Source organism: Paenibacillus sp. BK720 (assembly GCF_011761545.1).
Lineage (GTDB): Bacteria > Bacillota > Bacilli > Paenibacillales > Paenibacillaceae > Pristimantibacillus.
In genome coordinates this window covers 1-57,671 of sequence record NZ_JAASRQ010000009.1, presented here as the reverse complement: position 1 = coordinate 57,671, position 57,671 = coordinate 1, and the positions used below count along the sequence as shown (strand labels likewise).

At 48.5% G+C, this 57,671-nt stretch carries 52 protein-coding genes and 1 pseudogene (1 of these 53 running past the window's edge); 41 read left to right on the top strand and 12 right to left on the bottom strand.

The genetic code is table 11. From position 1 onward, the window contains the following. A protein-coding gene (locus tag FHT67_RS27515; RefSeq protein ID WP_167201991.1) for a heavy metal translocating P-type ATPase crosses the window boundary here: on the bottom strand, nucleotides 1–1,467 show its 5' portion. 687 nt of this gene lie to the left of the window's left edge; only the first 1,467 of its 2,154 coding nucleotides appear in the window; its start codon is at nucleotides 1,465–1,467; the stop codon falls past the left edge of the window. A gap of 185 nt (nucleotides 1,468–1,652) precedes the next feature. Here FHT67_RS27515 and FHT67_RS27510 point away from each other — a divergent pair, with 185 nt between their 5' ends. After that, complete coding sequence (locus tag FHT67_RS27510) at nucleotides 1,653–2,060, top strand: YkvA family protein (protein WP_132313086.1); 408 nt, start codon at nucleotides 1,653–1,655, stop codon at nucleotides 2,058–2,060. A 64-nt stretch (nucleotides 2,061–2,124) separates the two neighbouring features. Here the strand turns inward: FHT67_RS27510 and FHT67_RS27505 are convergent, their stop codons facing one another. Beyond that, nucleotides 2,125–2,988, bottom strand: coding sequence for an alpha/beta fold hydrolase (locus FHT67_RS27505; RefSeq protein WP_132313148.1), 864 nt, complete (start codon nucleotides 2,986–2,988; stop codon nucleotides 2,125–2,127). 403 nt (nucleotides 2,989–3,391) lie between these two features. Here FHT67_RS27505 and trxB point away from each other — a divergent pair, with 403 nt between their 5' ends. The 5 genes from trxB (at nucleotide 3,392) to FHT67_RS30730 (ending at nucleotide 6,152) form a co-directional block, all read left to right on the top strand. Next, the gene (gene trxB, locus FHT67_RS27500; protein WP_167202006.1) at nucleotides 3,392–4,318 is read left to right on the top strand and encodes a thioredoxin-disulfide reductase; all 927 of its coding nucleotides are present in this window, start codon (nucleotides 3,392–3,394) and stop codon (nucleotides 4,316–4,318) included. A gap of 52 nt (nucleotides 4,319–4,370) precedes the next feature. Beyond that, the gene (gene tpx, locus FHT67_RS27495; RefSeq protein WP_132313082.1) at nucleotides 4,371–4,892 is read left to right on the top strand and encodes a thiol peroxidase; all 522 of its coding nucleotides are present in this window, start codon (nucleotides 4,371–4,373) and stop codon (nucleotides 4,890–4,892) included. Nucleotides 4,893–5,075: 183 nt separating this feature from the next. Then, nucleotides 5,076–5,534 carry a MarR family winged helix-turn-helix transcriptional regulator gene (locus tag FHT67_RS27490; RefSeq protein ID WP_132313080.1) on the top strand — a complete coding sequence of 153 codons (459 nt, stop codon included), beginning with the start codon at nucleotides 5,076–5,078 and terminating at the stop codon, nucleotides 5,532–5,534. Between the two features lie 112 nt (nucleotides 5,535–5,646). After that, nucleotides 5,647–5,880 (top strand): P-loop nucleotide/nucleoside kinase family protein, encoded by a 234-nt coding sequence (locus tag FHT67_RS30735; protein ID WP_481856738.1) that lies wholly within the window; start codon nucleotides 5,647–5,649, stop codon nucleotides 5,878–5,880. A 20-nt stretch (nucleotides 5,881–5,900) separates the two neighbouring features. Then, nucleotides 5,901–6,152, top strand: coding sequence for a hypothetical protein (locus FHT67_RS30730; protein ID WP_481856737.1), 252 nt, complete (start codon nucleotides 5,901–5,903; stop codon nucleotides 6,150–6,152). 30 nt (nucleotides 6,153–6,182) lie between these two features. On the opposite strand, the gene FHT67_RS27480 is transcribed toward FHT67_RS30730, so the two are convergent. The 3 genes from FHT67_RS27480 to FHT67_RS27470 form a co-directional block, all read right to left on the bottom strand. After that, the gene (locus FHT67_RS27480) at nucleotides 6,183–7,022 is read right to left on the bottom strand and encodes a DUF2935 domain-containing protein (protein WP_132313078.1); all 840 of its coding nucleotides are present in this window, start codon (nucleotides 7,020–7,022) and stop codon (nucleotides 6,183–6,185) included. Nucleotides 7,023–7,142: 120 nt separating this feature from the next. After that, on the bottom strand, nucleotides 7,143–7,790 hold the full coding sequence (locus tag FHT67_RS27475; RefSeq protein WP_207918205.1) for a glycosyltransferase: 648 nt from the start codon (nucleotides 7,788–7,790) through the stop codon (nucleotides 7,143–7,145). Nucleotides 7,791–7,940: 150 nt separating this feature from the next. Next, the gene (locus FHT67_RS27470; protein WP_132313074.1) at nucleotides 7,941–8,609 is read right to left on the bottom strand and encodes an S-layer homology domain-containing protein; all 669 of its coding nucleotides are present in this window, start codon (nucleotides 8,607–8,609) and stop codon (nucleotides 7,941–7,943) included. A 201-nt stretch (nucleotides 8,610–8,810) separates the two neighbouring features. Here FHT67_RS27470 and FHT67_RS30440 point away from each other — a divergent pair, with 201 nt between their 5' ends. Next, nucleotides 8,811–8,939, top strand: coding sequence for a hypothetical protein (locus FHT67_RS30440; protein WP_279513620.1), 129 nt, complete (start codon nucleotides 8,811–8,813; stop codon nucleotides 8,937–8,939). 43 nt (nucleotides 8,940–8,982) lie between these two features. Here the strand turns inward: FHT67_RS30440 and FHT67_RS27465 are convergent, their stop codons facing one another. Beyond that, nucleotides 8,983–9,867: an AraC family transcriptional regulator gene (locus tag FHT67_RS27465; protein ID WP_132313072.1), complete on the bottom strand. Its 885-nt coding sequence runs from the start codon at nucleotides 9,865–9,867 to the stop codon at nucleotides 8,983–8,985. A gap of 148 nt (nucleotides 9,868–10,015) precedes the next feature. On the opposite strand from FHT67_RS27465, the gene FHT67_RS27460 reads away from it, so the two are divergent. The 6 genes from FHT67_RS27460 to FHT67_RS30435 all read left to right on the top strand — a co-directional run bounded on the left by FHT67_RS27460 (nucleotide 10,016) and on the right by FHT67_RS30435 (nucleotide 15,920). Beyond that, complete coding sequence (locus FHT67_RS27460) at nucleotides 10,016–10,930, top strand: DMT family transporter (RefSeq protein ID WP_132313070.1); 915 nt, start codon at nucleotides 10,016–10,018, stop codon at nucleotides 10,928–10,930. Nucleotides 10,931–11,038: 108 nt separating this feature from the next. Further along, entirely contained in the window at nucleotides 11,039–11,557 is a 519-nt protein-coding gene (paiA, locus tag FHT67_RS27455) for a spermidine/spermine N(1)-acetyltransferase (RefSeq protein WP_132313068.1), read from the top strand. Nucleotides 11,558–11,722: 165 nt separating this feature from the next. Beyond that, complete coding sequence (gene glgP / locus FHT67_RS27450) at nucleotides 11,723–13,897, top strand: alpha-glucan family phosphorylase (protein WP_132313066.1); 2,175 nt, start codon at nucleotides 11,723–11,725, stop codon at nucleotides 13,895–13,897. A gap of 178 nt (nucleotides 13,898–14,075) precedes the next feature. Continuing rightward, nucleotides 14,076–15,014, top strand: coding sequence for a glycoside hydrolase family 43 protein (locus FHT67_RS27445; protein ID WP_132313064.1), 939 nt, complete (start codon nucleotides 14,076–14,078; stop codon nucleotides 15,012–15,014). Nucleotides 15,015–15,137: 123 nt separating this feature from the next. Continuing rightward, the gene (locus FHT67_RS27440) at nucleotides 15,138–15,701 is read left to right on the top strand and encodes a hypothetical protein (protein ID WP_132313062.1); all 564 of its coding nucleotides are present in this window, start codon (nucleotides 15,138–15,140) and stop codon (nucleotides 15,699–15,701) included. A 90-nt stretch (nucleotides 15,702–15,791) separates the two neighbouring features. Then, entirely contained in the window at nucleotides 15,792–15,920 is a 129-nt protein-coding gene (locus FHT67_RS30435) for a hypothetical protein (protein ID WP_279513619.1), read from the top strand. A 43-nt stretch (nucleotides 15,921–15,963) separates the two neighbouring features. Here FHT67_RS30435 and FHT67_RS27435 read toward each other — a convergent pair whose 3' ends face one another. Next, nucleotides 15,964–16,398, bottom strand: coding sequence for a DUF2663 family protein (locus FHT67_RS27435; RefSeq protein ID WP_132313060.1), 435 nt, complete (start codon nucleotides 16,396–16,398; stop codon nucleotides 15,964–15,966). A 118-nt stretch (nucleotides 16,399–16,516) separates the two neighbouring features. Here FHT67_RS27435 and FHT67_RS27430 point away from each other — a divergent pair, with 118 nt between their 5' ends. After that, a complete protein-coding gene (locus FHT67_RS27430; protein WP_015842777.1) occupies nucleotides 16,517–16,750 on the top strand; it encodes an HPr family phosphocarrier protein in 234 nt (77 codons plus the stop codon). A 173-nt stretch (nucleotides 16,751–16,923) separates the two neighbouring features. Then, nucleotides 16,924–18,555: a response regulator gene (locus FHT67_RS27425; protein ID WP_132313058.1), complete on the top strand. Its 1,632-nt coding sequence runs from the start codon at nucleotides 16,924–16,926 to the stop codon at nucleotides 18,553–18,555. Between the two features lie 72 nt (nucleotides 18,556–18,627). Here the strand turns inward: FHT67_RS27425 and FHT67_RS27420 are convergent, their stop codons facing one another. Continuing rightward, nucleotides 18,628–21,360: an alpha-mannosidase gene (locus FHT67_RS27420; protein ID WP_132313056.1), complete on the bottom strand. Its 2,733-nt coding sequence runs from the start codon at nucleotides 21,358–21,360 to the stop codon at nucleotides 18,628–18,630. Between the two features lie 198 nt (nucleotides 21,361–21,558). Between FHT67_RS27420 and FHT67_RS27415 the strand changes: the two genes are divergently transcribed. The 13 genes from FHT67_RS27415 (at nucleotide 21,559) to FHT67_RS27355 (ending at nucleotide 37,963) form a co-directional block, all read left to right on the top strand. Next, a complete protein-coding gene (locus tag FHT67_RS27415; protein ID WP_167201990.1) occupies nucleotides 21,559–23,364 on the top strand; it encodes a sensor histidine kinase in 1,806 nt (601 codons plus the stop codon). A gap of 53 nt (nucleotides 23,365–23,417) precedes the next feature. Next, entirely contained in the window at nucleotides 23,418–24,743 is a 1,326-nt protein-coding gene (locus tag FHT67_RS27410; RefSeq protein WP_132313052.1) for an ABC transporter substrate-binding protein, read from the top strand. 162 nt (nucleotides 24,744–24,905) lie between these two features. Next, nucleotides 24,906–25,214: a PadR family transcriptional regulator gene (locus FHT67_RS27405; protein ID WP_279591610.1), complete on the top strand. Its 309-nt coding sequence runs from the start codon at nucleotides 24,906–24,908 to the stop codon at nucleotides 25,212–25,214. Beyond that, nucleotides 25,211–25,558 (top strand): DUF1048 domain-containing protein, encoded by a 348-nt coding sequence (locus FHT67_RS27400; protein ID WP_167201988.1) that lies wholly within the window; start codon nucleotides 25,211–25,213, stop codon nucleotides 25,556–25,558. Before FHT67_RS27405 ends, FHT67_RS27400 begins: the two co-directional genes overlap by 4 nt. A gap of 33 nt (nucleotides 25,559–25,591) precedes the next feature. Further along, nucleotides 25,592–25,921 carry a DUF1048 domain-containing protein gene (locus FHT67_RS27395; RefSeq protein ID WP_167201987.1) on the top strand — a complete coding sequence of 110 codons (330 nt, stop codon included), beginning with the start codon at nucleotides 25,592–25,594 and terminating at the stop codon, nucleotides 25,919–25,921. A gap of 208 nt (nucleotides 25,922–26,129) precedes the next feature. Next, nucleotides 26,130–27,113: an ABC transporter permease gene (locus FHT67_RS27390; RefSeq protein ID WP_167201986.1), complete on the top strand. Its 984-nt coding sequence runs from the start codon at nucleotides 26,130–26,132 to the stop codon at nucleotides 27,111–27,113. A gap of 15 nt (nucleotides 27,114–27,128) precedes the next feature. Continuing rightward, nucleotides 27,129–28,010 (top strand): carbohydrate ABC transporter permease, encoded by an 882-nt coding sequence (locus FHT67_RS27385; protein ID WP_167201985.1) that lies wholly within the window; start codon nucleotides 27,129–27,131, stop codon nucleotides 28,008–28,010. Between the two features lie 65 nt (nucleotides 28,011–28,075). Then, nucleotides 28,076–29,668 (top strand): extracellular solute-binding protein, encoded by a 1,593-nt coding sequence (locus FHT67_RS27380; RefSeq protein WP_167201984.1) that lies wholly within the window; start codon nucleotides 28,076–28,078, stop codon nucleotides 29,666–29,668. A 96-nt stretch (nucleotides 29,669–29,764) separates the two neighbouring features. Continuing rightward, nucleotides 29,765–31,582, top strand: a complete 1,818-nt coding sequence (locus tag FHT67_RS27375; RefSeq protein ID WP_167201983.1) for a beta-L-arabinofuranosidase domain-containing protein — start codon at nucleotides 29,765–29,767, stop codon at nucleotides 31,580–31,582. A gap of 117 nt (nucleotides 31,583–31,699) precedes the next feature. After that, nucleotides 31,700–33,472 (top strand): sensor histidine kinase, encoded by a 1,773-nt coding sequence (locus FHT67_RS27370; RefSeq protein ID WP_243711826.1) that lies wholly within the window; start codon nucleotides 31,700–31,702, stop codon nucleotides 33,470–33,472. Then, nucleotides 33,420–34,166 carry a response regulator transcription factor gene (locus FHT67_RS27365; RefSeq protein WP_132313034.1) on the top strand — a complete coding sequence of 249 codons (747 nt, stop codon included), beginning with the start codon at nucleotides 33,420–33,422 and terminating at the stop codon, nucleotides 34,164–34,166. The genes FHT67_RS27370 and FHT67_RS27365 overlap by 53 nt, the downstream gene beginning before the upstream one ends. 6 nt (nucleotides 34,167–34,172) lie before the next feature. Continuing rightward, the gene (locus FHT67_RS27360) at nucleotides 34,173–36,491 is read left to right on the top strand and encodes a glycoside hydrolase family 95 protein (RefSeq protein WP_167201982.1); all 2,319 of its coding nucleotides are present in this window, start codon (nucleotides 34,173–34,175) and stop codon (nucleotides 36,489–36,491) included. A 71-nt stretch (nucleotides 36,492–36,562) separates the two neighbouring features. After that, nucleotides 36,563–37,963, top strand: coding sequence for an MATE family efflux transporter (locus FHT67_RS27355; protein WP_243867528.1), 1,401 nt, complete (start codon nucleotides 36,563–36,565; stop codon nucleotides 37,961–37,963). A gap of 244 nt (nucleotides 37,964–38,207) precedes the next feature. On the opposite strand, the gene FHT67_RS30725 is transcribed toward FHT67_RS27355, so the two are convergent. Then, on the bottom strand, nucleotides 38,208–38,330 hold the full coding sequence (locus FHT67_RS30725; protein WP_481856098.1) for a hypothetical protein: 123 nt from the start codon (nucleotides 38,328–38,330) through the stop codon (nucleotides 38,208–38,210). A gap of 119 nt (nucleotides 38,331–38,449) precedes the next feature. Here FHT67_RS30725 and FHT67_RS27345 point away from each other — a divergent pair, with 119 nt between their 5' ends. From FHT67_RS27345 to FHT67_RS27315, 8 genes are all read left to right on the top strand, one after another. After that, on the top strand, nucleotides 38,450–39,355 hold the full coding sequence (locus FHT67_RS27345) for a DUF3885 domain-containing protein (protein ID WP_167201980.1): 906 nt from the start codon (nucleotides 38,450–38,452) through the stop codon (nucleotides 39,353–39,355). A gap of 607 nt (nucleotides 39,356–39,962) precedes the next feature. Next, the gene (locus tag FHT67_RS27340) at nucleotides 39,963–40,460 is read left to right on the top strand and encodes a UPF0158 family protein (RefSeq protein ID WP_243867526.1); all 498 of its coding nucleotides are present in this window, start codon (nucleotides 39,963–39,965) and stop codon (nucleotides 40,458–40,460) included. 149 nt (nucleotides 40,461–40,609) lie between these two features. After that, the gene (locus FHT67_RS27335; protein ID WP_132313024.1) at nucleotides 40,610–41,011 is read left to right on the top strand and encodes a hypothetical protein; all 402 of its coding nucleotides are present in this window, start codon (nucleotides 40,610–40,612) and stop codon (nucleotides 41,009–41,011) included. Between the two features lie 153 nt (nucleotides 41,012–41,164). Further along, a complete protein-coding gene (locus tag FHT67_RS27330; protein ID WP_132313022.1) occupies nucleotides 41,165–41,983 on the top strand; it encodes a helix-turn-helix transcriptional regulator in 819 nt (272 codons plus the stop codon). Nucleotides 41,984–42,068: 85 nt separating this feature from the next. Further along, entirely contained in the window at nucleotides 42,069–42,446 is a 378-nt protein-coding gene (locus FHT67_RS27325; RefSeq protein WP_132313020.1) for a VOC family protein, read from the top strand. A 219-nt stretch (nucleotides 42,447–42,665) separates the two neighbouring features. Beyond that, entirely contained in the window at nucleotides 42,666–42,983 is a 318-nt protein-coding gene (locus FHT67_RS29810) for a hypothetical protein (protein ID WP_208403626.1), read from the top strand. 538 nt (nucleotides 42,984–43,521) lie between these two features. Beyond that, on the top strand, nucleotides 43,522–43,905 hold the full coding sequence (locus FHT67_RS27320) for a hypothetical protein (RefSeq protein ID WP_208403625.1): 384 nt from the start codon (nucleotides 43,522–43,524) through the stop codon (nucleotides 43,903–43,905). A 180-nt stretch (nucleotides 43,906–44,085) separates the two neighbouring features. Beyond that, nucleotides 44,086–44,229, top strand: coding sequence for a hypothetical protein (locus tag FHT67_RS27315; protein ID WP_167201978.1), 144 nt, complete (start codon nucleotides 44,086–44,088; stop codon nucleotides 44,227–44,229). A 557-nt stretch (nucleotides 44,230–44,786) separates the two neighbouring features. On the opposite strand, the gene FHT67_RS27310 is transcribed toward FHT67_RS27315, so the two are convergent. Continuing rightward, entirely contained in the window at nucleotides 44,787–45,812 is a 1,026-nt protein-coding gene (locus tag FHT67_RS27310; RefSeq protein ID WP_167201977.1) for a LysM peptidoglycan-binding domain-containing protein, read from the bottom strand. Between the two features lie 324 nt (nucleotides 45,813–46,136). Here FHT67_RS27310 and FHT67_RS27305 point away from each other — a divergent pair, with 324 nt between their 5' ends. Beyond that, nucleotides 46,137–47,207 (top strand): N-acetylmuramoyl-L-alanine amidase family protein, encoded by a 1,071-nt coding sequence (locus FHT67_RS27305; RefSeq protein ID WP_243867525.1) that lies wholly within the window; start codon nucleotides 46,137–46,139, stop codon nucleotides 47,205–47,207. Between the two features lie 123 nt (nucleotides 47,208–47,330). Beyond that, on the top strand, nucleotides 47,331–47,495 hold the full coding sequence (locus tag FHT67_RS27300) for a hypothetical protein (RefSeq protein ID WP_165930537.1): 165 nt from the start codon (nucleotides 47,331–47,333) through the stop codon (nucleotides 47,493–47,495). Between the two features lie 1,194 nt (nucleotides 47,496–48,689). Here FHT67_RS27300 and FHT67_RS27295 read toward each other — a convergent pair. Then, entirely contained in the window at nucleotides 48,690–52,313 is a 3,624-nt protein-coding gene (locus tag FHT67_RS27295; protein ID WP_167201975.1) for an S-layer homology domain-containing protein, read from the bottom strand. Nucleotides 52,314–52,966: 653 nt separating this feature from the next. On the opposite strand from FHT67_RS27295, the gene FHT67_RS27290 reads away from it, so the two are divergent. From FHT67_RS27290 to FHT67_RS27280, 3 genes are all read left to right on the top strand, one after another. Next, nucleotides 52,967–53,470, top strand: coding sequence for a hypothetical protein (locus FHT67_RS27290; protein ID WP_167201974.1), 504 nt, complete (start codon nucleotides 52,967–52,969; stop codon nucleotides 53,468–53,470). Between the two features lie 179 nt (nucleotides 53,471–53,649). Next, complete coding sequence (locus FHT67_RS27285) at nucleotides 53,650–55,134, top strand: hypothetical protein (protein WP_167201973.1); 1,485 nt, start codon at nucleotides 53,650–53,652, stop codon at nucleotides 55,132–55,134. 208 nt (nucleotides 55,135–55,342) lie between these two features. Next, the gene (locus tag FHT67_RS27280; RefSeq protein WP_167201972.1) at nucleotides 55,343–55,822 is read left to right on the top strand and encodes a hypothetical protein; all 480 of its coding nucleotides are present in this window, start codon (nucleotides 55,343–55,345) and stop codon (nucleotides 55,820–55,822) included. 376 nt (nucleotides 55,823–56,198) lie between these two features. Here the strand turns inward: FHT67_RS27280 and FHT67_RS27275 are convergent. Next, nucleotides 56,199–57,463 (bottom strand): annotated as a pseudogene (locus tag FHT67_RS27275) (IS110 family RNA-guided transposase). Between the last annotated feature and the right edge of the window lie 208 nt (nucleotides 57,464–57,671).

The following is a 57,671-nucleotide window of genomic DNA, read 5'->3' as shown; positions in this document are numbered from 1 at the left end:
ATAAGACTCGCCATTCACTTTTGCTTTTACTCCGCGGCCGGTCATCGTTTCAATCTCGTCAGGGTCGGGAGCCGTAATGTTTCTATCGGCCAATTCCTTCATGATTGCCTTGGCCAGCGGGTGAGAAGAGGACTTTTCGATAGCACCTGCTACGGTCAAGAAACGGTCCTCATCAAAAATCTCTAATTGCTCGACATGCGGCTCGCCTTTCGTTAACGTACCGGTTTTGTCAAACGCAAGGGTATCGATCTTGCCAAGCTGCTCCAGAAAAACGCCGCCTTTAACGAGAATACCGTTTTTTGCCGTACGCGTAATGCCGGAAACAATCGCGATCGGCGAGGATAAGATTAGCGCGCAGGGACAGCCAACGATTAAGACCGACAGTCCCTGATACAGCCATGCGATCCAGCTTCCATGAAAAAGAAGAGGAGGGACCACGGTTACCAGCGCCGCAACGATCATAATAAGGGGCGTATAGAATTTGGCAAATTTATTGATAAACAATTCCGTAGGGGTTTTTGTTTCCTGCGCTTCTTGAACGAGATGAAGAATCTTCGCCAAGGACGAATCGTTATAGGCCTTTTCGATCTTTACGATAAGCAAGCCTTCGTTGTTAATACTGCCGCCAAAAACAGGTTTGCCGGTCTCCTTCTCGATCGGCAGCGACTCGCCCGTAATAGCAGCTTCGTTAACCGAGCTTTTCCCTTCTACTACTATGCCATCGGACGGAATTTTTGCGCCGGGTTTAATCTTTACCAGATCGCCAGCCTGCAAGGAGGCAATAGGGACAACGCTTTCTTGACCATTCTCGAGCCTTATGGCTTCCCTAGGGGCCACTTGCAGCAAAGCTTCCATCGATTGCCGGGCTTTTTCCATGCCGTAGCCTTCAAGGAGTTCGTTCAAGCCGAATAAGATCGCAACTAGCGTAGCCTCTCTCCACTCGCCAATCGCAACCGCGCCAACTAATGCGATGGTCATGAGCGTATCAATATTAAAGGTAAGCTTGATCAGGTTTTTTAATCCGCGAAAAAAAGTGGGATATCCGCTTATAACGGCGGCAATGAAATAAAGGATAATAACAGGCCATTTCGGCAGAACACCATCCAACAAGATTGCCGCTGCATAAAGAATTCCGGAGGCAATAAGGAGCTTTAACGTTTGGTTGCCATCGCCATGCTCATGATTATGATCGCCATGCTCATGATTATGATCGCCATGACTGTGGTTATGACTATCGCGACTGTGCGCATGGCTATCCGCTTGCCTATTTAGCTGCTCGGAGACATAGGCTCCATCAGATTTAAGAATGCGATTAACCTCAGGCATTGAGATCTCCGGACTAATCTTCAGCTTGCCTGAGTTGTAGCTGAGAGTCGCGTCTTCACCGTGATCAAGCTGCTTGATCTCCTTTTCGATTCTTTGCGCGCAGCCGGCGCAGGACAGTCCTTTAATGCGGTATTCATTCATAAGAACTTCCTTCCTTCTTTATATGAATACTTGCTCATATATTATGTTGCGTGGCGGGAATTGTCAAACCTATTTTGCCCAAAAGAAGGAAAGCTGCTTCTGGAATTGAAGGTTATAATGAATAAACAGATCCTTTGGTTAGAAATCCACGATCAGGAGGACATGCAAAAAAGGATGATTGGACAATGGACGCTAAAACGAATGAAACAAAGCAGCCCCTGCTTTATAAATGGAAGGCGATGGCGAAGAAGCTGAAAGCAAACCTCATGGTCATGTATTTAGCCTATCGGGACCCCCGAGTACCGTTATTTGCGAAGATAGTTGCGATTTGCGTTGTTGCGTATGCCTTTAGCCCTGTTGATTTGATTCCGGATTTTATACCCGTTCTCGGATATCTGGATGATATCGTTCTTGTTCCGCTAGGCATCTATATCGCACTGCGGCTGTTTCCCAAAGAAGTGCTTGAGGAATACCGTGCCAAGGCAGAGGAGCAAAGAAAATTAGGCAAACCGAGGAATTGGCTTACAGGCACGCTTATCATAGCCGTTTGGGTTGTATTAGCCGCGTTGTGCGGCTGGTATATTTTGAATTAATGTAAATAGATATCGGAAACTGCAAACAACCCGCCGGCTAGCCGGCGGGTTGTTCCATTGTTCATTATGGATTAACGAATTTGACGATTTCCTCGTTGAATTTGTCTTTTTCTTCGTAGAAGAGACCGTGGCCGCTGTTTTGGAACGGAACAAGCGTAGAGTTCCGAATGCCCTTATGCAGCTGTTCCGCGATGGCGAACGGGACCGCGTTATCGTGAACGCCGTGCAAGATAAGGGTAGGTACGCTGATTGTTTTCAAGCCGGCGCGCAGATCCGTTTCGGCGACCGATTGAATGCTTTCGATCGTCGCGCGGGCATCCGAAGATTGACCCATTTGATCAAACCATGCCCGGAATGCCGGACTTGGCTGCTTGTAGAAGAAGTCGTCGCCGAAGCTTTTCAGCATGTTCGGGCGATCCGCCTTCAGATTGGCTACGATGTTATCGATATCCTTCCGCATAATGCCGTATGGATAGCCTTCGCGCTGGCTCCAGCTGGGGGAAGCGGCTCCGAACAGCATCAGCTTGGACACCGCATGTCCTTTATGTCTAATCATGTAATTTGTCGCAACCGTACCGCCCATCGAGAAGCCGGCAAGCGTTACGTCCTTTAATTCCAGCTTGTCGATAACCTGGCGCACGTCGTCCGCGAAGGTATCCATATCGTAACCATCGTAAGGATGATCGGATTTACCGAAACCGCGCAGGTCGATTCCGATGAATCGAATGCCTTTTTCAGGCAGCTCGGTTTGCTGGTATTCGTACATTTCGTGATTGGCCGGCCATCCGTGAATGAAGACAACGGGTTTACCTTCGCCTACGTCTTCGACGTACAGCTTCACGTTGCTGCCAACCGTTACATAATGGCCGCTGCCCGTATTTACGACACCGGACGAATAATGCTGCGCTTCCGCGACATGCGGTTTCATGAGGCTGGCTCCGATTCCCGTTCCCGTACCGATAAGCGCAATTGCGAGCGACAGTGTTAATACCTTATTGCTTGTTAGCCTTTTCATCATAATTTCCTCCTTAGAAATGTGGATTGTACGAACCGAAAAATTGCGCCTCCTTGCCGTGGTAAGTTTTGGTTTGTTTGCTCCTTCATATTATTTGCATACAAATCATTTGTCAACAAATTAAATTAAAAAGTTTTGCCGATAAAGCACTTTAATGTAGGGATAAAAATATGGATATTTGAGCAGTTGGGCTGCATTCGAATTTAAGTTGTTTAAAATTAATTTGTTGACAAAATAATTCGGAATGAGTATGATTGGTTCATAAGATTTGTGCGCAAATAATTTGCTGGCAAATGAAAATGAGGAGGAATACATGATGCATCAACAAACGGTTATTATCGGAACAGGTCCTGCGGGACTAACGGCAGCGATTTACTTGGCTAGGGCGAACCTTTCTCCGCTTATTATCGAAGGATCGCAGCCGGGCGGACAATTAACAACAACGACGGAGGTCGAGAACTTCCCCGGTTTTCCCGACGGAATCACGGGACCGGAGCTCATGGATAATATGCGTAAGCAAGCCGAGCGATTCGGCGCGAGATTTCAATCCGGCTTCGTAACCCGCGTGGATGCCTCGAAACGTCCGTTCACGTTATACCTGGAAGGCGGCACCGAAATAACGGCGGACGCGGTAATCCTATCGACCGGCGCTTCCGCGAAAATGGTTGGCATTCCCGGCGAAGTCGAAAATATCGGCCAAGGGGTTAGCACATGCGCAACCTGCGACGGATTCTTTTTCCGCAACAAAAAAATTATCGTCATCGGCGGCGGCGACACCGCGATGGAGGAGGCGTTGTTCTTAACGCGATTCGCTTCCGAGGTTCGCGTCGTGCATCGCAGAGAGGATCTTCGGGCTTCCCAGATCATGCAGGATCGCGCGCGCGGAAACGCCAAAATCTCATGGAGCCTTAACGCGACCCCGCTGGAGGTATTGTCCGGCGACAAAGGGGTGACCGCTCTCAAAGTTCGCAACAACGCGACGGGTGAGGAAGAGGTGCTGGAAACCGACGGAATCTTCCTTGCAATCGGGCATCGTCCGAACACCGCGTTCTTAGGCGGGCAGATCCAAACCGACGAGCAAGGCTACGTGGAAGTCGTTCCGGGAACTTCCCGCACGAACGTTCCCGGCATATTCGCCTGCGGAGACGTTATGGATCCGATCTACCGTCAGGCGATCACGTCAGCGGGCAGCGGCTGCAAAGCGGCGTTGGATTGCGAAAGCTTCTTGTTTGAGCAGCACTAATTCAAACTTATAACAGCACATTAAAAAAATGATCTAATGGAGGTTATTTCTCATGACACAAGAACGCACAGGTAAAGCAACCGTAGGCGGACAACCGATTACGCTGGTAGGTCCGGAGTTGAAGGTCGGGGACAAGGCTCCCGCGTTCACCATTAATAAAGATCTTATGACCGAAGCAAGCCTCTCCGACTATACAGGCCACATCAAGCTTATTTCCGTCGTGCCTTCGCTGGACACCGACGTTTGCGACGCGCAAACGCGCCGGTTCAATCAAGAGGCGTCGAAGCTGGGCGATGGCGTGGTCGTATTGACGATCTCGGTTGACTTGCCGTTCGCGCAAAGCCGGTTTTGCGCAACTGCCGGCATCGAGCGCGTGATCACTTTGTCGGATTATAAACACCGCAGCTTCGGCGAGGCGTATGGCGTGCTGATCAAAGAACTGCAGCTGGATCAACGCGCCATCTTTATCGTCGACGCCGACGATACGATCCGCTATGTGGAGTATTTGGGTGAGATGTCGGATCATCCGAATTACGATGCCGCTCTTGCTGCGCTGCGCGAGCTGGCTCGGTAAGCGGCCAATCCGCAGGAAGATGCAGAGCCCTTTGACCGGCATTCGCTCAAAGGGCTTTTCTGTCATGGTTAAGCAGTATCCGTCTTGCAGCTTAGCGCTGCATTGTTTTTTTGGAAAAAGGGATGTAATATGAAGGGCGACAGACTGTCGAAGAACGAGGAAACGTTAGAGGAGGGATGACCGATGAAACAAGATAATCAAGGACCTCATATACCTTTGGATGCCCATTTATGTTTTTCGTTATATGCGTGCTCGAGAGCTATTTTCCGGATGTACCGTCCGCTGCTGGACGATTTGGACTTAACTTACCCTCAATACCTGGTGCTGCTTGCGTTATGGGAGCATGAGACGATGTCGGTCAAAGATATTAGCGAGCAATTGGTCTTGGATTCCGGTACGCTGACGCCGATGCTGAAACGAATGGAAGCTGCGGGACTTGTCCGGCGGGAACGTTCGAAGGAAGACGAGCGGGTCCTGCATATCCGGATTACCGACAAAGGAATTGCGCTTAAGGATCAATCGATGTGCGTGCCGATGTCGCTTCTTGAAGCGAGCGGGATGTCCGAAGCGGAAATCGGCGTATTGAACGGAGCGATCCAGAAGCTGCTTCATCAGATTAACGAAAGCTCATCGGCAAAATAAAATCCCTCGCGGAAGACAGCGCGGTCAGGTTGGGCAAACCTGAACACGGCTTTGTCGACCGGAGGGATTTTTGTGTCTATCTTTTTCGACATAAGTGAAGGAGGGGAGTTATATGCTTTACATATTTAGCGGGCTGCCGGGCGCCGGGAAGACAACTTTATCGTCGGCTTTGGCCAGGGAGCAGCGGGCTGCGTATCTCCGGGTAGATGTCGTGGAGCAGGCTATGCGGGAAGCGGGAATGCTCGTCGATGGACCTCAGGGTTACATGGTGTGTTATGCGATTGCATCGCAGAATCTCCGGTTGGGTCTTGACGTGATAGCGGATACGGTCAATCCCATCAAATAACGCGCGAGGCTTGGCGCAACGTGGCGGAATCTCTTGATACTCCGTTTGTGGAAATCGAAGTGGTCTGCTCCGACGAACGCGAACACAGGCATCGAGTCGAAACGCGCGAAGCCGATATTCCCGGCTTTGTTCTACCTGCATGGGAGCAGGTCAGGAACCGGCAGTACGACCCTTGGGACCGACATCATATCGTCATTGACACCGCTCATCAAACGGTTTCCGAAAGCTTAGAGACATTATATGAACAGTTAAACAACAGCCGGTCACAGTGACCGGCTGTTGTTCAAATAACTAAAGGAAGCTCAATGCAATGAATGATAATCAAAATCCGGCGGCCTATTCCCTTTCAAATGATTTTCGAACATATCGATAATTTCCAGGAAGCGCTCGGCTTCCCTATAAACATGATCGGCAAGCAAAGGATGAATGATACTCTTAATGCGGCAAGCCTCGATAAGATCCCGGGCCGTCTTCTTAAAATCACGAAGGCTGACAACGGAAACACGATTCTGATCCAAAAATTGAGTCAATAAGGGTTGGGTTTGTGACTGGGGTCTCATGGAGCTTAAATCCTGAGCCTGCCAAAGCAAGGTATCAAAATCATTGCTAAATTCCCGTGCTTGCTCGACTAATTTCCGTTCTGAAGGATCAAGTAAATGCCCTATGAATTTGGCGTGGTCAGCCATGATTTTCAAGAAGAATACATTCTCATCGATAATAGCATCATGCAGCGGTTCCAACTGACCGTTATTTAGTTCGGCGAGACGGTTTCTAAAGTAGTTGGCTTCTCTGCTGGTATGATCTACCAAGAGAGGGAAGTTGTTTGCGCCAGGGAGCTTGCAGTTAATGATTAAACCAAGCACCTTGCGTTTAAAAACATATATATGAACGGCTGCATTATAGACCTCTGCATTAAATGCCCTAATGGTTTGAGGGTCAGTGTTAGCATTATATTGATGCGCTTTGGTTTCAATCTGTTCAAACACGGAGTAATATCCGTTAGCCTCTTGAATGAGCTGGGTGTCATCGCAGCGAAATCCGAGTTTTAAGAAAAGCGAATGCTCTTTCATAATTCTGGACCAGAATCGAACCTCATCTAGCGAACGCGTTACAAATCCATTCAATTGTAACCACCCTCCCATATTTGCAGCTTATGAAGCCTATGATAGGCAGGCATTGTCCGATAACTGTAAAGTTTGGAAATATAAAAAGAGGCTCCAAGATGAAGGAGCCTCTTCGTACAAAATATTAATTTCAATCATCTAAAACTTATCCGGGAACTGCTTGATAATGCCTTCCGTCAGTATGTCCGCCAGATGGATCATATGTGTTTCATTCTTATCCGTGGCTGCAATATCTGCTTTCCAATCTCCCTTAATACAGTCCAGCACGATCTCCGTAATAAGCTGAAGGTGAGTGTACAGCATATCTTGCAGGGTTTTGAACGACCAGTTCGGATTTGCGGAGCTTAAAAATGCGGCGATATCATCCGCGTTTTTATGCCAATCCGCCTCTAACTTCTTCACTTCGTCTTGTTTGTTGGCTTTGGCAGCCGCTACGATTTTTGCTGCGATCATAATATGTTCTCTCAATATGTCAGCAAGCTTATTCCCGGCAGCTTCCCCATAGTAGGGCTTAATCACATTGCCTATGTCCTGTTGGTTTCTTAAAAGCCGGTCTAAAACGTCCTGCTGATCGTAACGATTCGATATCGCGCTTACGATATAGCTTCTCGTCCAAATCGTATGGTCGATCCAAACCCTCTGCATATCCGTTTTTAATTGGACCATTTGCGGAGTTATGCATTCCGCTTTCCGTTCCTTAGCGCCCTGAGCGGATATACCTGCCGGACTCAAGCTAATAACGAGCCCAAAGGTTAAAAGTAAGGCCAGCATCCATTTGATTTTCACGTTTATCTGCTCCTCTTATCCTTATGCATAATTAAATCATATTGCATGTATTATTATGGATAATTTATCCGGCCTTATGCACAGGGTATCCTACAAAAAGGAGCAACACAAAAACAGCTGGCCAGATGGCCAGCTGTTCTTCTTCAACCATTATTCAGCCGATGGAGCGGGAGCTTCACCGATATAAGCAAGCGCATTGTAAATGAGTACGGCTGCATCCGCGCGGGTAATATCGTCAGTAGGATTGAAGTTGCCATCCTGGTCAAGCTCGGCGATTTTCAGAACAAGCGCCCTTTGGATGGAACCGTCGTACGCGATGGATACCTCGTCTTGGTCGCTAAATTCCACCGGAGCAATCTTAATCATCGGCAGATTGCTATGCTGCTCAATGGCAAGGATAAGCTGGTGAGTGAATTCTTCTTTGGTCCATGTTTTGTTAGGATCCAGATCGTTCGGCAAGCCAATGTTATTGTTTGCCGCAATGATAAGCGCATCCGCATACCAGGCATTATCGTCCGCTTTCGGGAAATAGTCCGTAGCATGAGGCTCTTTGAAGAAACGAAGCGTATCGATGTTCAAATCAAGAGCATTGACAATAAGCTGAATACCTTGTGCTGCAGTTAGCGTTGCATCCGGGAAATAGCGGTCCTCGCCAACGCCTTGCACCAGGCCTTTATTTTGCAAAGCCGTAATTTTATCCTTAGCAGGTACATTGGCAATATCCGAGAACGGATTGGTTGCCGCAAAGCTCTGTCCTGCAATGGACAGGGTAAGTACGGCGGTAGCTGCTAAAGTAACGAATTTGAATTTTTTCGTCATGCTGGAATCACCTCATCAAGTTTTTGGAACGTTCCTTCCTCATAGACGGGCTATTCCAAGAAAGGTTGCAACACTACTTACCTTTTTTTATAAACTTAACAATACGTTAATAAACGATTGGGAGCAGCTGGCCTCCCTACATGGGGTGAAGTGGAGATGGAGGTCTGTGATGATTGTTTATTGAGAGATCAACCGGAATAAATGGGATCGCATCCGTACACTCGCGGCGGAGAAAGGCATTACCGTGAGCAGCTGGAGGATTCCTTAAAAGCCGATGAGATTCGTTTTACCGAAGCGGAATTGGCTTACCTGACTTTGCAGGACAAATAGACAAGGAAAAACCGCCAAGGCTTGGCGGTTTTATTATGCTTTGCTACTCCGTTCTGTTTTTACGGAATTCTTTAGGCGTAAGCTCGCGATCCTTTTTGAAGGCCTGGATATAATGGTTCACATGATTGAAGCCAACTTTGCTGGCGATTTCGGTTATCGTATATTCCGTCGACTGCAGCAGCTCGCAGCTTTTGTTAATCCGGTACTTCATGAGGTACGAGTAAGGAGTCATATGAATGCTGGTTTTAAAGCTGCGCGTACACTCCGACACGCTTAAATGCGCGGCATCGGCAATCTCTTTCAACGTTATCGGGTTGGAATAGTTCTGATGAATAAAGCTAAGCATGAGCTGGAGCCTCTCTTGCTTCAGCCGGTTACGCTTGGAGGATGCTTCCGACGGCAGCGATATATTCGAGATGAGAATCAACCATAACTGAACGGTTCTGATCGATATCCCATACTGCCATCCCCAGCTTTTTTTGATCTCGAATTCCGTTTTCATGGCCCAGAGAATGTGCAGAATTTGCTTTTGCCACTCCGTATCGCCTTTAATCTCGAAGGATAACAGATAAGAGTTGGTAAAAGGAAGGACGTAGTTTTTTTCCATGGCGCTATCGGAATAGAAGGCAAGCAGTTTCTCCGGGAAGTTAAAGCTGACGTACTCGCCTTCGGCGGTCAGGTGAGTCACGACGTGAAGGACGCTTTTGTTGATAAAAATTGCCTGGCCCGTACGTAAATGATAGTCGATTCCGTTAATCTGGATCGTTAAATTCCCTTTGGTCGCTAACGTGATTTGCAATTCTTCATGCCAGTGCAGATCGTTAAAACCCCTGCCTTCGGGAATCGAGCGGTGGATCGTATGCGTATACATGATGTACGGAAAGGTCTCATCCGGAAATCGTATCGCCTCGTACAGTTGTTTCCCCATAGCTATGCTCCTTAGTTGACGATATTTCGATATAAATGAAGGATATTATTACACTAAATAAACAACCGCGATGATATTATTATATCCAGCTTAGGCTTACCCTTACAATTCCCGTGCACGGGTTATTGTCTATATGCTTGGAGGAACCATGCGTAAATTATCGAAATCTTCTTTGCCTTCCCATCCGTTTATTTTGTTATTTATCAGTATTTTGTCTGTTTCGGTATCCTCAATCTTAATCAAATTTTCGGATACGCCAACCTCCGTGGCGGGGATGTACCGCTTGTTTATTACCGTTGTCATCATGCTGCCTTTTGTGCCATGGAGGCAGCTTCGATCCATAAAGCTGAACAAGAAAGATTGGAGTATCGTGATCCTGGCTGGCTTATTATTGGGTCTTCACTTTTTGTTCTGGATGGAATCCCTGGTGCATACCTCGGTCGCAAGTTCCATGGTCATCCTGGCTTTACAGCCGCTGTTTGTTATGATCGGTTCATACTTATTGTTTAAGGAGATGGCTAACGTACTTACGGTATCTTGCTTGATTGCGGCTCTCTGCGGTTCGATCCTCATCGCTTGGGGCGATATAGGCGTATCGAAAGAAGCGTTGCTTGGAGACGGTTTATCGTTAATCGGCACGCTAGCCGTGTCCGGCTACTTGCTGGCGGGGCAGAAAGTAAGCAGCAAAATCAATGCCAATGTCTACAGCATTATCGTGTTTTTCATCGGCGGCATCGTGCTGCTTATCCATAATTTGCTGAACGGCTGCTCTTTCACGGATTATAACCCGTCCGATTGGATTTACTTCTTGCTGCTATCGATTATCCCGACTATTTTTGGGCAATTGTTATTTAATGTGCTGTTAAAATCCATCGGGGCGACTACCGTCTCGGTAGGTATTATTGGAGAGCCGGTACTTGCCATTATTCTCGCGTATCTGCTGCTGGGAGAAAATATTTCTTTATTTCAGCTTGCAGGCGGCATGATCACCTTATTCGGCATGGGCATGTACTTCTGGTCAAAGTCATGGATTGGCGGGCGGAAAGTAGGCAGCCATGGATGAGAGTCGGATCAGGCTCCAATTTTGTTGCAAATGCAACAAAATTTCGATAATATTTAGGATAACAAAAGGGCTGTAATAGGCCTTCATCCTTAAAGGAGCCATGCTCAAATGACTGTCACCATTCATAAATGCGACCGTGAAGATCTGCCGTTACTTCAACAGATAAGCATTGAAACCTTCTATGATACATTCAAGGACCAGAATTCGCCTGATCAAATGAAGGCTTATTTGGAACGGGCCTTTAACGCGGAGAAGCTGGAAGAGGAATGGTCCAATCCGTCTTCGGAATTTTATTTCATTGTTTGCGATGAAGAAGCTGCCGGTTATTTAAAGGTAAACGTAGATGATGCCCAAACGGAAAAGATGGGGGAAGAAGCGCTTGAGATCGAAAGGATCTATATTCGTTCCGGCTTCCAGAGACAAGGGCTGGGCAAGCATCTTTTTGACAAGGCATTGGAAATCGCTATCGGTCATCACAAAAAAAAGATCTGGCTAGGGGTTTGGGAGAGGAACGAAAGCGCCATTGCGTTTTACCGGAAGGCGGGATTCGTTCAGACGGGGGCCCACTCGTTTTATATGGGCGATGAGGAGCAGATTGATTTTATTATGAGCAAGACGTTGACATAACCTTTATTCCCCGGAGCGGCTAATCTGAATGATTGGCTGCTTTTTTGTTGCGCTGCTCTCAACAAAATGTATAGGCACGAGTACCATAAATCGGCATATAGTAGTAAGGCATCAAGTTTTTGTGGCGCTTTCATGGCGCAAATTGGCGAAAAACGAGGTGGAAACATGCAAAACAGCAAGATTGCGTATTTCTCGGCGGAGTTTGGACTTGATGAATCCCTACCGATTTATTCGGGTGGCCTTGGCATATTGGCTGGCGACCATATCAAGGCGGCAGCAGACTTGAATATTCCGCTTACGGGCGTAGGCATATTTTACGGTAAAGGCTATTTCCAGCAGCATATTGACGAGGGCGGCTCGCAGCACCATTGGTATCCCGAGGTCGATCTGGAGGCGAGTGTTTATCCGGTTGAACTCGTGCGGGACGGCAATGGTCATCCTGTTATTATCGAGGTTCCGCTGGAAGGCAGAAAGGTTTATGCGAAAGCGTTCTCCGTGCAGGTAGGCTCTGTCACTCTGTACCTGCTCAATACCGACGTTGAATCAAACGGCGAGGCGGAGCGCCGCTTAACTGACACGTTGTATCCCGGGGCGCAAGATATTCGCATCAGCCAGGAGATTCTCCTCGGCATCGGCGGCACGAGATTGCTTGCCGCGCTGGGTATTCAGCCAGAAGTGTGGCATATGAACGAAGGGCATTGCGCTTTTCTTGCCCTGGAACGCATCCGCATGCTGTCCGCCGAAGGCGTGCCTTTCGAGACGGCGCTTGAAGCCGTTAAGGCAAGCACCGTCTTCACGACGCATACGCCGGTTCCGGCGGGGCACGACGTGTTCTCCGTTGAGATGATGGACCGTTTTTTTGGCGATTTCTACTGGCAGCTGGGAGCGGATAGGGATCGGGTGTTAGCGCTTGGCCGCATGAACGGCGTGTTCAACATGACGCGCCTTGCCGTCAGCGCGTCCTCGAAAGTAAACGGGGTAAGCAAGCTGCACGGTGAAGTGACCCGGGAAATGTTCCACAGGTGGATGCCGTATATTCCGGCAAAGGATATCCCCGTCGATTCGGTCACGAACGGCATCCACACGGGGACATGGCTGGCCGCTGGCCTGAAAGAACTGTTCGACCGATATCTCCCGTCCGACTGGTCCCTGCAAGCAGCGGAGCCGGAAGCATGGGCAGCGGTTCGGGAAATTCCGAGCATCGAGTTGTGGGAGGAGCATCAACGGGCGAAAGCCAAGATGCTGCAAGCTTTCGGACTGCCGATCGCCCCTTCGGACGGTGTTCCGCTCATCATCGGTTTTGCCAGACGGTTCGCGACGTATAAGCGGGCGCTCCTTATCTTCAACGACGCGGAGCGGATCGCGCGGATCCTTGGCAATCCGGATCGTCCGGTGGTTCTTGTGTTCGCAGGCAAGGCGCATCCCTCGGACGGACCGGGGCAGGATTTGATCCGCAAAATTGTAGAGCTTTCCCAGGATGAAAGGTTCAAAAACCGTGTGTTCATGATTGAGAACTACGCGATGGATAAAGCAAAGCTGCTCGTTCAAGGCGTGGACGTATGGCTCAATACCCCGCTGAAGCCAATGGAAGCCAGCGGCACAAGCGGGCAAAAGGCTGCCTTGAATGGCGTGCTTAACTGCAGCGTGCTGGACGGCTGGTGGGTGGAGGGCTACAACGGGCGAAACGGCTGGGCAATCGAGAGTACGGTCGATGGCGACCCGTGGCTGCAGGCAAAGCAGGACACCGAAGCGCTTTACCGGCTGCTCGAGGAAGAGATTATTCCGCTGTATTACAAGCGGGAGGATCGGAATGTCCCCGTGGAATGGGTCAACCTGATGAAGGAATCGATCTGCTCGCTTGCGCCGGTCTACAACACCCACAGAATGGTAACCGATTACTGGAACAAGATGTACGTGCCAACGAGCTTGAGAGGAAAGCGGTACGCCGCGGACAACTTCGAGGTTGCGTCAAGAGTAGCGGCTTACAAGCGATTCATCCGCAGCAAGTGGTCGGGCGTTCAGGTCAGGAACGTGAATATTCAAGAAGACAATGGCAACGGAAACGGGGTAAACCGTTTCCGCGCCGAGATTCAGCTAGGCGACATATGGCATGAGGATGTTCGCGTGGAAGCGGTTGGCTCCGATGGCCATCGCGGCATCTGGAAGGTGAAGCTAGAGCCAATTCGGCAGCAGGCGAAGGGACATTACGTCTTTGAGGGAGCCTCTGCCGATATCCCGACGGACAACATCTGGGAGGCCGACGTCAACGTGCGGGTTACTCCGATCAGCCCCGATTTCGCTAATGAATTCGAGCTGGAGCTTGCTGCTTGGGGGGAATAGCCGGCAGCCTTATTAAATAACGCGAAAAGCCGGATCCTTTGTGATTCGGCTTTTTTCATACCATTGATGAGTGGAGGTATTGGCTGTTTGGAATAGGTTAGAGGCAACAGATGGTTTTCCGTTATAATAGTACCCAGGCATACGGAGTAAAAACTTCATTCCTCGAGGTGACGAATTCATGATGGATACTGGCACTGGCAATTATCTCAAACCTTGGATTGTAAACCGGGCGGATCCTTATGTGCTTAAGCATACGGATGGCTTCTACTATTTTACCGCTTCGGTACCGGAGTATGACCGGCTTGTGCTGCGCAAAGCCGCTACGCTGGAGGAGCTTGCTCACGCAGAGGAAACCGTCATTTGGCGGAAGCATGAAACAGGCGAGATGGGCAGCCATATTTGGGCGCCCGAGCTGCATTCGATCGACGGCAAATGGTATATCTATTTCGCAGCGGGGACGGCAGAGGATCAATGGGCGATTCGACCGTATGCGCTGGAGTGCGGCGATGAAGATCCGATTACGGGCACATGGGTGGAAAAAGGCAAAATCGAGCTCGACTTCGAAAGCTTCTCCCTGGATGCGACAACGTTCCAGCATAACGGAGAACGCTATCTGATCTGGGCGCAATATAAAGAATCCGACAGCAATCTGTACATAGCCAAGCTGGCTAATCCCTGGACGATTATAGGTCCGCAAGTGTTAATCTCCACGCCGGAATACGACTGGGAGATTCAAGGCTACCGGGTGAATGAGGGACCGGCCGTCTTGCTGCGCCACGGGCGGATTTTCGTAGCTTATTCCGCTAGCGCGACCGATCACCGGTATTGCATGGGCTTATTGGAAGCTTCTTTGGAAGCGGATTTGCTCAACCCGGACAGCTGGATCAAGCATCCCGAGCCTGTGTTCGAGACCAACGAGGAAACGGAAAATTACGGACCGGGGCATAACAGCTTTACCGTAAGCGAGGACGGCTCGACCGATCTTATCGTGTATCATGCGAGGCCTTATAAAGAGCTTATCGGCAGTCCGCTCTCCGATCCTAACCGCCATGCCCGCATCCAAGCATTCACTTGGAAGGAAGACGGAACGCCTGACTTTGGGGTGCCGGGGAAATAATGCAAAAAAGACGTATGGGGGCGCCCGTACGTCTTTTTATTTTTAATGCGGACAAGAAACAAATCTCCCTTATCAACCGTCTCTATTTTCAACTAATCTGAATGAGTTAAGGGGAGGCAGATCGTGAACTGTTTAAGACTTACACTCATATTGCTTGGAGTACTGATTTTTACGGCTTGCAGCAACGTTATGGCGGAATCTCCAAAGAAAGCAGTTTACAAAGACGACCCTGTTCTAGCCTTCCAAAAAGAGGTTATACCCGTCCAGGAGGAAATCTATCATAGGTATTTTCCTGATGCAGCTGCTGAGGAGAGATTCTTTTCTCAAGCGGTAAGTTATTTCGATAACGATAATCTAAAGCTGGTCTATATGGTCTACCAGTTGGATTCCGCAGAAATAAAAGACTACTTTAAGGAGCTAAAAGTGAAGCTTGGCGATAAAGTGGCAATCAAACAAGCCAGATACAGTCCCAAATACCTTCAGGATACGGCTAATGAGGTTGCGGAGTTTGTCCATTTGATTTGCGAGAAAGGTCATTCGTTCACTGTAAGTTATAACCCGATAGATGAAGTTATCGATATTGAAATGTTGTTGACCTTGCAGCAAATTGCAGATTTATATAAGAAGTTTGACGCGGACATCTTGAGAATTACGAACAAGGAACCGGAGCCAGCGATTCCACTTTAGGGTTGCCAAAAGGCTCTCTCCGTTATTGACCGAGGATGGCAAACCGATCTGGAAGAGATGTGGCGTTTATTTTATAAGGTGTATCAAGAAATGATCACTGTTGCGGGAAGGAGCATCTATTCTTCTTTTGATCTGGATGAGAAGCTGCACATGCTTTATTATCTAAAAGCCGACATTGGCCATGACTATGAGGACTGGTACTCCGATTTATCCGAATAACCCTGCAACAATCCCCCTGCCGCAAGCAACAGGGGGATTGTATTTAACCTTTATAATCGATATTAATATCGTAGCTGTTCATCTCGATGGAGATTTCGCTTCTTGTCTCGAAGTTGATGCTCTTCAGCCAGGTTGTATCGAATTTATCCACGGTTTCCATCCGCAGCGTCTCATACTTTTTCTTCGCTTTATCGATCTCCTTGGCCAGCCAATACAAGTAAACAAAGCTGACGATAAAGACGGCGAGCAGGAAGATAAGGAAGGAACTGTTCATAATGCTCTCATACAAACTTGCAAAGCTGCCGTGAATGGTGCCGTTATTGCGGAAGTAGACAATGCCAAACATTAAAAAACAAAACAAGCATAGCAGTGCGCAAAAAGCGGCTCTTGATTTGTACGTTTCCCACTTTTTCTTACGGTCGATGAGTGTTTCGAATGTTTTTCTTGCATCGTTTGGTACGAGTTCACGCCAAGCCATGCCAGCCCCCTCCTTTCAAACTTACCTGTCCAATACATGTTATGCCTGTACGCATAAAGCAATGTCTGCCGGCAAACAACTAATAAGAAAAAATTGGATGCCGGAAGGAGCTTGCCCGATGATCACGCCGATTAAAGTAAGAGACGTGAAGGACATTGAACAAATCAACCATATCGTATCCCGTTACGACTTCGATATCTGGATTCACGGCAAAAGCGGGATGGCCGACGCCAAATCGATTCTTGGCTTGTTTGTCCTGAAGCTGAACGAGCCGTTAACGCTTGTCATCCCGGATGACGTGAACTACAAGAAGCTTTTCAAAGAGCTGGAGCCGTTTCTCGTCATTGGATAGTAAGACCGGTACACGCAGCCAGCGATGCTCAACAATTTAATACAACCCCATAAAGTTTGCTTTTACCCCCGTGCAATCCAAAATCGGGTCGTTTAGTATGGAGGTAGGCTTATACAGCCAAGCAGGATATAATGGTCGCATTGCAACATCGATCATGGGGAAGGGTTGAGCGGATGCTGCGTGTATTAATCGTAGATGACGAGTTCGAGATTCGCGAAGGTTTACGTAACCGCTTTCCGTGGAGCACGTACGGCATTGAAGAGGTGCTGGTCGCCGATGACGGCGATACGGCGCTGATGCTGGCGAAGGATGAACGTCCGGACCTCGTTGTAACGGATGTGAAAATGAACCGCATGTCCGGGCTGGAATTTTTAAACGCCTTGGAGCCGGTAAAGGATTATCATCCGGAAGCCGTTGTGGTGAGCGGTTACGATGATTTTGATCTGGTGAAGCAGGCGATGAAGACCGGAGCGATCGATTATATTCTTAAACCCATCAATATAAGCGAGCTGGAGCAAATTGTCCGCAAAGCGGTCGAGAATATTCAGCGGAAGCGGCTCGAGCAGCATAATGAGCAGCAGTTGATCAACCAGGTGAAGTTTGCGATTCCGAAAATGCGCGAAGAGCTGCTTCGGGAGATGGTGGAGCAGGAGCATGACCCGTATAAGGAAACAAGACGGCGTCACCGGCTGACCACGTTAAACATGGAATGGATGACTGTCGATCATATGACGGTTATGGTCATTGTCGCCGATGATCTGAAAGCCATTGAGAATCGGCGCGGCCAGGAGAAGGACCTGATTTTGTTCGGGATCGGCAATGTCGTGAATCAGACGCTGGAGGAGGATTATCCTTATCCTTACGCGATCTGCATGGACAGCTCGGGCAGATGGCTTGTTCTGTTAAGCTGCCTGCGTTCGGAGCAGGCTGAGCTGACCAGCGGAATCGCGCATCTGTGCATCAAGCGGATTAATGATTTTGTGAAGGTGAAGGCAAGCGTTGGACTCCGGACCAACCCATGCACCTTCGAGAATCTGCACGAGATGTATACGGAAGCGCTTAGCGTTCTGGAGCAGAAGGCCGTCTATGGAGGGAACCGCGTGTTTACGCTGCAAGGCGGTTTCGAAGAAAACGAGCATGCCGATCTAAAGCTGGCAGAGCCGGAAGAAGTGCTGGATCTGGTCAAGTTCGGATCCGACGAGGATATAACCGCGGCCATGGAACGGTTCGAATTAATGGTGCAGGCATGGCAGCTCACGCAGCTTCGGGATATTCAGCAGCATATTTTCGAATGGCTGTTCGAGATTGTCAGGAAAGCCGCCGCGGCCGGTATTCCGAATAAAAAATGGGGCAGCAATCCGATTGCGCTCTGGGAGCGGCTGGAGCAATACGATACGCTGCAGTCGCTCAGGGAGCAGGCCGAACGATGCTTGAAGGAAATCGCCGCCGATTTCCGGAGTCTCTCCGCTACGCCAAGCCAGATTATATCGGAGGCGGAGAAAATATTGCAGCGGGATTACGCGGAGAGCTTAACGCTGCAAAGCGTGGCAAGCGCCGTGCATGTTACTCCCGTATGGCTCAGCAAGCTGTTCAAGAAAGAGAAACGGCAGACGTTCCTTGAATATTTGACCGATATCCGGATCGAGAAGGCGAAGGAGATGCTTGGCGACATCCAGTACAAGGTGTACCAAATCTCTTATCAGGTGGGCTATAAAGACCCGGTTCATTTCTCGAAGCTGTTCAAGAAGCAGGTTGGCTGCACGCCCAAGGAATACCGCAGGCAGCGCGGCATTATAGACGAGTAACGCATAAAGGCAGTATCCAAGGTGAATAACGCTTTCCCTTTGGAACTGCCTTTTGCCGTATCTAGACAAGGCTTACAACTTGATGCCGACCGTTACGATTTTATAGCCTTCCACCGGAATGCTGCCGCCCTCCGGCTCGCTCGCGGCGTCTTCCATAATGTTGCTTAAGTAGGTTTCCGCCGCCGAATTCGGCTGAACGGCAAGTACTGCGGAATTACCCGACAGATTGTACCAGCGGGCCATCAGGTCGCCGCGCTCCTCGTTGATCTTCAGGCTGGAGAAGGCAAGGCCGTCTCCGTTCCAGGCGAGAAATTGCTCCGCGTGAGGAAGCTCGCCTTCTTGCAAGCATACGCCAACGGTCGTCAGCGGTACAGGGAAACGGTAGGCTTCTCGGTAGGCGTCAAAGCGCTCGCTCTCGCCGCCATAAGGGATGATCATCCATTCGGCAACATTAGAGCCAAGGCATTGCGCATCCGGAGTATGGAATACGCCCCAGTCGCCCAGCTCGCCAACGCAGCGGAGCAGCGTCAGCGCAATCGTATTCCGGCCATCCTGCAGGATTTCGTATTCGTTCAGGCCTTTGCCCGCAGCGGTCAGCCCTCTCGCTTTATCGTGAACGTCGATGAACGTCTGCAAATGCTGGCAGTTGCTTGGGTTCTCCCATACCGCGGACGGTGCCGTCTGGCGCTCGGCCACTTCAAAGATCGAATCGGCAAAATGCGTCGAGGCTATGGCATCGGAAGGCAAGAGTACCCGCAGCCGGTGATCTTTGGATCCGTTGTTGATTGTCGCATGGACGCGTACGCCCTTGCCGTTGCGGTCCAGGCTAAGCTTGGTGACGATAACGAGCGGGACCAGCTCGGCGGAGCGTCCGGCCTTCCGGTTGCGGAATTCCACCATCTCGCCGACCTCTCTGGCTAACCGTTCGTCAGCGCTTGCCGGGATGGCGAGCGAATGGATGATCTCGATGGACGCGCGGTACGGAGTATTCTCGATGATGTGAATAGCCGCTTTGAGGCCTTTGGTTGTAATAGCTTTATCGCCATTCGGCTGTTTGAAAATATATTCGTTGCCGATATCGCCCACGTCTTCATAGATGCCAAGCCCGCTGAAAATCTGGCCGCTGGTCTTGTGACAGACGGAATAGCTTCCGTCGTCTTCCACGGTCAGCCTCAGGTGGCGGTTCTCGATCACGCGGCCGCCGCGAAGGAGGGTTTTCGCTTCATCCGTACCAGCCTTTCCGCCAGCGGCACCGTCAAGGCTTGGAATCCAGGCGAACGTCTTATATCCGAGCTGAGGCAAGTTCACCGCTTCAAAGGTTAAACGAATGGCGCGGGCCATATAAGGCTGACGGAATTTATCGCTCGGCAGCTCGTAGCCGAAGCGTACGCCCAGATCTTCCGCGGAATGCGAAATCGCTGTGCCTTCTGTGTTGATGAGATAACCTTCGCCATGCGTACGCGCTTTTACCTCAGCGGCGATGGCTGCGGGATCCTCGCTTTGGTCGAAGAACCGGTGAGAGAATTCCAGCTCCAGCGTTACGACGGAGGAGCCTTCGTAGCCGCTTGTATGAAAGACGGCAAAAGGCACGGCTTCCGCGCTGTGCGCCGCGAACGAGGAGGTATCCATCTTGGAGGCGATGAACCGGACGCTTTCTTCCGTCAGCCGTTTGCCAACCTCCATGCTTTTGGCGAAACGCGTCTTCATCTCATCGTATACCTCATCCACGCTGCAGCCGCAGATGCTGTCATGCGGATGGTTCTGCATCAAGGTTTTCCAGGCATACTGCATCAGGCCGTGCGGATAAGGCTTGCCGAGCTGATGGGCCGCAGCGGCAAGAGGCTCGGCTACCTTTTCGAGCAGCGTCTGATTCTGCTGATTCAGCTGCTTGATATAGACGCGGGCGGAAGCGGTGTTCACGAGGGAGTACCAGCCGTCGGTCTGCTGGCCGCGGAGCTCGCCGCGCGTGACGCTAAGCGTAACCGGCCGCTCGCTCTCAACCGCCTGCACGTAATCGTCGAAGTTCGAATGAACAAACTCGTAATCCGGGAACAGCTCCCGTGCTACGCGAAGCGCTTCGGACAGATTGGTCTGCACCGGCTGATGGTCGCAGCCGTTCATCAGAAGCAAATGCCGGGTGGACGCGAACTGCTCGGCACGGGCGAGGCGATGCTCCCAATAAGGCTTTGCTTGATCCGGGTCAACCGGAATTTCCATGCCGTTGTTATACCAGTTGGCAAACAGGATACCCAGCACGGCTGAGCCGTCGGGCGACTGCCAGACCAGCTCGGAGAACGGAGATTCCAGTCCCGAGTCATCTACCCGGTTATTGAATCCGGTCGCTTTGACGCCCCTGCCAAATACAGCGGTGTCCATGCCGGCCTGCTTCAGAAGCTGCGCGGCCTGCCCCATATTGCCGAAGGAATCCGGGAAATAGCCAAGCTTCGAGATCGGCCCGAATTTCGCGGCGTCGCGGTGGCCGATCTGAAGATTGCGCACATTCGCTTCGCTGCTCGTCAGAAATTCGTCCTGCAGTATATACCAGGGGCCAAGAGAGAGCTTGCCTTCATCGCACAGCTTCTGGATTTGCTCCCGTTTCTCCGGGTACACCTGCAAATAATCGTCGAGAACAATCGTCTGCCCGTCGAGATAAAAGCTGCGAAAGTCCGGATCGGATTCGAAGGTCCGGAGCAGCGTATCCATCGTCTCGATCAGCTTGACGTGATGGGCTTCGTACGGCATATACCATTCCCGGTCCCAGTGGGTATGAGAGATGACATGAACAATGCGCTTGGAAGATGGCATGATGGTTCCTCTTTTCTCCTTTTCATGGAAGGTTAGTCATTACGGAACTAGTGTAAAGAATCGGGCATGCCGTCACAATGAGGGAAACGCAAACTTTTAGGGGGAATGTTAATGTTTTGAACTGGGAAGAAGGAATAGCAGAAGCGCATAGTGAATAAAGGGAGCTTTTCGTCCCTACAAGAAAGGCAGGTTAACCGTATGAGAAAAGTTTCGTTTCGGCTGGCGTCCTCCTTCCGCAATCGTATGATATTTATCTTCTTGCTTATTATCATTGTCCCGTTTCTGCTCTTCGCCTACTATTCCCATATCAAGTCGATTGAGGGGATATCCGAGACGAATACGAAGATGACCATGAGCTATCTTCTTCAGGCGAAGAAGAACTTCGAAATCTATTTAAATAATTTGAATGAACAGGTCAACGAGGTTATTGGCAATAAAAGCGTTCAAGACTTACTATACAAGGAGCCCGTTAACGAGCAGGATGAGGAATCGTTCGCGGTTAATATGCTGACGGCCCTGTATCACGCCACGCCGGTTATAGATGCGTTCCGGGTAAAGGTATATCCGATTAATCCAACGAAGTACCCTTCGTATATGCGGTCTATCGATGAATCCGTGCGGATTGGCGACCAATATTGGTTCCAGCGCTCCAAAGCAACGGTGGAGCCGACCTGGTATCTGACCATGCCGAAGCAGGGGAAATACGCAAAGCCTTTGCTCACTTACGTGAAACGGTTCTCCGGATTGTACGATTCCAAAGTGCGGGGACTTATCGCAACGGATCTTTCCGACGACTTTCTGGAGCGGTATTTCTCCCCCTCGGATCAGCTCAAGGATCAGAAGCTGCTGCTCGTGAACGACAAGGGCATTGTGCATTATGATTCGGCCGTCAATGAATGGACCGGTCAGCCGTTTCCTTCGGAGTCTTTCGTCAATTCTATGAAAAAAAGCGACGCCGGCTCGCAGTCCATCACCATCGGCGGACAAACCTACCTGGCAACCTACGTAGCGATGGCCAATCATCCGTGGACGATTGTCAGCTTGACTCCGCTGAAGGAGCTGACCGGCGCCATGAACGAGATTAACCGTGTCCTTATTATTTTTCTGATCGTGTATTTGCTGTGCTGCTTCAGCGTCGTTATTTATTTGACCGTAACCTATACGCAGCCGATTGCCCATCTTGTCCGCCTGATGCGCAAGCTGGAAGCGGATAATCTCCATTATTTATCGCCATGGTCCTCCCGCAAGGATGAGGTAGGCTGGCTGTTCCGGAGCGTTGGCAGCATGGTGCACCGGATAGACGGGCTTGTGAAGGAGGCCGCGCGTTCGGAGCGCAACAAGAAGGCGCTGGAATTCCAGGTACTCAGCCATCAGATCAATCCGCATTTTCTGTACAATACGCTGGAGTCGATCCGGTGGAAGGCGGAAAATCACGGCCGGAGCGACATAAGCGAAATGGTGTCGGCGCTTGGCAATCTGCTGCGTCTCAGCCTTAACCAAGGGAAAGAAATCACCACGCTGAAGCGGGAGTTTGATCAGGTGAAGGCGTACGTGGCGATCGAGCAGGCTAGAATGGGCAAAACCGTGCGGATCCTCTACGCCTGCGATGAGGAAACGATGGAGCTGCCGTTCCTTCGGCTGCTGCTGCAGCCCCTTGTAGAGAATGCGATCCAGCATAGCGTGCGGGATAACTTCGACAAAGGGAAGATCATGATTGCCGCAAGGCAAGAAGAGGGTGATATCGTTATGGATATCGCCGATAATGGGAAAGGCATTCCGCAGCATGTGCTCGACCAGCTGGAGCAGGCGGAGGAGCCGGCAGGCAGCAAGTTCTCGCCGTCGCGCCGGGGCGTAGGGCTGCGAAACGTGAACGACCGGCTGAAGCTGTATTTTGGCGAGGCTTATAAGCTGAAGATTGTGACGGGACCGGACATCGGGACAAAAATTACGTTAAAGCATCCTGTACTGAAAGAAGGCCAGGAGCTGGATTCGACCTTTGAGTGAATAAAAGGGGAGTACGGTTCCATGGCATGCTGCTATAAAAGGAGGAGTATCAATTGAATAACAGACGTTACGTTATTGGAAGTTTACTCCTGACGCTTGTATTGGTCCTTGGCGCATGCTCCGGCCGTACGCCAGAGTCTTCCGCCAAGACTCCGGAGCATGCTCCCGTTACGCTCAGGCTGCTTACCTGGGCGGATGACCGATACCGGCAGCTGTACGAGATGTTCCATGAGAAGTATCCCTGGATTACGATCGAACCGGTTAAGGTGGAAGCAAACGAGAAGGATATTACCGCGACAATCAAAGCGCTGCAGAAGGCCGGAACCCCGGCCGATCTGGCCTGGATCGACGGAGACCTGCTTGCCTACGAGCAGCAAGGACTATTGGAAAACCTCAAGCCCTATATGGATAAAGACACTTCCTTTCAAGACAAGGTGCTTCCGGACGGCTACTTCGATACGATGGATTTCCGCGGGCGCAGACTAGCCGTGCCGTTCGTGGATGTGCCGATGTGGATCGTCGTTAATAAGGATTTATTGGCCAAGCATGGGGTTGAGATGCCGCCAAACAGCTGGACCTTTGATGACTTCCGCTCTATCGCCAAGCAGGTGACCGATCCCGCGTTGGGCGAATACGGACTTACGACCAGCAATGAATTTGTCATGCGGCTGCTTCCGCTCAAGGCGGCAGCCGACGGGCATGCGCCGAACCTGGCCTATTTGAACGAGAGCATGACGCAAAGTCTGTTGAATACCCCGGCCGTTCTGGACGATATCCGTTGGCTGACCGAGTTTGTGACGGAAGACGGTTCGATGCTTTCCTGGTCCAAGGCCAAGGAACAGCATGATGTCGCGCGTAGTTTCCTGAACGGTAAAACCGCCTTCGAGGTCGGGGGGGATTGGCTGCTGCCGCGCTTGCAGAAGGAAGCGCAATTCAACTGGGATATCCTCCCGTTTCCGCGCGGGAAGCAGAACCAGTATTCCTTCCATATTTACGGCCCGCTGGCCATGCTCAGCGGTTCGCAGCATAAGGAGGAAGCCTACGAATGGATCAGCTTCCAGTTCGAGCTGGAAGCGCAGAAGTGGAAGATCGACGAAGGCGCCAACGCTTCCGTCATTGATCCGGAGCTGACCGATTATATCGACATGGCGCCAATCTGGCAGGGCCGCAATATCGAGGCCGTCAAGATGACCAAGGACAACGTCCTGGTCCTCCCGGGCGCTACCATTCCCGGCTTCTCGGAGTACAACTGGGTCAACATGATCAACGAGATTGTTTTCAACGGCTATGACATTAAGCATCTGATCCCCGAGACCGAGGCTTGGAATAAAAAAACGCTCCAACTGCGCGAGCAGTGGAAGCAGCAAGCCGTCAAATAAGCGAGAAGCCGTCCACTGAGGGCGGCTTTATTTTGTTTATGGACGGCTGTAAGCCCATTGACAACCCAACTACTTAGTGATACTTTATAGTTGTAGTAAGTGATACTGCATACCAGTCATACGGAATAGCGAGAGGTGATTGTGCTGGAAAACATAACGGAAATGCTTAAAGGAGTGCTCGAGGGCTGCGTCCTTGAAATTATAAGCCGCAATGAAACCTACGGCTATGAAATTACGAGGCAGCTAAACGCCCTCGGCTTTACGGATGTTGTAGAGGGAACGGTATATACGATTCTGATTCGGCTCGAGAAGAATAAGCTGGTGGAGATCACCAAGAAACCATCCGACATGGGACCGCCGCGAAAGTTTTTCGCAATCAACGATGCGGGGCGCGAGGAGCTGCAAAGGTTCTGGGCAAAGTGGGAGTTCGTATCCTCGAAAATTAACGAGTTAAAGGAGAGAGAGCAATGAATTTTTGGGAGAAAATCACCGGCAGCGACATGACTAAAGAATTCAAGGCTTTTGAATCGCGGGCCAATAAGCTGCCGGCAGATTATCAAACGGCATGGGAGAAAATCAAGGCCAATCTTTGGCCGCACGCAGATTTGACGGGCCGCAATCTGATGCCGATTCTGGACGGCGTGCTTGGACTGCTTGAAGAAGCGGCGGCGGACGGTCAGCGAGTCCACGAGGTGCTGGGGGACGATCTTAAGGGCTTCTGTTCAGCGCTGGCGGGCGAAGAAGGAGCAATAACGTTTCGAGACAAGTGGCGCCAGCAGCTCAACCATACGATTGCCAAAAAATTAGGCAAGTAGCTTAAGCTCATCGTGCCTATTAGGAGGGTAAACATGAGAATACAAGATATCATTCAAGGAAAAAAGGAGTGGCGAGCGCATGTGGCGCGGGTAAAAGCGCTTCCCCACGATTATCAGATCGTTTACAAAGAGATGCAAAAATATTTCTTTAAGGTTGGCCCTGTTGAGCTAACCGAGGGGACGGGGATGCTCTCCGGAATTGTCGATCTTTTTGAAGAGGGAGCGGCACGGGGAAAAGGCGCGCTCGAAGTGACGGGCAAGGACGTAGCGGCTTTCTGCGACGATTTGATTAAAGATTCAAAGACGTACGCTGATCTATATCAAGAATCCATCGACAAGAAGGGCAACAAGACCAAGAAATAAGACCTCTGCCCTTAGAGCATGCCTATCGAATAAGCGAGCGCCTTGAGGTACTTACCTCTCTTAGCCCTGCCTTAACACACAAAAGCCGTCCAATCAGGACGGCTTTTTGTGTTAAGGCAATCTTCAAAAATGACAACGCTTTCTTAAGAATGTTGGCTTTCGACGGCTTTGTCTGGAAGAGTAAACTGAGAACAAAGGAGGAGCAGATATGGAGTTGGATATTCGGGTAACGGGAAATACGGGAAAAACAGAACAACGATCGCAATTTTGGAAGCGGTTCAAAAAACAAAAAACGCTGCATCTGTTCGTCGGGCTCGGCATGATTTTTTTGTTGGTCTTCGCTTATACGCCGATGTTCGGCATTCTAATGGCCTTTAAGCAGTATTCCATCTCTACGGGGATTAAGGGCATTTTCACGAGCGATTGGGTGGGATTAAAGCATTTCAAGGAATTCGTGGGCGACTACCAATTCGGAACGATTGTCCGCAATACGCTGGCACTAAGTCTTCTAAAAGTCTTTTTCGCTTTTCCGGCTCCCATATTGCTGGCGATTCTATTAAGCGAAGTGAAAAATTTGAAATTTAAGCGGTTTGTCCAGACCATCAGCTATTTGCCCCATTTCATCTCGTGGGTCGTTGTTGCGGGGATTGCTTTCGCCTTCCTGTCAACCGATGTCGGGATGATTAATAAGGCGCTGCTAGGGTTGGGTTTGATAGACAAACCGATTGACGTATTAACGAATCCCAGCTACTTTTGGGGGTTTGCGACGGGAAGCGCCGTTTGGAAGGAAATGGGCTGGTGGACAATCATCTTCCTGGCCGCAATTGCCGGGATCAACCCGTCGCTGTACGAGGCCGCGCAGATCGACGGAGCTGGCCGTTTGGCCCGAATACGCCATATCACGTTCCCCGGAATGAAAGGAACGATTGTTGTCGTACTCATTCTGACCATCGGGAGCATTCTGGGCGGAGGGTTAGTCGGCTCCAACTTCGAGCAGGCGTTCCTGTTCGGCAACAGCATCAACAATCCGACTTCGGAGATCGTGCAAACCTACGCGTTTAAGGTTGGTTTAAGGGATGGAAGATTTTCCTATGCGGCTGCCATTGATTTGATTCAATCCGTCATTTCCGTCATTCTGATCTTCTCCAGCAATTTCATCGCCAAACGTTCTTCGGGCTCAAGTCTATTCTAGGAAAGGGGAGCGGGCATGCAGCTCAGCCAGAAACAAAAAGACCGCATCATGGATGCCTTGATTTATGCGTTATTAACCATTCTTACGTTATCGATGCTTTATCCGTTTTATTACGTTCTGATTCTTTCCTTTAATAAAGGAACCGATTCGCTTCTCGGAGGCGTTTATCTGTGGCCTAGAACCTTTACCGTTGAGAATTACGTCAGGTTTTTGGATGATCCCCACTGGTACCGCGCTTTTTTGGTCACGATTATGAGAACGCTTGCAGGAGCCGCCTTAGGCGTCTTATTTACCTGCTTGGTCGCTTACGGATTGTCGCACCGGGATCTGCTGTTTCGTAAAGGCTATTTCACGGTCATTATATTCGCGATGTACTTTTCCGGCGGCCTTATCCCGTATTACGTCGTGCTGCGCTCCGTTGGACTGTTGAACACGTTTGGGGTCTATGTGATTCCTTCCATGCTGAGTACGTTCTTCCTGTTGATAGCCATTTCGTTCTTTCAAGAGATTCCGGGCGAATTAAAGGAATCGGCTCATATGGACGGCGCCAGCGAGCTCGTTATTTTCTATCGGATCATTCTTCCCGTCTCGATGCCGCTCATTGCAACGATGTCGTTATTCCTGGGAGTTGGACAGTGGAACTCTTGGCTTGATTCCGCTTACTTCGTGCAATCGGAAGGTCTGCGGACGCTTGCCTTCCGGATGATGGAGGTCATCAACAAGAGCAACGCTCCGATGGACGCCATTGCCGTTGCGAACAGTGCCTCGGCGGGCGTTACCAGCTATTCGCTTCAGGTAGCGGCCATGGTGATCTCTATCGCGCCTATCGTATGCGTATATCCGTTTCTTCAAAGATTTTTTATTCAAGGCATTATGCTGGGTTCCGTGAAGGGCTGATTTTTAATTGGCATGATATTAAAGCGTTTGCTTTAATATAAACATCACTTGTTGGAGGGGTTACATTGAACAGATACAAAGGGAAGAAGGCTCTGCTCCTATCGCTCATCCTCATGATGACGATAACGTTAATGTCCGCATGCGGCGGAAACAACAACAACGACGGTCAGAAGAACAACGCAGTCGCCGCCGACTCTCCGGGGACAACCCCCGATTCGCCCGCAAAAAGCAACGAGGTGAAGGAGCTGTCCTTGTTTATCGATGCCTCCTGGTATCCGGTGAAGGAGTGGAAGGGGGCCGTTGCCGAGGAAATTACGAAAAAGACGGGAATTAAGCTGAACGTGACGGTCGCGACGGACGATAAGCAGCTTCCGCTGATGATCGCTTCCGGAGACCTTCCCGACTTGGTTTTCACTTATGCTAATATCGATCGGATGTCCGATTCAAAGCTTTCCTATCCCTGGAATGAACTGATCGAGAAATACGCGCCGGATTTTAAAATCGATCCGACAAGAATCGCGATACACACCATGGATGACGGCAACTTCTACACGGTGCGCAACTCCTTTGCCACTCAGGAGGAAATGGCGCAGAACAAATATTCGCTCGGAAGCGACGGCAACCCGGGTATCGCCGTGCGCGAGGATATTCTGAAAGAGCTTGGGAATCCCCCGATTGACACCATCGACAATTTTGTAAAGGTTTTGGGCATGGTTAAACAGAAATATCCGGACATGGTTCCTCTCATTATGGATAAGGATTGGATCGAGCAATACTTCCTGCAGCAGTTCGGCGTCGAGGGCCTTCTGGACGGCTGGTACGAGCGGGACGGAAAAGTGGACTATGCGATTAGACAACCCGAAATGCTGGAATTTTTCAAATTTATGAATCGTCTTTACCGCGAAGGCGATATTCTGGCCGAGAACTTCGCCTATACGAACGATCAAATCGACGATCAGTATGCGACAAGCGGGAAGGCGTTTGCGCATAGCCATACGGTCAGCGTAGCGGACATGGACAATATTAAGGTCAAAAACGCGGGCGGCTCGTATACGTTCCAGATGCTGCCTAGCGCCATTTCGAAAAATGCGAAAGCGGTCAGCTCGGGACTAGGCTTTGCAGGCACGTTTATCACGAAGAATAACAAGGACCCCGAAGCTTCGATCAAATTCCTTCAGTATCTGGCAAGCGACGAAGGAAAGAAATTGACCATGTTTGGCGTTGAAGGCGAGCATTGGACTTGGAATGAAGATGGTTATCCGAATTTGAAATACGATCCGTCCGATGCCGATTTCGTCAATACGAACGGAATTAAATGGTGGTACCTGTACAACGACGGCGTTACCGAAGGAATGCTGAGTTACGTGCCGGGGGCACAGAAGACGAAAGCGTTGATGGAGAAAAAAGCGTTCACGGTCTACAAGCCGGAGCTTGGTTTGATTCAATTGCAGCCGGATTCCGAAGAGAAGACGATTAAAACGAAGATTGACGAGATGATCAAGAACGAAAAGGTCAAAATTTACTTGGCGAAATCGGAAGAAGAGGCCGTTGCCAATTACGAGACCATGGTGAAAAATGCCGAGAAGATCGGTTTGAACCGCTTGGTGGATTGGGCAAACCAAACGTATCAGAAGAAGAAGGATTTGTTTAAAAAATAAGACCAAAGTCCGGCAGCAGCGCGATGCGTTGCCGCCGGACTTTGTATGCTATACCGCTGGTGGATTTGCTTTTGCGAAGGGAGGAAGCACAACGCTATGTTCATTTCGTTTCAACTGGACGAAGTCCGATTAACCGACGATGTTTTTGCTTCCAGGAGAGAACGTGCAAAAACATACCTGCGAGAGTTTGATCTGGAGCGTCTGATGCACACGTTCAAGATTAATGCGGGAATGGCATCCGCAGCGGAGCCGCTGGGCGGCTGGGAGGCGCCGGATTGCGGCTTGAGAGGACACTTCGTCGGACATTTTCTGTCCGCGTGCGCCAAATTCGCTTATGGCGATGGCGACGAAACGATGAAGACGATGGCGGGTGAAATTGTCGGCGTCATGCAGGCGTGCGCGCAGCCAAGCGGCTATTTGAGCGCCTTCGAGGAGGATAAGCTTGACGTACTGGAGCTCGAAGAGAACCGCAGCGTGTGGGCTCCCTACTATACCCTGCACAAAATTATGCAAGGCTTGATTGATTGCTATAAATATTTGCGTCATGCGCAAGCACTGGAGCTTGCGGTCAATCTTGCCCATTACATTCGGGGAAGATTCGAACGTCTTTCCCATTGGAAAATCGATGGCATTCTTCGCTGCACGAAAGTAAATCCCGTAAACGAGTTTGGCGGTTTGGGAGACTCCCTTTATACGTTATACGAGTTGACCGGAGATGCCAAGCTCCTCGGATTGGCCCGTATTTTTGACAGGGATTACTTGCTCGGGCCGCTTGCGGAAGGCCGGGATGTATTGGAGGACCTGCATGCCAACGCTCACCTTCCGATGATCATTGCAGCCATGCACCGCTACAAGATAGGAGAAGAGGATTCCTATAAAAAATCGGCACTCCGTTTCTACGATTTCTTGAAGGGGAGAACCTTCGCGAACGGAAACAACAGCTCCAAGGCGACGGCCTTTATCCGGGGCGGAGTATCGGAGAAAGCGGAGCATTGGGGCGGTTACGGTCGATTGGCGGATGCGCTGACCGGCGGGGAAAGCGAAAGCTGCTGCGCGCATAATACGGAAAAGATTGTGGAGCGCTTGCTGGAATGGTCCCCGGAGACCGGGTATTTGGACCATCTGGAATCCCTCAAGTATAACGCGGTCTTGAATAGCGCCAGCGCTAAAACGGGTCTTTCCCAATACCATCAGCCGCTCGGAACGAATGCGATGAAGAAATTCAGCGAACCGTATGATTCCTTCTGGTGCTGCACCGGGTCAGGGATCGAAGCCATGAGCGAACTGCAAAAAAACATCTGGTTCCGGAACGGAAACGCCATTCTTCTTAATGCTTTCGTTTCCTCGGAGGCAGCATGGAAGGATCGCAGAATCGTTATCCATCAGCGGACGAGTTTTCCGGACAGTCTGACTTCCACGTTGCATTTTGAAGCGGATGAGCCCGTGGAGCTTCGGATGATGTTCAAGGAGAAAGCTGTCAAGAACATAAGATTCAATGACGAAGTCATCCATCTCCAAAAGGAAGAAGGGTATATCGTAGTTGAACGCCTCTACCGTAATGGGGATCGGATCGACATTGAAATCGAAGCTTCCTTGAGGTTGATTCCGCTTCCGGGATCGGAAGCATCGGCAGCGCTCCTATACGGCAGCGTGCTCCTCGCCAGGGTTGATGATGACATGCCATTGACAGGAATATCCGATCGGAATCTAGAGGAGAAGCTGGCCGGCAGGATAAAGGATGGTAAGCTGGAGGTTATCGTCGAAGACGACGGGGGGACTCAAGCCAGATTTATCCCGCTGTTTAGAGTCGAGGACGAATCGTATTCCGTTTATATCGATTGGTCGGGTTTTGCGCTGCCTGAACGCGGCTTTTCCTTTGCGGCGGACGGAAGAGCGGCCTATGGAGGAAGCTAACGATCGGCCTGCAACCGATCGCTCCGGGGGAAATGCGACTCTAGCGGAATTCTTGAGTACGTGATACGTTAACGATATATGGATTCCTTATTGGAGGGAAATGCATCCGTGAGCATCATGCGCAAGATCGTGCTTGGTTACGTCATTATGATCTTTATCCCGGTTATCGCTTTCGGTTATCACTATTACACGCAAATCTACGGAAACTTGACCCAACAATTCGTAGAGAGCAGGCAAAAGATCCTCGAGCAGGCCTACGCCAATATGAAGACGGATTTCGCCAGGATTCAATCGGTTCACCGGGTGATGCAATACAATCCTTACCTGACCGATTATCTGGATGGCGTCTATGATTCCGACGCGGACAGCGTCTACGCATTGACACGGTATATTCTCCCGCTGTACACCCAATCCATGTTCGCCAATCCGGAGATCGAATCTATCGTGATCTATAAAATGAAGGACCGGGTGCTGCCCATAACCAATCTATTTCGGGACTGGTCCATGCTGGAGCCGCAAACAGAGGCCACCGTCGCGTCTCTGAAAGCCGGTCAGGGGATATGGCTGCGCGCCGATCCTCAAGTATCGGATCCGGACCTGATTTATTACCAGTACATCTACAATACGCAAATTACGGAGCGAATCGGTCTCCTTGAAATTCGGGTTAGCAATAGCTTAATCCGCAACTTTTATGCCGCTGCGGGCGTGGAGGGCAATTGGAAAGCCAATCTGCTTACCGGGCAAGGCGATTTGCTGAGGAACGAAGCGGCAGGATTGGACAATAAGACGCTGACTCTTCTGCAAGCGGAGAAGCGGAATTTTTTTATCAACCGCAATATGATTGTCAATCAGCTAAAGCTTGAGCCCCTGGGCGTTCGCGTAATCATCACCGGTCAGGTGGGAGACGTATTCCGTTCCGTGAAGCAGAAAGAGGCCGTATTGGTGACGATCATCGTGCTGCTGCTCATCGCCTTATCCATCGCCTATTATTTGCTGGCTTCTACGATTACGAAACGAATTCTCCGCTTGGCCCGGCATATGCGCACTCTGAGCGACAATAACCTAAGGCAGCTGTCGATCCAAAGCGGCAGGTTTGAAAAGGACGAGATCGGCTTCCTGATCGTTACCTACAACTCCATGGTTAGGAGAATGGACGAGCTCATTAATAATGTCCACCGGGCCGAGCTTCGCAACAAAGAAGCGGCATACCAGGTGCTGCAAGCGCAGATCAAGCCTCATTTTCTATACAACACGCTGGAAACGATCCGAATGGTCGCGGAAGCCAATAACGACAAGGAGGTTGCCGATATATCCTTCTGGTTCGGGAAGCTGATGCGGTACAGCTTGTCGTCCGCGCAGCAGGAAACGGTTCTCGCGAAGGAAATCGAGATGGTTGCCTTTTACATGAACATCCACAAAATGAGGCTTCAAAGCAGGCTGACCTACGAGATTGACGTTCAGCTCGAGGCCGACAGGCTGTCCTGTCCGCGCTTTCTCCTGCAGCCTCTTATTGAAAACAGCATCGTGCATGGGGCTTCCGCCGTTCTGCGTCCCGTCCATATCCGGCTGCAAGCAACGGAAACGGAATCGGAGGTCACGATCGAAGTCTCCGACAACGGAAACGGGATTCCGCCCGAGAGGCTTCTCGAGCTGCGTGAACGGCTGACCAGGCACGATGAATTCCGAAAATCGGATGAACCGGCCGGCGTAGGCTTAAAAAATGTCAACGAAAGAGTCAAGGGTTATTTCGGCGGAGATTCCCGATTGGAAATCCTCAGCGAGCCGGGTCAAGGAACCTGCTTGCGCATTATCATTGAGAAAAGGACGGCGGTGGACGATGAAGATCTTGATCGTAGACGACGAACCTTTGATTCTGAAAGGGTTAGTTAAAATCGTAGAAGAGGTCGCGCCGGCAGGGTCCGACATTTGCTCGGCCTTTAACGCATTGGAAGCGCTGGAAACCATGAAGCGCTTTATGCCCGATGTGACCGTAACCGATATTAACATGCCGGAGAAGAACGGTTTCGAATTGATTCGGGACGCCAGGCACGCGGGATTATGCGACCGATTCATTATCCTGACCGGATACGACGAGTTCGAATACGTCCGCCAGGCTCTTCGCTCGGGTGTTGTGGATTATTTGCTGAAGCCCTTGGACAAGAAGGAAATCGCCGTTCTGCTGAGCCGCGTTAAGGAAGAGCTGCCCGCCGCATCGGATTCGGAATACAGCCGGCACGCCGAACGCATTCTGGCCTATTTGCAGTTGAATTACATGAAGGATTTGTCTCTTGATCACCTGGCGGAACGAATGAGTCTGCATCCGAATTATATCAGCAGCCTGTTCAAGAAGGAGACGGGGGATACCTTTGTTAATTACTTGAATTCGCTGCGGATCCGGGAGGCGCAAAAACTATTGAAAACGCAGCCGCATCTGACGGTTTGCGCCATCAGTCAGCAGGTCGGCTTCGACACCAAGCATTACTTTGCGAAGGTGTTCAAAAAGTACGCGGGCACGACTCCCGGCGCTTATCGCGGAATTCAGGAAGAAGACGAAACGATTCCATCAATTAACGGAAGGGATTGAACGCAAATGCTGGAGAACAATCGCGAATACGAGGATACGCTGCTTTATCACACTCCTGCCGGGAAATGGGAAGAAGCCTTGCCGATCGGCAACGGACGCCTGGGAGCCATGATATTTGGTGATCCGCAAGCGGAACGCATGCAATTAAACGAGGATTCCTTATGGTACGGGGGCCCTAGAGATCGGCATAATCCGGATGCCCTGCCGAATTTGGCCGAAATTCGCAAGCTTATATTCGAGGGAAAGCTGCGGGAGGCCGAGCGTCTGGCCTCGATGGCCCTGACGGCCATTCCCGAGACCCAGCGTCATTATGTTCCGCTGGGCGATCTGTTCCTGCAATTCGAGCACGCCGGCGAAATTGAGAATTACGAAAGACGGCTTGATTTATCCGAGGCCATTGCTCGCGTTTCCTATAGGGCGGGAGAAACCCATTTCGTCCGCGAAATTTTCGCGAGCTATCCGGACAGAGCCATCGTGATTAGGCTTAAGGCGGATGTTCCCGGCCAGATTTCGTTTACCGCCAGAATGGGACGCGAACGGTTCCGCTATGTAGACCAGATTCGGGCCGAGGACGGTAAGATCGTCATGAGCGGGAACAGCGGCGGAGGCGTCCGGTATTGCGGGGTCCTTGCATGCAGGCCCGAGGGGGGGAGCATGCGCACGATTGGCGAGCACCTGGTCGTCTCGAATGCCGACGCCGTTCTTCTGGTCGTGACCGCGTCGACCGATTTCCGCGAAGCCGACCCCGAAGCTGCTGCGATTGGAGACGCCTTACGCGTTGCCGCAAGCGCTTATGCGCAATTGCGGGCTTCGCATGTCTCGGATTACCGCATACTGTACGATCGGGCAAGCCTCTCGTTAGGCGCCGAATCCGGCTTGAAGGCCAGGACGGAGGATACCTCTGAACGTCTCGCTAACGTTAAGGCCGGTCGCGAGGATCACGGTCTTACTGCTTTATATTTTCATTATGGCCGGTACCTTCTGATCGCCTCGAGCAGGCCCGGATCGCTGCCCGCTAATTTGCAAGGGATATGGAACAAAGATATGCTTCCCGCCTGGGACAGCAAATTCACAATCAATATCAATACCCAGATGAATTATTGGCCGGCAGAGAGCTGCCATTTGGCGGAGTGTCACTTGCCGCTCTTCGACCTGATCGAGCGCATGATTCCCAACGGCCGTCATACTGCCCGGACCATGTATGACTGCCGCGGAAGCGCCGCTCATCACAACACGGACATTTGGGCGGACACGGCTCCTCAGGATTTGTGGCCTTCGTCGACCTATTGGCCCCTTGGTCTCGCTTGGCTGTCCCTTCATCTTTGGGAGCATTACCGATACGGGGAAGACAAAGCGTTCCTGGGGCGCGCTTACCCGATGATGAAGGAGGCGGCGGTCTTCCTGCTTGATTATCTGGTCGAGCTTCCCGGCGGGGAATGGGTCACCTGCCCTTCCGTCTCTCCCGAGAATACCTATCGTCTGCCGAATGGGGAGACGGGTGTGCTGTGCTACGGGCCGTCCATGGACAGCCAAATCGCGCGCGAGCTGTTCCAGGCTTGTACAGCCGCGGGAGAGCTGCTCGGATCGGATGACAAAGACTTTCTGGAGGAGCTGAAGCAGGCCATTAGCAAGCTTCCTCCATCCCGTATCGGACGTCACGGCCAATTGCAGGAATGGTACGAGGATTACGAGGAGGTGGAGCTTGGGCATCGCCACATCTCGCATCTGTTCGCCCTGCACCCTGGAACCCAAATTACGCCGGATCATACGCCGGAACTTAGCGATGCCGCTCGCCGAACGCTGGAGCGCCGCTTGGAGAACGGGGGAGGGCATACCGGCTGGAGCCGGGCCTGGATCGTCAATTTCTGGGCAAGACTGCGAGACGCGGAAGAGGCGTATAGCAACGTAACCGCGTTATTGTCCCACTCTACGCTGCCGAATTTACTGGATAACCATCCGCCGTTTCAGATCGACGGCAATTTCGGCGGAACGGCAGGCATTGCGGAAATGCTACTGCAGAGCCACGAGGATTGCATGCATTTGCTGCCCGCCCTTCCAAAGGCATGGCCGGACGGCGAAGTCCGGGGACTGAGGGCCCGCGGCGGCGTGACGGTGGATATCGTTTGGAGAAAAGGGGTCATTCATCAGGCAATCCTAACGCCCGATCGTAAAGGGACTTACCACGTGCGCTGCGATCATCCCGTGCGTTTGTCGGAAGAAAGGTTAGCCTTTGAACCGGAGAAGCCGGGTGGCCATTTGTTGTCGGTTGACGGGGAAGCAGGAATTGCAATCGTCATCCATGCTATACCCAAGGATAGTAACTGATCTTCATATCACTTCTTTTCAGCGGTAAGACTCCCTCCTATAATGAAAGCAGGTTTTGCCTATGATCAAAGATGGCAGAATCGAATTCCCTGCGAAGAGGTGCAGTCTTGCTGTTGGTCAAACGAATCCTAACATTAGCGATCCCGTCTATCGCCACCTTCTCCTCCATGACTTTTACCGGATTGCTGGTGTTAATGATCGTCGGAAATCTTGGTGCGGCGTCCATTGCGGTTGTCGGCATTACGAACATTATCATTTACAATCTATGGGCCTTATTCTCCGGCGTGCAGGGAGCGATTAACTTTCTCGTCGCCCAAAACTATGGCTCCGGCAATATCCGGCAGGGAAACCAACGGATGCAGATTGCGCTGATCATTACGGCCGTACAGGGAATTACCCTGCTTATAGGCAGCTTCCTGCTTCCTTACGGTATTCTCTACCTGATGGGCTCGAACGAGACCATCCTCACCCTTGGCTCACCTTACTTGCTGGTGAGAATGATTGCGCTAATCTTTACGATGTTTAATACCGTATTCTTTGCTTATATGCGGGCGGTCGGGGATACGCGTACGCCAATGACGCTCTCGCTCATCAATAGCGGGCTGGTCGTAAGCTTGACCTATGTCCTTGCCTATGGAAAGTTCGGTTTTCCGGAGCTTGGGCTTCAAGGAGCGGCGTGGAGCATGGTAGCTGCGGAAGCGGTAACCTTTTTGCTAAGTTTAATCGTCTATTACGGTTTCATGAGCATCCCGTACGCAACAAGGGGCTGGATACGCATCGAGGCGCAACAGGTGCGCCTGCTGTTGTTCGAGAGCGTTAAGCTTGGCATAACGGAGCTGTCCAACAGCGTTGGGATGCTTGTGTTTACCGCATGCATTACAAGGCTTGGCACAACCGCTATCGCCGCCAATGAAATCGCGCTTAACATCTTGTCCTTCGGGTTTATGCCTTCGAATGGCTTCGGCGCTGCGGCTACGATCGGGATTGGACAGGAAGTGGGCAAGGGCAACAGCGCTGCTGCCCGAAGATTCGGGATTGTGACGGTTTATCTGGGCCTTATCTTTATGGCGTTGATCTCGGTCGTCTTTTTCTTGTTCGCATTGCCGATCGCCAAGCTGTATACCTCGGAGACGGCGGTGTACGAAACGGCGATTTCGCTTATCCATCTAACCGCTTGCGTTCAGCTGTTCACAGGAGCAAACATTATTTTCGGCGGCGGACTTCGAGGCATAGGGGACACGACGTTCTTGTCACGGACGGCGCTTATCTTAAACTGGCTGTTATTCATCCCGCTAACGATTCTGTTGACCAGAGTGCTCGATTGGGGGCAGACCGGCGCTTGGTCCGCGCTATGTTTGCTAATCGTGCTTTCGGCGGTTGCCAACGGGTGGCGCTATCTGACGCTCGACTGGTCCCGAGTAAAAGCGACGACAGGCAAAATACCAGCAGCATCAGCTGCCGGACATATGTAAAAATGAGCAAACAGCCGGTTATCTCGACCGGCTGTTTGTTCGTGCAATTTAAGTAATTAGTTGCAGCAACCCACGGCCCAGCCACCAAAGAATAACGACATAATATTCCCGATTAGAATCTTAATATTAACAAGCTTTTTTCACATGTACGTATTTTCTTGTCGTTTGTTTCAAGCTGAAAAGAGTAGCAGAGGTCGGGAATAGTGTGGCCCTCTCCGTTACACACGCACGCCCAATTGTATGACTATTTCGGCTTTGCGATCCCATGGATAATGATATTCCATACAGTATTGAAATTGTCATCAATCGAACTAGATGTCCAATCCTGAACATGAGCGGGATGATGAAACCGCGCGGTGGCTAAAATAATTCCCTACGCCACCATCTCGGGGAAAGATGCAGCAGATCAGAGTTTAATCCAAACATGAAGGATCTTGGTCAGTCAGATATGGTAAAATGGAGAATAAAAGCTAAGGTAAATCCTCAATGAACATTGTAAAAGAAATTAAAGCTCAAGGTCCTTATATCCGTTTTGAATTAGGACTCGAAAGTTTGACGGAAGAGGCGTACCGGAACGAAAGCCTTCGTCGCGCGAGTGCTATATATCGTTCAATCTTCGATCCCGAAGACGATGTGATTTTTATGCATAGGACCAGCTTTGGAATAAATGAAAAACGGAAAAGTAAGATACGATTAAAGCGTTTTTTCCTAACGCGGTTGAATAACACGACATCGAGCACTTTACCATATGAGTTTGATGAGTCTGATGTCGATTTCTACACTAAAGAATGGACCGTTGAAGTTAAAGCGAAAGAAATCAGAAAGTCGTATTTAATTGAATCCATTGAGAATGCCGACTTCATGCGCAAACCGAGCGCCGACGGTGGGATTTACCTGTATAACAAAACAAAAGGCATCTTGTTTCACATGTATGACGATCGTGGCTGCGATGTCTTTAGTTCGCAAATAGGTGCCCTGTTGCCTCTATACCATCTACACCGAAAATGGATCTTGGATTTTAACCGATACGAAATTGACAATCTTTTTGGTGAAGGACTCGCGGGTATCATCGAAACGGATGAAGAACTTAAGACTCGAATGGAACATAACAACAAGAAAATTACTAATTCCGGAATCAATCTAAGGCGAGTTAACACCTGTCACATAACACATCATTTTGAGATTCCGTTCGTATACGCTAAAGAATTTGAAAAAGAGATCGGGTTCACGTCATTCTCGATTAAGCAGATTTCAAAATTGGATGACCGGGTCAGGTTTATAGCTACTAAAACACAAGCTTTAGCACTAATCGGTTACCAAACGCACCTCATGAGTATGTACGGTAAAAAATATGGTGCTTATGAAGGTTGGAGCTTTGAAAGAACAGTTTGATTAGGGTGGCAGGTCTAGAAAATAACCTTACAAGAATATATTTCGCTAACGCAAATGATTAAGCCAGGGTAACTATAGTTCAATCAATAAAGCAGCAGCACATCTACCGGTCTGGTGCAGCTTTTGTTGAGTAAAGGGAGGATACTTTAATCACATCACGAATAAGTGTTAGAATTAGCGAGTTTTAAAAGAGGCGAAGATATTGCCCGAATTCGATCATTCAAGAATTAAAGGTATAACTACGAGTGGACTCCGTTACATGGATGATCAAGATAAAGAGGTCTTTATCGACTTTTTTGAATGTAAAAATAACTGTCAATTATGCAAATGAATCACATTCGTTTGCAGGAAACCATCGAAGTGTTGAATCAACTAATGATGTGATTTTTGTGGTCAAGGAGCGGACTGGACAGAACCAGTTTCCGATATTGATGAAAATGGTAAAGATATTGAGCTACGTTCCTGTTTAATGTGTTCGTTTGACGGAACAGGTAATGCAAGTAGGGAAGAGATTCAAGAAGTTATGAATCAGATGAAGAAAAACAAATAAACCAAGATAGCGATACTTCGGCAGTGTGCTACGAGGAATGATCATTCAGTAAAAAGGATGAGTTGGAAAGGAACGATTTTATTGGTTAAAGTACTCGTCAGTTTAGATCAATTAGTCAGCGAGATTGAGATTGGGATTGAGGATACGTTTACTTATATAGATGTAACAACAGGTGAAGTGATTACGTTAACTAGAGAAGAAATTCGAGCTGCTGAAGATGAACAGCCGCTTGAAAATTTCCCTGAATGGCAAAGAGAGAACATTCAAAGGGCAATTTGCATACTCGAGGATGAACAGGAAAAATATGCTGATTTCACGTTAAAAAACGACTACAACGAATATGAACTCATAGAAGAGTTCATTTCGACTCTTGAAGATGAAGAGATGAATGAAGCGCTAAATACCGCAATTATTGGGAAAGGTGCATTTCGCAGATTTAAAGATAAAATAATACAATTTGGCATAGATAAGCAATGGTATACCTACAAGGAAAACAAGATAAAGGAATTGGTGATTGAATGGTGCATCGAACATGACATTGAATTCCAAAAATAATAAACTAAAAATGAAAGCTGCCGTCATGGCAGCTTTATTATATTAAGGGCAGGATAGTGGGATGAACTATAGTTGAAAGAAACACTTTCTTTCATGTTAAAATTTTAAATAGAAAGATTTAAGGCTGAAACAACTTTGAGGTGAATTACATGGAATTTCGGTATCAAGTAGATAATTATGTAATGGAAGACATTAATCCAGAAGCCGATTTTGTTTACGGCTTCCTCTATCAAATGAACAATAGTACAAGCTCATTTTGTACACTATCTTTTAGTGATTCTTTATATATTCAATGTGCAGGTTCTAAGTCAAGAATGACAATAGAAATCAGAACACCAGATAAGTATGGATTTAGGCATTTTGTAGTCGGTGTAAAGAGTCTGTTAAAGACAAGCACAAAGGTTTCATACAGCGGTGGTGAAATAAAAGTTAAGTCTAATGAAGTCTTAAACCATAATCAGGCAGTTGAACTATTTAGAGCGTTTATTATTGAAAAAAGGATACCAGATGAATATACATTAAGAGAAACAACAGAAATGTTTAAAGATTAACGAGAATGGAGTATGTATTTGCTTGAACTTATGGAAAACGTTGATAACAACACGACAGCAGCTGGGCAGTGTTACAGTCATTGGCGAGGCAAGTTAGCCTTGAAAGCCGCTAAGTTTTCAAGATTTTTCACGTAATAGGAGGAAGAAGCGCAGATGAGCCATCCTTACCGGCCCTTGCATGCTCCCCAATTGCAGCCGCAGTTGCATATCCACTCGCACAACTTCCGGGAGTTTGCGCCAAGCCGTCGCCTGGCGTCGCATGTCGCTGCCTATTGGACGGTGGATTTCCTGCCGGTGCCGGGAAATCCGGGACATCGAGTCATCCCCGATGGCTGTGTCGATATTATAGTGGACCTGTTCGCTTCATCAAGCAGGCAGGCCGCTTATGTCGTAGGGCTAACGACACAAGTCGAAGTTTTGCAATTTGCAAAAGCACGCTCGGTATGGGGTATCCGGCTGTATTCGGAGTCGGCCCGCACGATCCTGAAGTCTCCAATATCGACATTAACGGCAAATCGTGTGTTTTTGGAGGATCTCTGGGGACAAGAGGCCCTCGATTGGGTCGAAAAGCTGCTGACTGCCCAATCGTTACCAGACAGGATCGAGGTCGTGGAGCAGCAATTGGGCCGAATACTGGCTGCGAGCGAGGTGCCTGCCCTCACTTTGGTCTACCAGAGCATGCAGTATATATACGAGGTCAAAGGTAATCTTTCCGTAACGGATTTGGCGGATAAGGTAAACTTTAGCGAGAGGCATCTGCGAAGATCCTTTGAACTGGAGCTTGGCCTCAGCCCGAAGGAGATGCTCGGCATCGTCCGCTTTCAAAGCGTGCTGGAGGAATTGTACAGAGGGGACTATTTCAGCTTGACGGATTTGGCACTTCAACACGGGTACTACGATCAGTCGCACTTCGCTGGCGTTTTTAAGCGATATTATGGACTTCCACTCAAAAGGCTGACCAAGCAGGAGTGAGGAAGTCCGTTTTTTACTATTTTGCAATGAAGGACAATTACTATAATGGGAGTGAAATCAAGCAAGGCGAGGGGAGCTGCATTACATGACGGTAAAGTTGAAACGAATCGCGATTTACGTAGAAGAGATGAAGAGGGCGTTGGATTTTTATCGTGTGTTGGGGCTGGATATTCCGGACGGCGCCGACGAAGATCATCACGTAGACGTGGAGCAAGAAGGAATTGTGTTTGCATTCGATATGGTGGAATCGGTAAAGCGTGTTTTTGAAGGCTGGGAAGATCCTGTCGGCTACCGGACCGAGCTCGCCTTTCAGTTCCCCAGCAACGAAGCGCTGGATGACGTGTACCGTCAGTTGACGACGCTTGGGTATGACGGCTTTCTCGAGCCGCAAGATGCACCGTGGGGAGAGCGATATGCGATCATAAAGGACCCCGATAACAATCTAATCAGTCTCGTCGCTTAACGAACTATCGGTGAACCATAGTTAAATAAAACAGTGGTAGTCTCGGACTTTGTTTTTTAGTCCTAGACTACCGCTGTTTCTTTATTCTGAACAGTATTTGTAACTTGCCGATCCAAATCAGGCGAATTGTGGCACGGTGGAAGCACTTGGGAGAGGGGCTGTTTGGGATTCAACGATTAACGAATCGATCAAGACTTGTTATGATCGTCTTAACTTGCGTTGCATGAAGTCTCATTTCAACAGCGTTTAACCGAGCAAGAGGTTCACGATCTTATTGCAAACAAAGAAAACGTAAAGAAATCTACACCGACCTATTACGGGGTGATTATCCGGTACGACAGGGGCGCGGGACAAAAACACCATATTGCACTAACTGGGAAGCTCAAAGGAATTTGTCTCCATGGGGAGCAGATCCCCTTTCTGCTTTATAAAATGCCGGAGAGAGGCTTTGTTTGGTTTGTGCTGTATTTTAACTCGGTAGCCATAGGATTGTTGGCTACTATTTTTATTAAGGTTTCAGCCGATAAACTAAAATAAGAGCGATTCTTACTACTAAGAATAGGATGTGTCACAATGTTCAAGAAGCTTATTGGTATATTGATAGTCCTCTGCATGGTCGTATCTACTCCACAAGTAGAGGGAGCTGCTTCTGTAAGTAAGCAAATTCAATTGGTAGTGAATAATAAAAAGATTACTGGTGTAAATCCGATTGTAAAATCGGGTGTTATGTACGTAGCTTTTCGCAAATTTTCTGACGCAATGGGTTATAGCAGATACTGGGATAATCTCGGGAAACATAAACGGTGTAGTCATTCGATTCGGTACCGGTGAAGATATTATTGAGTATAACGACGCTGGTAGTTACTATTTAACCAATGCAATTCTTGAAATTAAAGGACAAGCATATATCCCTCTTCGCGAATTTGGAGATATCGCGAAGTATTCGATTTATTATGATGAACCGAGGCTCACCGTAAGTATACAGACATATGGTTATGGTCAAGAAGCCGCTATTAAAGAGCTCATAACGAAATATTTCGAAGCATTTACTCCAAAATTACTGACATCTGATAATTTGACATTGGGATACCATAATCCTGAGTACGACTATGAAGCGAATCAAGTCAATAGTGAAATCCCAGTCCGAGAATCCAAGCTGAGCATCGATCGAATTGAATATACAGCTAAAGACCAAGCAACGCTTCAAGTAACTTATATAAAGAATACGGAAGAGTTGAATCGTAAAGATGTGGAAGTCTTCGTCATTCGGTATGAACAAGGACAATGGAAGATCGCACACGATGGCTGGTTTTATAACAAACTGGAACTTCCGGGGGATATCGACCAAAAGGCTGCAGCCATCTTAGAGGACCATTTTATTGGGCAAAATAACGTACTATCTGATTTAAGAAAATACTACGCAGCGTATAATGCAGAAAATCTTGATCAAACGATTTAATACACAGCCCCCTCATTCATTAAAGAATCGGAAGGTATTGTCATTGGGTCAAAAACCTGGAAAGACAACCTTAAAGAATTGTTCTCGCATAGCGACAATAGATACAAATTAACTAATGAACGAGTCGTCTTTCTTGGAAAAAAGGAAGCTGTGGTCCAAGGGACTCTTAGTTGGAGCGATATGACAGAAGGTGTTACAGAAGGTGATGAGGTATTCGAAGCTCTTATTTATATGGAAAACGCTAATGGACGATGGACGTATAATTACGAGCTTGATCTTGATCAGGATTTCGATACTCGCGAAGAGATCGCGGTATTCGATTGAGTGGTTGAGTAGTAGTTAATGTAAAGGGTTTGTTTCTCCAAGCTGATATTAAGCTAACGGGGTACGATAGTTCAATCAACAAAAGCTGCAGCGGATCGGAGAATCTACTGCAGCTTTTGTTGAAGTAAAGGGCAGAACGGTTCCAATATGTGGCTGCATTAGTTACAATCTCAGCAGTTGTTTTGACATCTTTTCAAATACATTAATTTATATGAAATAGATTTTGCGAGGTGTGCGTGTATTGAACGGAAATGAGCAATGGCATCGACATTTGGGGGCATATGGGATTTGTTTGAATGATGAAAAGTTATTAGTTATTCATTAGGGAGGCGGTCCATACTTCGGGCGATATGACCTGCCTGGTGGCACGGTTGAAGCTAACGCACTTTACAGCGACGAACTTGAAAATTCCCCCTCGCACGTGATTACATCAAATTGGAGGGGCTGAAAAGTCTCCTTCTTCAATTTGCTCGAAAACTTGCTTTCACACCAAATTCAAGATGTTGCTCATCAGAGGCTCCGCTATGGCGGAGCCTTTTCTGTCAGATTTCGATGACTTAAGCCTTTGGAATTTTTAGCACCGTGCCGGCTTTTACATCATCAATATTAGCAATATGATTGTAATTCGCGATGAACATCACATATTTGTCGGAGCCGTAATAGATTTTGGAGATGCTGTAGAGAGTCTCGCCACTCTTTACGGTATGATCGGATGTCTCGTTAACATCCGGCTTGTAGTTTTTTAGGGAAGGAATGATGAGATTGGTGCCAGCTTTCAAGCCTACATTTTTATCAAGCTTGTTTTCTTTCGCGATATAATCCACATATTCCACCGATTTGTAGAACATTCTGGAAACTCCTGACAGCGTGTCGCCTGCTTGGATTAGATAGGTAGCGGGCAAGTGTATTTTGGAATAGTCTTTAGTTCCTTGCTGGCCGCCATTTATCGATCCGGTTGTTGATGACAAGGCTGGGATCTTAAGAGTATCTCCGGCTTTCATATCATTAATAAACAAGATATGGTTATGCTCAGCAAGCAGATTATAATACTCCTTAGATTGATAAAACTTCTCTGATATCAATCTTAGCGTATCGCCTTTTTGGACCACATAGGTTGTCGGTAGCTTCACCGTTTTAGCAGGGGCTTCCGTAGGTTTTTCTATCTGTGCAGGCTTAGGCGTCTCCGTTGGCTTATCGCTTTCTCTGACTGGTGTGTTGGATGCAAGGGGAGCAGGTTCTTCTATTAAATCATTATAATCCTCTGCACGCTCTTGTTCCTCTTCGCTGTCAACGGATCCGGCGGTGATGGGGTCATCTTCCAATAGCTCGTTTCCGCCATTCCCATTATTAAGGGAATCTGAATCAGCTGGCTTGCCGATTCTGCTCTGCGCATTGGCTTGCTCGGCATCCCCGGCAGCTATCGGAAGTTTAGAATCAACTTTATTCGTATATTTGCCGTACAATACTCCGCAAATGCCAACAAGAATGATGACTATCGCCAGATAGATGATGAGATTTGTTTGTTTTAAAGATACCAATCTGCCTTTGGAATATTTGCTGCTGCGTGTGGATCTCTTATTCAAAACGTAATCTTCTCCTTTGTTCCTCCATTTAAACCTATTCTATCGGACTTATTGAACTCTGTGGAATGGGCCTTAATAGCCAATTCATTCTCAACGAGCACTGCTAGTATTGCAAATAGCCTGCTTTAAGTATGCCAATTTGAACAGTAGTCCTCTTTAGAAAATGTAGTTCTTTGGTGGCGCATGAGAATGAGGGTTAATATAGGTCTGCACGAATCTAGTTATTTCAGATATAATAGTAGACCTACATATCCTAAGAATATTAAAGGAGACTTATAGACTTCTATGAAAAAAATTGTATACCTGACAATTTTGATCTGTGGGTTGATTAGTATTTCTGGTTATATACCAAACCGGGCGGAAGCAAGCGGTAGTTATACGGCCAAGGTATACACCGACTCGTTAAATGTCCGCAGCGAGCCATCGCGTGATTCGTCGATCGTAGGCGGTTTGAAGAATGGCGAGATTGTAACGGTTTCAGATGAAGAGTACGGCTGGCTGCGCATCAAGTCGGACCGCGTCTCCGGTTGGGTGGCAGGACATTATTTGAAGAAAGTCGATGGCAACGTCGTTACGGCATCGGCGACAGATCAAGATGACAGCGTGCAGAACAGCTCTGCAGCCGCCCGTGCGACTGTGCTGGTAGATAGGCTTCGGCTCAGGGCAGGCGCCGGATTAAACCATAAAATTCTGGGATATCTAACAAAAGGTGAGGCTGTTACGATAATAGACAACCGGGAAGGATGGGTTCGGGTCAAGACCCGGGATAAGCAACTCGGCTGGGTATCGGATCGTTATATCGCGAAAGGCGAAACACAAACGGCGGCGGTTTCTTCGGGAAAATCGAAGAGCCTCAAGGGGAAAGTAATCGTAATCGACCCCGGTCACGGCGGAGACGATCCCGGAATGATCGGAACTACATATAAAACGATTGAGAAAAATCTTAATTTAAGCACTTCCTTCTACTTAGAGGATGAGCTTCGCAGTCGTGGAGCGCGCGTCCTCATGACAAGAACGAAGAATGAGGAGAAGCCCGGGCTGTCCGATAGGGTCAAGATAAGCGAATCCGCGGGTGCGGACGCATTCGTCAGCATCCATTATAATTCTTCGGAGAAAAACACGTCCGGTATACTTACCTTCTATTATTCGAATACAAAAGATCGGCCATTGGCCCGCGCGATAGAAAACAGGCTTGCGGACGGCATCGGCTTGAAGAGCAACGGGATCTCATACGGCAATCTTCACGTTTTGCGGGAAAACGATACGGTATCCGCACTCATAGAGCTCGGCTTCTTGTCCAACGCAAAAGATGAATCCATCGTCCGCGGCTCCAGCTATCAGAAAATAGCAGCCAAAGCAATTGCGAATGGGCTGGAGGATTACTTCAGCAGGTAACAGAGTGGTTCGTTATAGCGCAAGGCGTCAACAACTGCCTGTTTTATTTATTTCCCAGTCCGAATTCAATCTTATGCATAGTTTATTCTAATGCATTGAGTGATGTGGAAGGATGAGGGAAACGTGAAACAAAATCACAACTGGAAGAATAATACACACACGAAGAAAAAAAGGAAAAAAGAGGAGCTGCAACCCACAGGACAAAAGCTTGATTCAAATCTAAATGAGTTAGAATGGTTGGACGGGAAAGATGAATACAAAGTGAAGGAAAGACGAAGGGAAGAGTAATAATTTTGTTTTACGTAATATCGAATTGAGATTTTTTATATCACTATAGTACGAAGAACACGCCCGAAGCTATTGATATGTTCGGGGACAAGGGCTTCATCTAACGAAGAACGATAGCGCTATCCAGGAGCAGTTTGCCACCACGGCAGCTGCTCCTTCGTCATTAAGCTTAATAAGCAGGGTAGTTATTAAACCAATCGGGTAAATTAACTAAAAATTGATGGAGGATTTACCGATGCGGTGGAGATGTGTCCTGCTAATTTGTGTATATTGGGTTTAGTTATGGATTGTACAGAGGCTTACAGTGAAGACTGGCCAACAAGATATAATGACGAAAATCAGCTAATGGCCTTGGAAGAAGTCCTAATCATTGAACTTTTTCCAAAGTAAATGAAAGTGCTTGATAGCAACTATGATGATTTTCTCATGGACAGTGCTCATATTTTGCCAATGACGAAATCGCACTCATATCCTCAAAAAGAGTTTGTTCTTGAGGGAAGAGTACATACGAAAGATTCCTTAGAGTTAGTCCAATTTACTTTTACAGTTGATCATCATGACGGATATAGAGTGAGTCGCTTTAGTCATATGCCCTTGAACTAACGGTAAACGATAGTTGAAAAGCTCAAACTGATGAAGCTACCGGTAAACCATCGGCGGCTTTTGTTGCGTTAGAGGGAGAATTGTTCAATCATCTATAGAAACATTCGCAACAACAAATCATTTATCGGAATGGTTCAAATGGCGAAATATCAATGATTTATTGGGTTTGTTAGGTGAAATGAGGAATTTAATTGATTCGCCAAATACTAATGTCTTATGGTCGGGTGGAACTTGAAGATAAGAAAGTAATATCTGAACTTAAAATCTTATTCGCTCCAACTGGTTCAAGCTGACAGCAGTCTCGCCGCGACCTGCGAGGTTCCGCTGACTTCCGAGAAGTAGCCAAAGCAAAAACCCGGCAAAAAAGCCGTCGGGTTTTGGTTGAATATGATTCAAACCGTATTATACAAACCGTCATTGATAGCGCATGCATCGACAGCGGTACCCAAGTGATAATGAAGCAGGCATAGACCAAAGCCCTATGCTACTGTCGTGTGTTCAGACCGGAGCATTTTCTTTGTAAAATAGAAGGAGACCCTTCCGGTTGGATATTGTCCAGCCGGAAGGGTCCGCATTTTTCTGTTTACGCTTTTACTTAGCCAGATATTCGACGAACCTTACAAAGATAGTGGCTACTTCGGCGCGGGTGGCGGTGGCTGTGGGGTCAAAGAGGTTGTTCGGCTTGCCTGATACAATGCCGATGCCCTGCAGCGCCTGAACGGCATTGAGCGCCCATGAGCTGATCTCACTCTCGTCCGCGAAGGAGTTAGATTGGCTTTCAGGTATCTCATAGCCCTTGTACTTCATGAAGTTGTACAGGATCACCAGCATCTGTTCGCGCGTCAACGGTGAATTGGGGTCAAACAGGTCAGCGTTTATTCCGCTGACTATGCCGCTTTCGGCCGCCCACTCGACTGCTGCTGTGTACCACTGCCCGTCCGTCACGTCGCTAAAGCGGGAACTCGTATAGGCGGAGCGATTTACGTTCTCAAGATTTGCCAGTACCTGCACGAACATCGCGCGCGTCATTGAGGTGCCCGGTGAGAACATCGTGGACGCCGTGCCGTTGAAAAGGCCGTATGTGTAGGCTAAGTTTACGTAGCTGTAGAACCAGTTGTCCGTGTAGACATCCTTGAAAGGATTGCCCGACATCACGAGGAAGCCCAGCGGGGTGTCGTCATCGAACACAAGCTCCGCACCCTCATGGATGTTCAGCGACATGCCGTTGTTTAAGCCGACACTCGCGCCGCCCGGTCCTACCACAACCGCGCCGCCGCTCTGTATCTTCGAGCCGCTATGGATATCCATCTGGTTGCCGTTCGGCAGGTTCACATGCGCGTCTCCGCCGCCAACTGTGACTGTACCGTCGCCCACTATCGTCGAGCCGCCCGGAATGGTCACTGTGCTGTTGCCGCCAGGTAGTGCCACTTCGGCGCTCTTGCCCGCCGGAATGGTCACCTTATCGTTTGAGTCTATAGTTGTGCCTTCCGGTACCTTAATCTTCGTCCCACCCTTGATCGCGATCTCGCCGCCGCCGGGTAGGGTGGTGTTGCCGTTTTTGTCTGTGACCGCGGGCTTATCCTTAGGTGTATTCACAGTGTAGTTCGACTTCGATCCCGCGTCTGTCCCGTTGCCCGTATTTCCGCTGTTGCCACCAGAAGGATTGGGCACAGTAGGAGTTGTCGTCTTTGTCGGCGTAGCCGTTGCACGGATCTCCGCGCCTTCGCCCTTCGCATTTACAGCAACGATCTTGAAGGTGTAGGCTTGGTCGTTTGTCAGGCCCGTGAAGGTATATTTGGTCTCTGCCGCACCTAGTGTGACTAGCGTCACGCTGCCGTACCAGACCTTGTAACCCACTATCGCGCTGCCACCGTCGTCAGCCGGGGCAGTCCAGCTTAATGTGACCTGTCCGTCGCCCGCCGTTGCTTTGAAGTCGCCCGGAGCACCGGGCCCATCCGTTTTTCTCTGCGCGAACATCCAATCAAAGACGTCTGTGTAGTCATTGCTCCAAGCCGGCAAGTTAGGGGACTGCGCCGTTGGAGCTATGCTCCAAGTTCCCATCGTTATCTGGTTGTAAAGAACCGCAGCTTCAACCTCGTGCGCTATATAATCAGGCAGGGCAGGTGTGTTGTTTGGATTCGGCCGCTGACTCGGCTGATCATATTGATTGTAGGGCCATGTAAGAGCCTCATTGCTCTCAAAGCGGGAAGCTCTCGCGTTGGTCATTTTCGGCATATTGGTGTTTATGAAGGTAGCGAGGTTAGTCTGGTATATTCCAACGTTATTAGCATTGATAAACATCCAATAGGCCAGTTTGGCGTGAGCGTCGTTGGCGTTCGCGTTCGGTGATCCGTTTACCGGAGACATAGGTGCTGCGGCCGCGAAAAAGCCGGGGTAGTCGTTAACTAAGGTGTTCGTATACAGGCCGCCCCATGAGAAGCCCGCCGCGTAAATACGGTTAGGGTCTACTGCGCCGCTGGCAACCAGATCGTCTATAACCTTCTTAACATTGGCTGTGGAGGGAGTAGATACGCCATTATAGGAAATATTCAGGATATGGCTGGCGTATTTTTCGGGATTTTCTTCCATTTTTTTCATTAGAGCGACCGAGCCGTTGGCGGATTTCATGGCCGCTTTGGGGTCTGTTTCAGCGTTTGTGCCGCCGCGTGACCTGCCGTGGGTATACACATACAGCGGCAATCGTTGCACCACATTACCGTTGCCATCCTTGTGAAGGTAGAGCGCGCGATTGACCGAATCGCCCGTGGGTGTTGTAAACTTGTCAAGGATCGGATTCACAACTTTGTCCTGTTCAAAAACCACGTTGCGAAGCGAACTCCCATCTGTTAGTTGGAGCTCGTCGTTCTGGACGATGTTGTAAACTTGCTTTGTCGAGTTACTGTTGCCGTCCAGCGTTATATTGCCGCCGCTCTCTGAATAAAACTCAAACTCAACTACGATGTAACGGCCGCTTGCCAGTCCTTCTTGATAATCCGGTGAATGGCTTACCGTCCCCAGATAGCCGCGTACCTTTGGTTCGTTGTTGGCGTATACCCTTGTGATCTTGCGCGTCCCTTCAAAGGTCACCGAGTCGCCGCCGAGGGTCGTGTTCCTAGCCGAGACGGTAAACAAGCCCGGTTTAAGCGCGGAGCCTAAAGCCGCCTTCCCATCGCCTAAGTCAATGATGACGGCCGTCGTGTACTCGCCACGGGCGAAGTTGTCATTCCATACGATAAAGGGAAGCTGCTTCGCGTCCGGATCGTTTTTGAATGTCACGTGAATGGTATGGTCAGCCTCAACATTTGCAAAGGTATAAGTGCCAGCAGTTAGAGTCACGGCCTCGCCGTCTACCGTTACGGTATCCACAATTTTGCCGTGATTGGGGGTAAACGTAAATTGTTTGCTTGAGCCCTTAGCAAGTCTCAGAACATCGCCGGGTGGGTCCGGCGTTATTATACCGCCCGGTCCCGCCGTGGCGGTGATTGAGAATCTGGTGTCCGCTTCATTGGCTGAAGTGAGCTGCAGGCTGTCTGTAAATGAAGCATCGCTGGAATAACCCGCGTCCGGAACTCCGAAAGAGGAAACGACTTCATAGCGGTCACCGCCCTTTTCCGTCGAGTTATTGATATAGACCTCAAAGGTAAGCTTGCCTTCCTGTAAGGTCAAGGTTCCTTTGGGTATTCTCATCTCCACGATATATCCTGTATCCGTGATCTGGGTCCACGCAGCTCTGCCAGGAGCGGACTGTCCTGAAAACACGCCCGTCGCGCTGACGCGCCATTGGTTTGAGCCTCCGGATCCATTGCCGACATAAAACTCCAGGCTGTCGTACTGGTAATCTCCGCCGGCTCCCTGATAGAGATTGCTGTCCTTCACAACTACGCGGGCATACAGGTAGTCGTGGTCCCAAAGGATTCTGGCTGTGCCCGTGGCATGGGGTCTGGGGTCGTCGGGTACAGTGCTTTTGTTGATGGGATGTTCCATTGTCAAGGCCCACAGTGGGTCGTTTGACCCGAGTTCGGGAGTTCCGAAAATGGCGATCGGCGTATCATTCGCCTGCAAGGTTGTAAGAGTTGTAGAACCGAGGTCGCCATCACGTGCTTCTGCGTACTGGATGTTGCCAGAGGCGGCGGCAAAGCTGGCAGGCGTTAGCGACGCCACCATTATTACCAAGCAACAGAGGAACGAGAGCATTCTGCCAAATCGTTTTGACATCAAATGAAAATCCTCCTTATTTTTCGATCCGGTGCGCCCACGGCTTACCCGCATCGTATTCGGACACATTGTCAATTTGACAAACGCCCAACTATAGGATGTGGTATATTTACCAGGTTTTCAACCTGTCAAAATATAGAATCTATGGAAACGCTTGCTCCGAGAAATCTTTAACAATAATCATGATTCCATTCAAATAGATGCTGATGTTAAAGTGGCTTATTTATCACAGATTCAAGGCGAAACGCTACGATTTCGTTGTTCCATAAATCCTTGATAACACATAAATAGATCCGCTCATCCAACACAGGATATTGTGTAACGGTCGGTAACCCACTTTTGATTAGGGCCTTCTGCTGTAAAATTTCGTTGCAACTTATTCTCTGCATTTCTGCCTCTGAGACCGGCTGCATGATGGCTAGTCCGGTGGATGAATTTACGACGTAACCCTGTCCTGATCGTGGATATTAAAATGAGCAGTGATCTTTTTATAACTCCATCCAGGAGTCTACTGGATGCAGAATGCCGTTGTATCTGCTCTCTGTTTTTATTAGCTAAAGGGCAGATAGTGGGAATATTTACATGTGTTCGGTTATTGTTCGACCTGCTAGATTAGACATACTTGGGATAATTGGGAGATGTGATTCATCAGCATGAATAGTAAAAAAATTGTTATAGGAATTTTACTTTTGTCGATTGCCTTTAACATTTATCAATGGAAAACGTTAAAGTCAAACAAACAAACAGAGAAAGCCTTTATGAGCAGAAATATGTCGATTTTAGGCTCCGATTTCATACAGGCAAGGGGTTCTATTGAAGATATACTGACTGAAAAATACGACAGGGGCTTAAAGTTTGGAATAGCCTCTGCGGTGTTAATGGACGCTAGCTTTAGGGCAAATGAACCATTTGCTTATGAAGATAATTATCTGGTGTGGCATAAGATTGGTGCTACTATGGAAAGGGCTAATAATAAAGTGGGGCAATTAGTTAACAAAGCAACATTGGACGAGAATGATGTTACTCAACTAAATGACATCAAACAGATGCTGGATGTGTATATTGAAATGATGCAAAAAAGTAATGCGAATACTGGCTACATTGACGATCAATCTCTTCTCAAAGCTGAAAAAGCCGCTGATCAATTTAATGAGTAGTAAGCTTATAATTGAACTAACGGAAACATTAGCTCAAGAAAGAGAAAACGGCAGCTCATACTGTGAGTTGCCGTTTTGTCATCTAATTACTCATCTCTTAACCAAATCTAAGGTATTCTAAAGGGTTATTCGAGTGTTATTATATGAATATTTGATTGCAAAATAAAGGAGTTCAGCAGATGGGAAGCAAGTTTGCCAATCTTCAAATACAATACGTCGATCCTCTCATCGTAAAAGAAATAATACCCGGTTGTACGGTAAAAGAATTTTCCAGAGGTTGGGTTACTGTGCTACACGAAGACTTTCAAATCGGTACAATCGAACGGGAAGCCTACAAACTATCCAAGAACTTGGATAGACCTATATTGTCCGTCGGTTACTACGATGATGACATTCTCGTTCTGCGAGTTTATAAACAAGGGAAATCTGTTGCCTATCATGTTTCAAATGATGGTTATGGGTATGAGTCGAGGACCGGGAACCCTACTCATTTTCAACAAAGTTTAGGACTTGAAGAGAAGGATACATCAGTTATCAAGGAAATACTGAAATGCGAGAACCTAGAAAAGAAAGTTGTTCTGCTGGAAAACTTATTGGGAGTCACTTTATGGATCAATTATCGAAGTTTTGAAGAGTATGAGAAGGAACTTAGTGCACGAGTTTTCGATAAATCGATTATTTACGAATACATTGATGAATTAAAGGCAGCTGGCAGGGTAAAAAATCATACGGAGTTGAAAATGCGGGCAGAGATTGAAGCAATTCCGGAATGGTCCTGCGATGAGTGTTTCCGTTTGCCAGATGCGAACGGCGACTTTATTTTGAACAATTCCGATGTTTTTAAAATTCGAATGGATGGGAATTACGAACCGACAATAATTAATCAAGTAGGAACGAATTCTAGAGAAAATTCTATTCTCCATCTATTGCCTGATGGAGCAACTGTTCAAACGAGTTACGAACATAATCAACACTCAATTTTCCAATGTGATTCTACAGGTCATATGAAGTGGAAATTGGAAGTGGATTTTATTAAAGTTCCCCCAGTGCTTCATAATGATCATCTCTACATGCATGTGGATATTAACGCTGTTGCTTGCATTTTAAAAATAAATCGGGAGGGCGAGATTGTTTCTAGATTTGAGGCTCCCACTTGGGGTGGTTGTCATTGGAAAACCTTCCTGATCGATCATCAGAATCGAATTTTCTATTGCTGTACTCTCGATCAGAATGGAGAGAGACAGGCTCGTCTTTTTTGCTTTAATGAGGATCTTGCCGTACTGGAACAAAGGGATCTGGATGGGACCAGCTTCGATTTTGTTATGGATCATAAGCTTGGATTCTTGTACATTTACATTCACCTAAAAGAGATCATCAAAATCGATGTAACTACAGTTGACATAACTGGTCGGCTCAAATGTACGGATTATGTAAAATTAGTCTTTGTAGATCGCAAGAACCGCGTGTATATCCAAAAAGGGGAAAGTACCCTCGAACTAATGAGCCCAGTAATGCAGATAGTTTCTCGCCATCGGTTAAAGGGGCAGATACAATGGCATGATATCAATTTTGAGGGAAATCCCTGTTTCGTAACTTGGAACGGCAGGAATTGGGATTCTGGTAAGGAGAAGAGTCTTTTAAGGGTGTTTGAGATTACAGAATGAGAACTCGTTGAGCTAACGGGATACTATAGTTCAATTAATAAGGCTGCAACAGATCGGAGGATCTGCTGCAGCCTTTATTGAAGTAACGGGCAGGTTAACGCAACAAATGTTACTTCAAAACGTTTATAAATGTATTGCTGATTTATGAGGCAGGTTAGTTTACAGAGTGACAGGAGTTCCCCCGGTTTTTTTCAAAAGGAGAACGTCTATGAAGGTCTATGAAGTACCTAAAAAAGGAGGATGTGAAATGAAGTTTCGAATGATTATATTTTTCCTTGCCATTGTTACTGTTCTGACAAGTTGCACTAATGAGATTAAAAGTAAAGACTCTATAGATACAGGCACTGTAACTATAGACGGTGTAACGCAAGCACTGGAAGACCAAGGGCTAAAACTTCAACAAATTCACCCGAAGTGCGGTACATCACCATTTGAAAAGTTAAATGATGTTACGGCAGTAACGTTTGCCGTAAATTCGTCGCTTGTTTCAACTGTAAATGTATACATCTACGGTTTTAATTCCGAAGAAGCCCGAATTGAAGGACATAAAGACTTTGATAAAAAATTAGCAGTAGCTAAGTTATTAATTGAACCACGTGTTTACGAGAACAAAAATGTAATGATTGTCCATTTTGGAGAAAAAGCTGATTACGAAACAATAATTGAATCAACGATAAAATCGCTATAATTGAACTCCCTCGAAATGATTCACTTTCCTCACTCAGACTCATGAATTCGCAGGATTTCATCCTGTAGTTAAGTTGAAGAAAAGGATAATGGGGGAGCTGGAGGCTGGGAATGGGGAAACTGGGCATGCGGAAATAAAGGTGAATAGGAATCACCCATATTGTTCCATAATACGCACGTCTCCACTTCGCCCTAGAGATTCTCACTCCCATGTCTCAACGGGTCATAGCCCTTTCATTCCTTCGTCACATCTTAACTAAGGGGTGGAGGTCGGTCTTTCTAACGGAACGGGTCCGAGCCCTTTTGTTTAACGTATCCCGATACTCCGTGCTTCTTGTCATCCTGCGAATACTTGAGCTGGTGAGGATCTTTTAGTTTTATGCTGCTTGAGGGAATACCTTGGTCGGTTCGTAAATAATGCTGCTTTTAGTCAAAGCGACAAGCATACGTGCTACTTTTCCGATTATTTTCATGATGGATTTCACCTTCTTCATCTTCTTTTCCTCAACATTGTAGCGATGCGCCGCTCGAACTTCCGAATTTGTCATAACCATACTCATCGTCATGAGATAAAGAAAATGACGTAAGCGTGGTCGGCCTCGCTTACTAAGCACCATCTTTCCTCGCCATTTCCCAGAGCTAGCCTCCGCAAGATTTAACCCCGCGTGACGAAGCAAGGCATTGCCATGCGCATAGCCACTTAGATCGCCAGCTTCGCCGAGTATACAGGCTAGATTTGTTATATAAATACCTCGTATTTCAAGAAGTTTTTGTGCATAGGGGATGCGTTCAAGGATGATCTGGACCTCGTGCTCAATTTGTTCAAGCTGACGTTGAGCCAAGTCATACTCTTCAATTAATTGCCCAAGATGAAGCTTGTAAGCATGAAGTGCTTGAGTGGTACCACACTGACCTTTGCAAGTGAAATGAGCAGTTCAGCACGTTTGACACCAGCATGACGTTTTACATATTGCTTCCAACCGGCAAGGACTTGTTCCGTATCTAGCCGACTAATTTCTTTCGGTAGAGGAAAGAGTCTAAGAGTTGCAATTGCACTGGTGCAAGTAAGGATTTTAAAGACCTGGCGAAGTTCAGGGAAAACAATATCTACCCAGCGATGAATCTGATTAACAGCAGCGTTCAACCGTTTAGTAATGGTCTCTCGATTTGCCATTAGAATACGCAATTCCTCGTAGTCTTCAGGATGGAAACGAACAGGGGAGTAATACCCGTTTTTGACCATGTCTGCAATGACTAGTGCATCCTTATGATCACTTTTAGAGGGTGTATTATCCCGGTTTTCCTTGTTCTTTTTGACGAGATGAGGATTAACCAGAACGGGCTCAATGCCTTGATCGAGGAGCCATCGCGCTAAACTAAACCAGTAGTGACCAGTGGGCTCCATGCCAACGATGACGCTGCTAAGCTTGTAAGATTTGAGTAGATCTTGGATCCAGCGTTCGAACAGATTAAACCCTTCGCGATGGTTACCGAACTCAAGTGGCATTCCCAAAGCTATCCCTCGAAAGCTAACAGCGCGGGCCACATGGACTTCTTGAGCAATGTCTACACCAATGACCAAATGATGAGCGGTAATGTTTTCTATGAGTTGATTTTGCTTATCTTGTGCTTTAAACTTCATGATAGAGCGACCTCCTGATGTGGATTTTAAGGGCTTTTGACCCGTTGCGTAATCCCATCGTACAGAGGCGCTCGTTTTTGTTCAAACTCCAAATTATTCGGTTTACAGGAATTCTAAACAATCCTGTAGAGCTTAAGAAATGAGCTTTGTAAAAAAAGGAGCGCCTCGGTATGATGGGTTTGTCGACAACACATCAGGGAGGCGCTCT

Excerpts from the sequence above, each read along its gene's own strand:
- FHT67_RS27425 (WP_132313058.1), top strand. The coding sequence starts at position 16,924 with ATGCTGCGTGTATTAATCGTAGATGACGAGTTCGAGATTCGCGAAGGT.
- FHT67_RS27465 (WP_132313072.1), bottom strand. The coding sequence starts at position 9,867 with ATGGGGAAACAACTGTACGAGGCGATACGATTTCCGGATGAGACCTTT.
- FHT67_RS27480 (WP_132313078.1), bottom strand. The coding sequence starts at position 7,022 with ATGGGAGGGTGGTTACAATTGAATGGATTTGTAACGCGTTCGCTAGAT.
- FHT67_RS27355 (WP_243867528.1), top strand. The coding sequence starts at position 36,563 with ATGGCAGAATCGAATTCCCTGCGAAGAGGTGCAGTCTTGCTGTTGGTC.
- FHT67_RS27370 (WP_243711826.1), top strand. The coding sequence starts at position 31,700 with ATGCGCAAGATCGTGCTTGGTTACGTCATTATGATCTTTATCCCGGTT.
- FHT67_RS27340 (WP_243867526.1), top strand. The coding sequence starts at position 39,963 with ATGAGTTGGAAAGGAACGATTTTATTGGTTAAAGTACTCGTCAGTTTA.
- FHT67_RS30735 (WP_481856738.1), top strand. The coding sequence starts at position 5,647 with ATGCTTTACATATTTAGCGGGCTGCCGGGCGCCGGGAAGACAACTTTA.
- FHT67_RS27505 (WP_132313148.1), bottom strand. The coding sequence starts at position 2,988 with ATGAAACCGCATGTCGCGGAAGCGCAGCATTATTCGTCCGGTGTCGTA.
- FHT67_RS27490 (WP_132313080.1), top strand. The coding sequence starts at position 5,076 with ATGAAACAAGATAATCAAGGACCTCATATACCTTTGGATGCCCATTTA.
- paiA (WP_132313068.1), top strand. The coding sequence starts at position 11,039 with ATGACTGTCACCATTCATAAATGCGACCGTGAAGATCTGCCGTTACTT.
- FHT67_RS27375 (WP_167201983.1), top strand. The coding sequence starts at position 29,765 with ATGTTCATTTCGTTTCAACTGGACGAAGTCCGATTAACCGACGATGTT.
- FHT67_RS27335 (WP_132313024.1), top strand. The coding sequence starts at position 40,610 with ATGGAATTTCGGTATCAAGTAGATAATTATGTAATGGAAGACATTAAT.
- FHT67_RS27445 (WP_132313064.1), top strand. The coding sequence starts at position 14,076 with ATGATGGATACTGGCACTGGCAATTATCTCAAACCTTGGATTGTAAAC.
- FHT67_RS27295 (WP_167201975.1), bottom strand. The coding sequence starts at position 52,313 with ATGTCAAAACGATTTGGCAGAATGCTCTCGTTCCTCTGTTGCTTGGTA.
- FHT67_RS27285 (WP_167201973.1), top strand. The coding sequence starts at position 53,650 with ATGGGAAGCAAGTTTGCCAATCTTCAAATACAATACGTCGATCCTCTC.
- FHT67_RS27435 (WP_132313060.1), bottom strand. The coding sequence starts at position 16,398 with ATGGCTTGGCGTGAACTCGTACCAAACGATGCAAGAAAAACATTCGAA.
- FHT67_RS27395 (WP_167201987.1), top strand. The coding sequence starts at position 25,592 with ATGAGAATACAAGATATCATTCAAGGAAAAAAGGAGTGGCGAGCGCAT.
- glgP (WP_132313066.1), top strand. The coding sequence starts at position 11,723 with ATGCAAAACAGCAAGATTGCGTATTTCTCGGCGGAGTTTGGACTTGAT.
- FHT67_RS27415 (WP_167201990.1), top strand. The coding sequence starts at position 21,559 with ATGAGAAAAGTTTCGTTTCGGCTGGCGTCCTCCTTCCGCAATCGTATG.
- FHT67_RS27315 (WP_167201978.1), top strand. The coding sequence starts at position 44,086 with ATGACAGAAGGTGTTACAGAAGGTGATGAGGTATTCGAAGCTCTTATT.
- FHT67_RS27280 (WP_167201972.1), top strand. The coding sequence starts at position 55,343 with ATGAAGGTCTATGAAGTACCTAAAAAAGGAGGATGTGAAATGAAGTTT.
- FHT67_RS27365 (WP_132313034.1), top strand. The coding sequence starts at position 33,420 with ATGAAGATCTTGATCGTAGACGACGAACCTTTGATTCTGAAAGGGTTA.
- FHT67_RS27325 (WP_132313020.1), top strand. The coding sequence starts at position 42,069 with ATGACGGTAAAGTTGAAACGAATCGCGATTTACGTAGAAGAGATGAAG.
- FHT67_RS27290 (WP_167201974.1), top strand. The coding sequence starts at position 52,967 with ATGAATAGTAAAAAAATTGTTATAGGAATTTTACTTTTGTCGATTGCC.
- FHT67_RS27330 (WP_132313022.1), top strand. The coding sequence starts at position 41,165 with ATGAGCCATCCTTACCGGCCCTTGCATGCTCCCCAATTGCAGCCGCAG.
- FHT67_RS27460 (WP_132313070.1), top strand. The coding sequence starts at position 10,016 with ATGCGTAAATTATCGAAATCTTCTTTGCCTTCCCATCCGTTTATTTTG.
- FHT67_RS27420 (WP_132313056.1), bottom strand. The coding sequence starts at position 21,360 with ATGCCATCTTCCAAGCGCATTGTTCATGTCATCTCTCATACCCACTGG.
- FHT67_RS27360 (WP_167201982.1), top strand. The coding sequence starts at position 34,173 with ATGCTGGAGAACAATCGCGAATACGAGGATACGCTGCTTTATCACACT.
- FHT67_RS27345 (WP_167201980.1), top strand. The coding sequence starts at position 38,450 with ATGAACATTGTAAAAGAAATTAAAGCTCAAGGTCCTTATATCCGTTTT.
- FHT67_RS27405 (WP_279591610.1), top strand. The coding sequence starts at position 24,906 with ATGCTTAAAGGAGTGCTCGAGGGCTGCGTCCTTGAAATTATAAGCCGC.
- FHT67_RS30440 (WP_279513620.1), top strand. The coding sequence starts at position 8,811 with ATGGGATCGCATCCGTACACTCGCGGCGGAGAAAGGCATTACCGTGAG.
- FHT67_RS27390 (WP_167201986.1), top strand. The coding sequence starts at position 26,130 with ATGGAGTTGGATATTCGGGTAACGGGAAATACGGGAAAAACAGAACAA.
- FHT67_RS27510 (WP_132313086.1), top strand. The coding sequence starts at position 1,653 with ATGGACGCTAAAACGAATGAAACAAAGCAGCCCCTGCTTTATAAATGG.
- trxB (WP_167202006.1), top strand. The coding sequence starts at position 3,392 with ATGCATCAACAAACGGTTATTATCGGAACAGGTCCTGCGGGACTAACG.
- FHT67_RS27470 (WP_132313074.1), bottom strand. The coding sequence starts at position 8,609 with ATGACGAAAAAATTCAAATTCGTTACTTTAGCAGCTACCGCCGTACTT.
- FHT67_RS27400 (WP_167201988.1), top strand. The coding sequence starts at position 25,211 with ATGAATTTTTGGGAGAAAATCACCGGCAGCGACATGACTAAAGAATTC.
- FHT67_RS27430 (WP_015842777.1), top strand. The coding sequence starts at position 16,517 with ATGATCACGCCGATTAAAGTAAGAGACGTGAAGGACATTGAACAAATC.
- tpx (WP_132313082.1), top strand. The coding sequence starts at position 4,371 with ATGACACAAGAACGCACAGGTAAAGCAACCGTAGGCGGACAACCGATT.
- FHT67_RS27385 (WP_167201985.1), top strand. The coding sequence starts at position 27,129 with ATGCAGCTCAGCCAGAAACAAAAAGACCGCATCATGGATGCCTTGATT.
- FHT67_RS30435 (WP_279513619.1), top strand. The coding sequence starts at position 15,792 with ATGATCACTGTTGCGGGAAGGAGCATCTATTCTTCTTTTGATCTGGAT.